The following is a 44,847-nucleotide window of genomic DNA, read 5'->3' on the forward strand; positions in this document are numbered from 1 at the left end:
AGATTTAAAATTATGTAACTTTGCAGCCGAAAAGGCTTCCCTGCTGGGGGCATGCCCCCAGCAGGGAGTGGGAATGAAAGTTAAGAACAAGCCTTGACACAGTTTAATTTACACCCCCTTCGCGTTTTCGATTAGATGTGAGAAACCTATATAAATTCTCTTACGGGTCACTATTCGCACAGTTCTAATTCTTTACACAGTTATCACAACTCGCATAGCTCACACTCGTCTCACTATTCATGTCGTTACTAAGAATAGTGATTCGCAAGATTATTGCGAGTTGTAAAATAATTAGGGAGGGGCGTGTTAGAATGCGCTCCTCCCTTAATATTTTATCTACTCAAGCCTTTCCTCTTCATTGGCTTCACCATCTTCGTTGCCTGTCGCAAACATCGTCTTATCCATTCTATCTTATCTTCATCCTTCTCATGTCCCCAATCCTTAGTATCGCCACTACCACTTAGGCTTTCAGCAAAGTTTGTTGATTCGTTGATATAGCTGATATACAAAAAGTACATTGCACAATGGATGATTTTATTCCCATAATTAATAAAGCTCATGGTAAAGCTATCGTCAAAGAGACGGCTGTTATTCCCAACATATTTACCATAACCAGTTATTATTTAGTATGACGTATTCTCTGTGCCTTTTTCTCATCCTTTCTCATCAGATAAGGTGATGGAGGAAGTTCTGGAAGCACATCATTGATGGCATCAATCTGACCCACCACCTTCAGCAAGAGGAGAAAAGTGGAAAGCGAAAGATTGCCCGCTGTACCATTCTCAAACTTGTGGATGGTGGTCAAGCCAAGCCCAGTAAGCTCGGCAACCTCCTTCTGGGTGAGAGCCGCTTACAAATGACGCAGATTCGCCCATCCCTTTATCTCGCACATAAATGTTTTTTCTTCAAAAAAGTCTCAAAGTATCATTATTTGCAAATATATCACTGATACATAATGAATTACAAAATGATACTTCCAAATATATTTACAAAGAAGTATCATAGAAGTATCATGAATTCAATAGAAGTATCATTAAATTACCATGATGCATCATAAAAAAACACGAAATTATAGTCAACTAAATATAGAAAAACTACAATTTGCTTGCTCAAAATAGTGCCCAAAAATTACCCCATGAAATGGGCATTCAATGCCCGCAGTACGGGCAATGAGTACCCAACACTTGGTCTATCGATGCCCGTCACTTGATCCCTTAGTGACCGTGTGACGGGCACTAAGAGACCAGCCAATGTGCTTATTTTCCTAACTACAGTTATCTGTTTTCCATCTTATTCCTGGTTAATATTGGCATACTTTATAAACTAGAAAGGTAGACACACTATCAGTTTTATAAAACGGAAATAGTAGACACTATCAATTCTATAAAACTGAAATACTAGACATTTCTTAGTTTCTGTGCCTGTATTTCTAGACATAAATCCTCAAAAAAGTCTTTTTTGCAAGCAACTTACCTGAATTTTATGATACTTCTATTGAATTTATGATACTTCCATGATACTTTTTGTAAAATAAACAGAAAAGTCTCATTTTTATAATTCTCTATATATCAATCATATACATCGGTTTTTACCACAATTAATGAGACTTTGAGACTTTTTTCGAGAAAAAACTTTTATGTGCACGAAAGAAAAGGAAAGAAGAAAGCAGTAATTATAAAAGAAAAAAGCAGCAATGGCTACTACTCCATTGCTGCTTTTTTTATATTTTACTGAACAATCTTGAAGCGGATACGCAAAGAATGAGCTTGCTCATCCCAATTGGTACCCAACAGTACAAACTTGCCAATCTGGGCTGTAGAACGGACATGCTTGCCGATACATGGACAAACATCATAATCACCGATACGAACCAGACGCAAGGTCTCGCTCGCATCATCCGGCAGACGGTCTAACTTGACATTAGCCGGAATGTGGTCACGATCCACAAACTCGTAAGTAACAGGCATATCAAGCTCTATCAGACGATTCATTTCCGTCTCAATCTCCTTCTCCTCCTGGCGGGTAGGCTTATGATCGACTACAAAGGTCATCTTACTCTTCTTTCGCTCAATATGAGCATTCTTGCTGCGATCGCAGCCAAACATGCGAACCATCAGCTGGTTGAGCAAATGCTCTGCCGTATGAGCAGGAGGGAACTCCTCCTTATGATGCTCATTCAATATGATATCACTTTCCTCCATCTTGACACTGAATTTATAGATTCTTACTCCGTTAGCATCCATTGATATCGGGAACACGCCATCCTTCTTCAACTCAACCTTCTTCTTGCCACCCGAGAACAGTTCTGTTACAAGCACCTCCTCTTCAGCAATATGGAAGAAATCGAAAGCATGACCAGGGATGCAAACCTGCAACTGGCGCGCCTCCTGAGCAAAATTGAGCACTATCAGCATGACTTCATCATCCTTCTTGCGAAGGAAGGCGAAATTGGTACGGGGATCGAAATTCTCAGAACCCGGATTCACATACATCAAATCGAAGGTCTCACCCTCGCGGATGGCTTTCTCTTCATTGGCGAAGCGAAGAAGCTGACGATAAGTGGCTGCCAGATACTTCTGCTCCTGACTCAATGCCGAGTCAGATGAATCCTGATAGGCATGTGTCAGAGTTTCAGGACTCCAATAGTCGAATATCGTGGTACGGCCATCCGTGCCGCTGAATCCTTCCTTATCCATTCCCTTTTCGCCGAATTCCTGACCGCTGTAAAGCATGAAAGGATTCTTCTGGAAGAAGAGACTCATGGCTGCAGCAGGAATCGCCTTCATGGCTGAGCCACAGAAGAAATCGCTGGCGATGCGCTGCTCATCATGATTCTCAAGGAAATAGAGCATGTGATCGCGGATATCATCCACTACCTGCCACTCGTGAGTGATACTGGCTGCCGGACGCTCACCACGAACCACGCCACGCAGGCAATCATACATTCCTACTTTGTCATAAAGATAATCGAAACCAGCCTTTACAAAGTTGCGGTACTGGTTAGGATCGTAAACCTCACCGATAACGACGATATGAGGATACTTCGCCTTCAATATTCCTGTAGCGTATGACCAGAAGGCCGTTGGCACCATTTCTGCCATATCACAGCGGAAGCCATCTACACCCTTGCTTGCCCAGAAGAGGAGGATATCTGTCATCTTACCCCATGTGTTTGGCACTGGTTCATAATGATAGCTTCTGCCTCCTGCATCACAGTAATCTACACCGTAATTGAGTTTCACGGTCTCATACCAGTCGTTACAGCCAGGATGGTTATCAAACCGGTCGTTTCCTGTAGCTCTGGCTGGGCTCTCGGTATAAGGTTCATAAATCTTGGCATCTTTCGCAGAAAAAGCCTTGAACTCTGGTTTGGAACGACGGATTTCATTCAAATCCAAATCGCCCCATGCATAATAGAAATTATTCCTAGTAGAGAAGTGCATGTTCGGATCATCATCTTCTCCCAAATCCCGTACACCTGTTGGTTTGCAAATGGAATGATACTCTCGGGCTACATGGTTCGGAACGAAATCCATGATTACTTTCATACCTGCCTTGTGAGTACGCTCTATCAGCTGCTCCCACTCTTTCATTCTCATACTGACATTCACAGCCAAGTCTGGATCGATATCATAGTAGTCGGTAATAGCATATGGCGAACCTGCTTTTCCCTTCACTACCTCTGCATGCTGAGTAGGAATTCCATAAGAAGAGTAGTTTGTCTGAGTGGCATGACGAATCACACCCGTATACCAAATATGTGTAAATCCCATATCGTGGATGCTAGCCAAAACTTCATCAGAGAAATTATTCAGCTTTCCGCAACCATTTTCTTCGATGGTACCATTTTCCTTACAGGTTGTATTCTGATTTCCGAAGAGTCGTGGGAGAACCTGGTATATAATAACTTTTTCCTTCATTTAGCGGCTTTACTAAAAAAAATGAAACGTTTTACCTTTCCAACAACGCCTTTGCTGAAAAGATAAAACGTTGAATAGTGTTATTGTTGATTAAGCAATACCATGGGCGGCAACATTCTTGTCGATGCGGCCAATCATGCCCTGCAATGCCTTGCCAGGACCACACTCTGTAAAGTCATCAGCACCATCAGCAATCATAGCCTGTACAGATGAAGTCCAACGTACAGAGCTTGTAAGCTGTGCGATGAGGTTCTGCTGAATCTCAGCTGGATCAGTATGAGGCTTACCGTCTACATTCTGGTAAACCGGGCACTTAGGAGCAGAGAATGTAGTCTTCTCGATGGCAGCCTGAAGTTCATCCTTAGCTGGCTGCATCAATGGAGAGTGGAAAGCACCACCAACCTTCAAAGGCAATGCACGCTTAGCACCGGCAGCCTTCAGCTTCTCGCAAGCAGCATTGATAGCATCTACGTTACCAGAGATAACGAGCTGACCAGGGCAGTTGTAGTTAGCAGCAACTACCACGTTACCTTCTGTACTTACCTCAGCGCAGACTTCCTCAATCTTCTCATCTGGCAAACCGATGATGGCAGCCATGGTACCAGGGTTAGCCTCGCAAGCCTTCTGCATAGCATTGGCACGGGCAGCAACAAGTTTCAAACCATCCTCGAAAGCCATAGCACCGGCAGCAACCAATGCAGAGAACTCACCGAGAGAGTGACCAGCAACCATAGCTGGCTTGAACTCCTCACCCAGGCAAAGAGCAGAGATAACAGAATGGAGGAATACAGCAGGCTGGGTAACCTTAGTTTCCTTCAACTGATCGTCGGTTCCGGCGAACATGATATCAGTAATCTTGAAGCCGAGAATCTCGTCGGCCTTATCAAAAAGTTCTTTTGCCAATGCGTTGTTATCGTAGAGATCCTTACCCATACCTACGAACTGAGAACCCTGTCCAGGGAAAACAAATGCTTTCATTTTATCCTTATATTTTTTAGTTTATAATAAATATTCCTGCAATATACATGAATTCTTTGAATCCGACTGCAAAGGTACAATAAAATTCTGAGAATCAGCAGAGAATATTAAAAAATAAAGTTATATATTCTAAATTACTACAAGAATGGTAAAAACTTTCCATTCTGAATGCGGAACAGGCATAAAAAAATCCCTAATGCCTTTCGGCAAAAGGGATCTTTATATTAATTTGCTTTACAGTGCGAAAAATATCGTACTTCATACAAATTGATTGAGCTAGGATTATTCAGCTGCTGGAGCCTCTTCCTCAGCTGCAGCCTCAGCAGGTGCCTCAACTGGAGCCTCCTCAGCAGCAGGAGCTGCAACAGGAGCGTTCTCAGCAACAACGTTAACTGGAACCTTAACCTCAACCTCCTTGTGGTAGTGTACAGTAGCCTCGTACTCACCAACCTTCTTAGCATCCTTCATAGTGATGATCTTGCGATCAACCTCGATGCCCTTCTTAGCGAGTTCCTCAGCAACAGTTGCAGCGTTAACTGAGCCATAGAGCTGACCAGTAGCGCTCACCTTAGCAGCAATAGTAAGAACAATGCCCTCGAGAGCCTCGCCCTTCTTAACAGCCTCAGCCTTGATAGCCTCAAGCTTGTGAGCCTGCTGCTTCAAATCCTCAGCCAACTGCTTCTTAGCAGATGGAGATGCGATAACAGCCTTACCTGTAGGGATAAGGAAGTTACGACCATAACCACTCTTTACATTTACGATATCGTTCTTATATCCAAGACCGATAATATCTTGCTTCAAAATAATTTCCATTCTTCTTTATCCTCCTTAAATTACTTCATCAAATCGGTTACGTAAGGAAGCAAAGCGATCTGGCGAGCACGCTTTACAGCCTGTGCTACACGGCGCTGATACTTCAAAGATGTACCTGTGATACGACGTGGAAGGATTTTACCCTGCTCGTTCAAGAACTTCTTCAAGAACTCTGGATCCTTGTAGTCGATGTACTTAATACCGCTCTTCTTGAAACGGCAATACTTCTTCTTCTTTGTGTCGATAGAAGGAGCAGTCAAATAACGGATTTCTGATTTCTGATCTGCCATGATTAAGCCTCCTCTTTTTTACCAAGCTTTGCACGACGCTTCTCTGCGTAAGCGGCAGCATACTTGTCAAGTTTAACAGTCATGTAACGAATTACTTTCTCGTCGCGGCGATAAGCTGTTTCGAGCTTAGCGATAACAGTTGGCTCAGCCTTGAACTCAACCAAGCTGTAGAAGCCTGATGTCTTCTTCTCGATGTTGTAAGCCAACTTCTTCAAACCCCAAGCCTCTTTGTTCAGAATCTCAGCACCATTATCGGTGAGTACCTTCTCGAACTTAGCGACCGTTTCCTTCATCTGTTCATCAGACAAAACGGGAGTCAAAATGAAAACGGTTTCGTATTGATTCATACTACTTTAAATGATTAAATATTAATATAAAAATTCTCATGCAAACCGGAAAATGTGTGCGGAAACACAGCCTTTTCACGAATTGCGGTGCAAAATTACGACTTTTTCTTGAATTAACCAAATATTTTTCGTACTTTTGCACAAAATAATTGTTAATAGTATAAAAACAACCTCTAAATTGTAAAGAATATGGCAAAAATGAACAAGAAACTGATTACTCTGCTCCATACCCTACCATCTATGGGCATGGCTTTCATCGTTTTAGGCGTCCTGCTGATGGTTGCCAGTTTTGCGTTTTCTATCAAGGGAAACAGCGCACTCTTCGCAGGTCTCTTTTTCATCCTGGCAGGAATAGCAGGATTTGTATATTCATTAAAAAAAGGATAAGCCGGTCACCGACTTATCCTTTTTATATCTTTGAGAATCTTTTCCCAATTACAGAATCATTTAATCTTCGTTAGGAACTATCAGTTTGTATCCCTTACCATGGATATTGATGATTTCAATCTGAGGATCGTCCTTCAAATGCTTACGGAGTTTGGTGATATAAACATCCATTGAGCGTGCATTGAAGTAATTGTCATCAATCCAGATGGTCTTCAGAGCAAAATCGCGCTGCAGAATCTCATTAGAGTGAGCACAGAGCAAAGCAAGAAGTTCATTCTCCTTGGTGGTAAGCTTGGTCTGCTTTTCACCAATGGTAAGAAGCTGCTTCTGTGTATCGAAGGTAAAGTCACCAATGTGATACATGGTAGACTCCTTGCTCTTCTTGCCACGTACGCGGCGGAGAATAGCCTCTACACGGAATACCAATTCTTCCATAGAGAATGGTTTGGTGATATAATCATCTGCACCAATCTTGAAACCTTCAAGGATATCTTCCTTCAATGTCTTGGCAGTAAGGAAGATGATTGGGAGGTCGGCATTGGTCTGACGAATTTCCTGTGCCAGGGTAAAGCCGTCCTTCTTTGGCATCATCACGTCGAGTACTGCAATATCAAACTTATTCTTATTGAATTCCTTATAACCTACCTCGCCATCAGGGCACAGAACTGTAGTAAATCCCTTTGCCTGCAAATATTCGCGAAGCAACATACCTAAATTTTCATCGTCCTCGCAAAGCAAGATTTTAATTTTCTCTTCCATATCTTTATTCTTTAAAATTATTAATATTCTTTTAATTCTTTATTCTGTTTCTTCAAGTCTTAACTGTGAATCACCGGCAACTTGATGGTAAAGGTTGTGCCCTTTCCCAATTCGCTGTCTACCTTGATTTCACCATCATGAAGATCTACTATCTTCTTGACATAAGCCAATCCCAGTCCGAATCCCTTCACATCGTGGACATTGCCCGTATGTACGCGGTAGAACTTGTCGAAAATCTTCTTCAGATTCTCCTTCTTCATACCCAGACCGGTATCCGTGATTGAGAGATACAGATGCTCTTCATCATTCCAGGTCTTCATCGTAATGTTAAGCGGCTCGTCCGGCTTGCGGTATTTCACAGCATTGTCCATCAGATTGAAGATGACATTCTGGAAATGTACCTCATCAACATAGAGTCCCGAATCGATAGCCTCAATATCGGTATAGACCTTTCCGCCAGTATGCTCAACGCGGAGCGAGAAGGAATTGGCAATATTCTCAACCATCTCGTTCAGATCGAGTTCTTTCTTCTTGAACACCGCCTTCTTGCGGTCGAACATACTCATCTGCAATACCTTTTCTACCAGGAAACGAAGACGCTTCGATTCATCGTTGATCACGTTACCCAGATGTTTCTGCATCTGTTCGCTCTTTGCCACCGAGGTATCATTGAGCATCTGCGCTGCCAGACTGATACTGGCTATCGGCGTCTTCAGTTCGTGGGTCATATTATTGATGAAGTCGTTCTTTATCTCTGTATATCTCTTTTGTCTGAAGATGACCACAATGGTAAAGATGAAGGTAATCAGCAGTACCAGCGTGAAGATGACACTAGGAATCATGAAGCGCACACTGGAGAAGATATAGCTGTTCATATCCGGGAAATGCACCCTTACTACGCCCATCTTCGACTGTGGGTCGTTGCGGAAGAGCACCTGTGAGTAGCTGTATTCCTCACCCTCGTCCGTATAGTCAGGACAGCGGTAAACCTCTCGTCCATCCTGAGTAGTCACGGTGAAATGATAAGGTATGTTGATACCATTATTCATCATCTCAGCCTTGAGGTCCTGATCGAGCTGTTTGAAGTTGATTCTCTCCTTCAGCGGCTTGTCTGATGCCGAATAAAGGATAGAATATACCACCTCATCCAGCAACGCTTTCTGATAGACATAGCGGTTCTTCACGATTTCCTGAAGCGACTTCTGTGTTTCTGTCAGCGAATTCTTATCGCTACGCAGTATCATCGCCTTCGGCATATTGCCAGGATGTGTGGCATTTGTCTTCAGCTCGAAAGTTGAATAAACTGCCGTTCCCTTGTTCTTATCTTTATTGGCCTTACGTTCTGTCTCGTTGACATTCTTTTCGAGATAGCGCAGAGTTTCATTAAGCTCCAAATTTCTTGAAGCTTGATACAGGGCTCTGTTGACCGACTCGTCAAACTGTTCCTTCTTCATGTTTACCATCTCCTGGATGTAACTGAGCTGCAAGTACAGCAGCGCAAGGAACGAAAAGCCCATGATAATGGCTATGGTCCAAATCGTTTTCTTCTTCATGGGGGCAAAGATAAGAAATTTCTTAATCAGTTAACTTAAAATCGTTAATTAATTATTTACTCTTTCTAGTTTTTAACATTTTTCCGTATTTTTAGTTTCGTATATAAAACTAAATTTTCATTTTTCATAAAAAAAGAGAGGAAGTATACATATCACATGCACACTTCCCCATATTGGTCATATCAACATAAAATTTTAATTTATATAAGAGAGATTTTTCTCTAACCTAACAATTGCTATTCAGCATCCTTCTCCAATTCAGCCTCATGATCCGCAATCAGCTTACTCTGAATGTCGGAAGGAACCAACTCGTAGCTGGCAAACTTGGTAGTGAATGAAGCACGTCCACCTGTCAATGAACTCAGAGAGATAGAATAGCTGGCAAGTTCCTTCAGAGGAATCTTGGCACTCAGCTTCTGATAACCAGCCTCGCTGTCCATACCCATAATGAGAGCACGGCGTCCCTGGAGATCACTCATCACATCACCCATGAAATCAGCAGGCACATAAACCTCAAGATCATAGATAGGCTCCAGAATCTTCGGGCCAGCCTGTTTGAAGGCATCGCTGAACGCATGGCGGGCAGCAAGCATGAACGAAAGTTCATTACTATCTACTGGGTGCATCTTACCATCATAAACGATGACACGTACATCACGTGCATAACTGCCCGTCAACGGACCATGTTCCATACAGTCCATAACACCCTTCAGAATAGCTGGCATGAAACGGGCATCAATGGCACCACCAACCACAGAGTTGAGGAATACCAGTTTACCACCCCATGGCAAGCTAACCTCTTCACGGCTCTTGATATTCATCTTGAACTCCTGACCGTTGAAGGTAAATGACGTAGGATCAGGCATACCTTCTGCGTATGGTTCAACTATGAGATGCACCTCACCAAACTGACCGGATCCACCACTCTGTTTTTTATGACGGTAGTCGGCACGAGCCTTCTTGGTAATAGTCTCACGATATGGAATACGTGGCTCTTCGAAAGTCACATTGAGTTTCTCGTTGTTTTCCAGACGCCACTTCAGTGTGCGGAGATGGAACTCACCCTGACCTCTTACGATTACCTGACGCAATTCCTTGCTCTGGTCAACAATCCAAGTAGGGTCTTCCTGGCGCATCTTCAGGAGTGCAGCCATCAGTTTCTCTGTATCCTGAACATTGGCAGCCTTGATAGCACGTGAATACTTAGGGTTAGGATATTTAATGAAGTCGAAACGCCACTCAGCCCCCTTACCATTAAGGGTATTGCCGGTCTTCACATCCTTCATCTTCACGGTACAGCCGATATCACCGGCATTCAACTGCTCTACAGGCACACGGTTGGCACCCGCACAGGCATAAATCTGTCCGATACGCTCCTTGGAGCCACGATCTGCATTAGTCAGGTCGTCACCATTCTTGATAGAGCCGCTCATCACCTTGAAGTAGCTAACCTCACCGATATGAGGTTCCATACCAGTCTTGAAGAAGTAAACACTCTCAGGACCATTGCTGTCTGGCGTAATTTCCTCACCACGTGTATTATGCAGTTTCGGCATCTCGCTTACGAAAGGAACCACATTGCCCAGGAACTCCATCAGGCGGTGAACGCCCATCGACTTACCTGCACAAACGCAGAACACAGGGAAGATGCTACGGGTAACCAATCCCTTGCGGATGCCCTCGCGAAGTTCATCTTCTGTCAGACTCTCGCTCTCGAAGAACTTCTCCATCAGTCCCTCATCGTTCTCGGCTGCAGCCTCAACAAGAGCCGTATGAAGTTCCATGGCTTTCTCCATTTCCTCTTCTGGAATATCTTCTATAATAGGAGCACCGCCCTCAGGCTTCCAGGAATATTTTTTCATCAATAAGACGTCAATGAGAGCATTGAAGCCTGAACCGGTCTCGATAGGATATTGTATCTGCACACACTTAGAACCGTAAATGTCCTTCATGGTGGCTATGATATTATCAAAGTCGCACTTGTCTGAGTCGAGCTGGTTTACCAGGAAGATGACAGGTTTACCCAACTTCTCTGTATAACGGAAGTTATTCTGTGTACCTACTTCTGGACCATACTGACCATTAATAAGGATAACTGCCTGATCGGTAACATTGAGTGAAGTAATGGCGCCTCCCACGAAATCATCGCTACCTGGGCAATCTATAATGTTAAGCTTCTTGTTGTTCCACTCTACATGAAAAACTGTAGGGAACACAGAGTAGCCGTATTCCAACTCAACTGGGAAGTAGTCGCTCACCGTATTTTTCGCTTCTACAGAGCCTTTACGCTTGATAACGCCTGCTTCAAATAACATACTCTCGGCAAGTGTAGTCTTGCCGCTACCCGCACTGCCCAACAGCGCAATGTTTTTAATCTCATTTGTCTGATAAACTCTCATGACGCTTATAGATTTTTAAGGGTTATACTTAAATTTGCTAGTTGCAATCCACAGTCAAACCACCGGTTTTTCTGTTTCATGCTACTAAAGTACAAAAAAAATCGCACTTTGCCAAAAGTTTTGGGCAAAAAACTTCTGTTTTTTAAAATATATTAGTACTTTTGCACTTTGTTTAGACATGTTTTTGTCTTTACACCTTATTATATATAGAAAAAGAAGTTCAGAAATATGGCAGGACTATACATACATATCCCCTTTTGTGAAAGCCGGTGCATCTACTGCGGTTTTTACAGTACCACCTCCCTCAAGTTAAGGGATGATTACACTGATGCTCTCTGCCGGGAGATGCAGATGCGCCCGGCAAAAGCCGCTCTCGGAAGCAATGAAACTATCGAAACCATCTATCTGGGCGGTGGAACCCCGAGTCAGCTCAACGGCTCCCAACTCAACCAGATTTTCTCTGCTATCAGAAAAAACTATACGCTGGCAGAGAATATGGAGATCACGATGGAATGCAATCCAGACGATGTAACCGGCGATTTCTGTGAAACGCTGAAGAAACTCCCCATCAACCGCATCAGCATGGGGGCACAGACCTTCTGTAACGAGCGTTTACGCTTTCTGCATCGCCGTCATAATGCCGGAGAGGTAGAAGAAGCCGTCACCCGACTCCGTAACATCGGCATCCGCAATATCAGTATCGACCTGATGTTCGGATTCCCCGAAGAATCTCTTTCCCAATGGATGAGCGATATCAGGCACGCCATACAGCTGGATGTGGAACACATATCTGCCTACAGTCTGATGTACGAAGAGGGAACTCCCCTCTACCATATGCTGAAACAGGGAAAGATTAGCGAAATTGATGAAGAAACCAGTCGCAAGATGTATGAAACCCTGATAGACCAGCTTACTGGAGCAGGCTACGAACATTATGAAATCAGCAATTTTGCCCGTCCGGGGTTCCGTTCACGTCACAACAGCAGTTACTGGCACGAGGTACCATATATCGGAATAGGAGCAGCAGCCCACTCCTACAACAGGAAGCAGCGCAGCTGGAATATCGAAAATATCCAGACTTATATTCGAAGCATCGGCGATGGCATTCTGCCTTCTGAGAGTGAACAGCTAGATATTTCCACCCGACACAATGATCTGATAACAACCGCCTTGCGAACAAGCGACGGAATAAACCTCATGAAAATGGAGCAGGAATTCGGAAAAGAACTGGCAGACAGACTGCTCCAGGAAGCCCAGTCGCATATCAGCCGGGGGCTGATGAAAATAAAGAACGGCAGACTCTCCCTCACTCGGGAAGGTCTTTACATATCGGATGATGTGATGAGTGATTTCATGATTATATAATGGTTTCAATAAACAAAAAAGCCTTGGACTCTAATTCCAAGGCTCTAATTTCTTTAAACCATTTTTCTTGTATACTTCATAATAAAAAGCTTTAATGCTCTTGACCACTTGTATGGTAGATTTCTTTTTCTGCAACATAGGCTTAACCAGCTGCATCACAGCAAAACAAACTACCACAATAAGCAATACTACTGCCCAAGAGAGAATCTCACTCTGAATATTCAAAATTGGTTGGAGGCCAATGCCCAAAGCCACAGGCAGGATAAAACAGACCCAATCTATCGGGCTGTCAAGCTTGGTTGATTCGATATATTCATCGCGTAGTGCTTTTGGAGCATTCAAGATTAATCTTTTCTGGTGCTTATTCCAGTAATCTTCAAATTCTTTTTCCATGCAATCCATTTACTGTTTTGTCTTAAAACTAGACGGTTAAAACTTCAATACTTATACTTTTCTTTATACTTTTCGGCTACAAAGATAAGAATAATTATTCATTTCTCCAAGATTTACTACATACTACGTTGAATATTTAACGTATATTAATTCTAATGGTCAAAACAAAAACTTCACTGCATCACTTGACAATAGCCTGCTTGTACATAGACAGGAAAAGGCAACACCCTACGACGGGCATTGCCTTTCTTGTATAATAACAAAGAGGAATTTTATCTCTCATTAAGTGGCTTATACTCCAGTTCGCCAAGAATATTCTTATATGCAGGACGGATAATACGACGGCCTTCGAAATTGAGTTCTTCAATACGATGGGCTGTCCAACCCACGATACGTGCCATGGCGAAAATAGGTGTATAGATTTCCTGTGGCAAACCAATCATTTCATAGATAAAGCCACTGTAGAAATCAAGATTTGCACACGCTGGCTTGCTGCCTCCACGGTGTTCCTGCAGACATTTGATACCTTCCTGCTCTATCAACTTCAGGAAATTATACTCGTCTTCTCTACCCTTTTCCTTGGCAAGTTCACCTGCTAGGCGCTTCAGTTCAACGGCACGTGGGTCACTCAAAGTATAGACCGCATGACCGATACCATAAATGAGACCAGTCTTGTCATAAGCCTCCTTGTTGAGCATTCGCTTAAGGTAAGTATCAAGTTCAGTTACATTACCCCAATCCTTGATAGCTTCTTTCAAGTGGTGGAACATATTGATAACCTTGATATTGGCACCACCATGCAAAGGACCCTTTAAACTACCGATACCAGCAGCAATAGAACTGTAAGTATCTGTACGGGTAGAAGATGTTACACGTACTGTAAAGGTTGAGTTGTTACCACCACCATGTTCTGCCTGGATAATCAGGAGAAGGTCGAGCATACGGGCATCCAGTTCGGAATAGTTTTCATGCTTCATCATATAAAGAAAGTTCTCTGCAATAGAGAGATTCTCACGAGGATGACGAATATGTAGACTTCTACCCTGAACAGAGTGACGGTAGATATTGTATGCATAAGCAATGATGGTCGGGAACTTGGCAATCAACTCAATGCTCTGGCGCATCAGATTGTCACGGCTGATGTCATCCGGATTCGGATCGAAGGTGTACATTTCGAGCACACAACGGGCCAGGATGTTCATGATGTTGCTGCCTTCCAGCTCGATGATATGGGTAATCGTACGATGATCAAGCGGCATATTATCGTTCAGGAGTTCTCTGAAAGCATCCAATTCCTCCTTATCAGGCAACTGGCCCGAAAGCAGCAGGAAGGCTACTTCCTCGAATCCGAAACGCTTCTCCTTCAAGAGAGGAGTTACCAGGTCATCAAGTTCATAACCACGATAATAAAGTTTACCCTCTGTAGGGGTCAACTTACCTTCTGCATCGCGCTCATAACCCACTACATTACCGATATTGGTCAGTCCGACCAACACACCAGAGCCATCCTCATTACGAAGTCCACGCTTCACATTGAACTTCTTGAATGCATCCTTATCAATCTTGCATGAGTTTTTTACCTCATCGCTTAATTTATATATTAAATATTCTTTATTCATAACTGTTACTTTTTTAGCTGTATGGCTACAACTATTATTTCTTTGCTGCAAAGTTCAATGCAGAACCAGCCTTAAACCATGCAATCTGTGTATCATTATAAGTATGCTCAACCTCGAAACTATCCTCAGAACCATCCTTGTGCTTCAGGGTGACGGTGAGTTTAGAACCTGGAGCAAACTCCTTCAAACCTGTCAAAGAGATGCGGTCGTCCTCCTGCACCTTATTATAATCATCCTTGTTGCAGAATGTGAGGGCAAGCATACCCTGCTTCTTCAGGTTGGTTTCGTGGATGCGGGCGAAACTCTTGGCGAGAATCACCTTCACGTTGAGAAAACGAGGCTCCATAGCTGCATGCTCACGGGAAGAACCTTCACCATAGTTATCCTCTGCCACCACGATGCTGCTGATGCCTTTTGCCTTGTAAGCCTTGGCAGCGGTAGAAACCTCGACATAAGCACCATCCAACTGGTTCTTCACCTTATTGCTCTCACCGTTAAAGGCATTAACGGCACCCATTAAAAGGTTGTCGGAGATGTTCTGCAAATGTCCACGGAACTTCAGCCAAGGACCCGCCATAGAGATGTGGTCGGTGGTACATTTGCCCTCGGTTTTGATAAGAAGCGGCATATCTGTCAGGTCTTTTCCATCCCATGGAGCAAACGGAGCAAGTTTCTGGAGTCGGTTGCTGTCAGGCGCAATAACTACCTCTACATTGGCATTTTCTTCGCTTGGAGCAATGAATCCCTTATCCTCTACGGCAAACCCCTTAGGTGGGAAGGTGAAACCTGTAGGCGCATCGAGCATCACGCTGTTGCCCTCCTTATCCAACAAGGTATCGGTAGCCGGATTGAAGTCGAGACGGCCCGCAATGGTGAGAGCCACGGTGAGCTCAGGACTGCCGATGAAGGCAAACGTATTAGGGTTACCATCAGCACGGCGGCGGAAGTTTCGGTTGAAAGAAGTGACGATGGCATTCTTGCGCGTATTATCGTCGGTATGACGCTTCCACTGTCCGATGCAAGGACCGCAGGCATTGGTCATGATGAGGGCTCCAATCTTCTTGAAATCATCAAGGATGCCATCACGCTCGGCTGTATAGCGAATCTGCTCTGAACCCGGGTTGATGATAAGCTGTCCCTTAACCTCAATACCTTTCTCATAAGCCTGACGGGCAATGCTGGCAGCACGGGCCAAGTCTTGATAAGAAGAGTTGGTACAGCTACCTACCAATCCTACTTCTACTACCATCGGATAATCGTTGGCAGGACCTTTTGCCTTCATGTGAGAGATTGGTGTGGCTGCATCTGGAGTGAACGGACCGTTAAGATGAGGTTCAACCTTAGAAAGGTCGATTTCAACAATCTGGTCGTAGAAAGCAGACGGATCTGCCAACACCTCATCATCAGCACGGAGTTCGGCTGCATTCATCTGTGCGAGAGATGCAATTTCTTCACGGCCTGTCTTGCGGAGATACTCGCTGGCATTCTGGTCGAATGGGAAGATAGAGCATGTGGCACCCAATTCGGCTCCCATGTTACAGATGGTAGCCTTGCCGGTGGTAGAGATGCTGTCCAATCCCTCGCCGAAGTATTCGAGGATGGCGTTGGTTCCGCCCTTTACGGTAAGGATGCCGAGGATTTCGAGAATCACATCCTTAGGAGTGGCCCAGCCAGAGAGTTTACCTGTGAGATGCACACCAATGAGACGTGGCATCTTGAGTTCCCAAGGCTGACCGGTCAACACATCTACGGCATCAGCACCACCTACACCTACTGCCACCATGCCGAGACCGCCGGCATTAGGAGTATGAGAATCGGTACCCACCATCATACCTCCAGGGAATGCATAGTTTTCGAGCACTACCTGATGGATGATTCCGGCACCAGGTCCCCAGAATCCGATATGATATTTCTGAGAAACAGATTTCAGAAAGTCATATACCTCTTTATTAGTCTTACATGCCTCAGGAAGGTCTTGCGTAGCGCCCACATCGGCACGAATCAAGTGATCACAATGTACGGAAGCAGGTACGGCCACCTTGTCCTTACCCGCATTCATGAACTGCAAGAGTGCCATTTGCGCAGTCGCATCCTGCATCGCCACGCGATTAGGACGGAAGTCAACATATTCTATACCTCTTTTATATGGTCGCAACTGTGTAGGGTCGAAAAGATGCGCAAAGAGCACCTTCTCGGCATAAGTAAGAGGTCGTTTCACCGTAGCCTTAGCCTGGGCTACACTTTCCGAATACGAAGCGTAAAAGCTTCTCAGCATTTCAATGTCCAATATCATCTTGTTCACAATTTTAATTAATTATACACTCTTTCGAGCAATTCTGTTTGCAAAAATACAACTTTTTCTACAAATAGTAGCATGTTTTATCGAAAATTTATCATTTTGATATGATTTTTCTGTTTTTTGATAATTTTGTTGCATATTTATACGTTAATCACTCTCTTTCTCCGGAAAAGCAGGATTATGATATGAAAAGACAAGAATGGCTACGGAAAGGCAGGAAAACAGAGAAAAAAGAAAGGAAAGTGAAGAAAAGAGAAGTAAAAATGAAAGAAAAAGCAAAAATTTTTGGTGCTCTCCGCAATATTTATTATTTTTGCAGATGTTATGAGAATAGACATTATTACAGTATTACCAGAGATGCTGGAGGGATTCTTCAATGAGTCCATTCTGGCACGTGCGCAGAAGAAGGGTCTAGCGGAGATTCATCTGCACAACCTGCGTGACTACACATTAGATAAATGGAAGCGTGTGGACGACTATCCATACGGCGGAAGTGCCGGCATGGTGATGCAATGTGAACCAATAGACCGCTGCATTGCTGCACTGAAGGCAGAGCGCGAGTATGATGACGTGATTTATGTTTCGCCAGATGGTGAAACTTTCAACCAGAAGATAGCCAACGAAATGTCGATGCAGGGTAACCTCATCATCCTCTGCGGTCACTACAAGGGTATTGACCAGCGTGTGCGCGACCATCTCATTACCCGAGAAATCAGTGTAGGTGATTATGTGCTGACGGGTGGCGAACTTGCTGCAGCCATCATCTCAGATGCCGTCATCCGACTGGTTCCGGGTGTTATCAGCGACGAACAGAGTGCACTTTCCGACTGTTTCCAGGACGACATTCTTGCCGCCCCTATCTACACCCGTCCTGCCGACTACAAGGGATGGAAGGTTCCGGAGATTCTGCTCAGTGGCAACGAAGCCAAGATTCGCCAGTGGGAATTCGACCAGGCCATGGAAAGAACCAAGCGCCTGCGCCCTGACCTGCTTGAGGAATAAACAACAATTAACATAAAGTTCTTAGGCGCAGCGAAAAAGACCAGACTGTACCATAAGAAAATAACTAATAAATGGTCTATCAGTTAGAATTATGGAACAAAACAATTTAGAACAACAAGTTTCTACACCTATGCCACCTAAACCAGACAACAATATGGTTTTGGCAATTGCTTGCACCGTATGCTGCTGCTTACCATTAGGTATAGTTGGTATCATTAAGGCTAGTAAAGTTAATGGTCTTTACCTAACAAAGCAATACGAAGCCGCTGCTCTGATGGCACAAGATGCCAAGAAATGGAGTATTATCGGCATTGTTGTTGGTCTCGTTATCCAAGTGATTTATGTCATCTTTTATGGTGCAGCAATAGCATCTCAATTGTAAATTGAAATACATCAATAAATACACTCTATTAATAATCGTTATCATTGGTCTGCCTTTGCTATACAAATACAACCCTTCAGAGTATTGGTTTTGGCCAAAGTGCCCTATCAAGATTTTAACAGGATTAAATTGTCCCGCTTGTGGCATACAAAGGTTTATTCATGCTGCACTGCAAGGACATTTAGCTAAAGCATACCAATATAACTATTATTTACTATATGCATTACCATATTTTATATTAGTAGTGATATCATATTATTTGCCTGACTGCAAAACAAAGACAAAGATGAAAAATATATTTGAGAGCAACATAGCTATAGGAATATATGTAACAACATTTTTCATTTGGTTTATAGTCAGAAACATATTAAACATATAAAACTTAATGTATGGAACAACAACAAGTAGAACAACTTATTGCGATATATGGAAACAAGTTGCCTATTGATTCCACCTTTACTGTAAGGGAAAAATTACGGTCTATGGATTACAATACAGCTAGTATTATTTTAGCACAAGCCAAAGACCCAACGATTTCAATCATATTGTCAATCATAGTTGGATCATGGGGAATCGACAGAATTTACATTGGTGATGTGGGATTAGGTATCATCAAATTGCTAACATGTGGAGGTTGTGGCATTTGGTGGCTCATTGATCTATTTCTAATCATGGATGCCACCAAACGAAAGAATCTGCTGCAAATAACAGAAATTTACGGGGCACCAGCATAAATTGAAATATAGCTTGCTCGTTGTCTGGAATTCCAGAGAAAGAGCAAGCTATATTCATTTTTATTATTATAGTTCATTTTACAGGTATTTTTTGCAGAAAGCTTCACCCAGCAAGAACCCCTCTTCATAGAGCCGCTCCAACTTGGCGGTATCTTTCTCTATGCGTCCCACCTCCATCGGACGTATCGGTCGAATGCAGGTAATCTTACCCGCAGCTTCCAAGTCATCGACCAGCTGAATCTGCTCATTGTAAGCCTTATGGCGACGGCTCAACGCCACTCGCAGACGCGGATAGTTCTTATATAAATAAGGTAGCTTTCTATCCTTACCCGTATCTCGCCACCCCTTGTTACGTGTCAGGATAACCACATTATGCTCAAAACCCCTATCAAAGGCACGCTGCACAGGAATGCTATCGGCTATACCACCATCCAGCATCGGGATGCCATCAACATTCACTATCTTGCTCACATAAGGCAGGCTGCTTGAAGCACGCACGATGTCGATGGCACGCTGGCGGTCGTGGTTCTCCGAAAGATACATAGGCAATCCCGTCAGACAATTGGTGGTAACCATCTCGAACCCATCGGCATATTTAAAATAGGTGTCGAAATCATAAGGAAGCAACTGATTCGGAAACTTATCATATAGCAACTCACGATCGAAAATGCATCCCTGGGTTACAAGGTGTCGGATACCTATATACTGATAACGCGCCAAATAATCGATGTTTGAAATTCGGGCACGGCGAGGCTGACGGCTCACATACGACATGCCATTGCAGGCTCCAGCCGATACCGCCACCGTATAAGGAAAGTACACATCATACTTCATGAAGGCATCCAGTACCCCACTGGTGAAGACCCCTCGCATGCCTCCTCCCTCAAGAACCAAACCTGTTGTTTTCAAATTCAATTTCATAACACACTCTCTGCTTTTAAAATTCTGAAAATAATTATATTTTGCTCGCAGCATAGACAATTTTCTTACATTTTGTCTAGCAAAAAGCCGTTTTTATATTAATTATTTATAAATTTACGCGTTTTATTCAATTTTGCTTGCAAAGATACGTATTTTTTGGGAAATAATTGCTAACTTTGCAAGCAAAATAATGTAAAATACTAAAAATATGTTCAGCAAAGAGACTTACATCAGCCGCAGACAGGAGCTGAAGAAGCTTGTGAAAAGCGGCGTAATTATACTTTTCGGAAACAACAATTCACCATGTAATTTCCCTAATAACGGATATTACCCTTTCCGTCAGGACTCGACATTCCTCTATTATTTCGGATTGCAGCGCGACGGTCTGGTAGGTGTGATAGATATAGACAACGATATTGAAACCCTGATTGGCGACGACATCGACCTCGTAGACATCGTATGGTACGGAAGCGTTGACAGTGTTCATGATCTTGCAGCACAGGTAGGCGTTCACAACTCAGCACCTATGAAAACGCTCAAGACTATCTGCAACGACGCCATGTCGAAGAAGCGCAAGATTCATTTCCTGCCACCTTACCGCTACGACATCAAACTGCAGATATTCGACCTTCTGGGTATCCATCCTAACCAGCAGAAAGAAGAGGCCAGCATGGACCTCATCAAGGCTGTTGTGAAGATGCGTTCAACTAAGACCCAGGAAGAAATCGAGGAATTAGAGCGTGCTGCTGTCATCGGATACAAGATGCATACCACAGCGATGAAGCTCGTACGTCCGGGTGTGACAGAAAAATATGTTGCAGGTCAGGTAAGTGGCATTGCCCACTCTTACGGAGCCATGGTCAGTTTCCCAACTATCTTCAGTCAGCACGGAGAAATTCAGCATGGTTATCCATCTATGAATGTACTGGAAGAAGGCAGACTGGCACTCTGTGATGCAGGTGCAGAAACTATGAACAACTACTGTTCAGACAACACCCGCACCATGCCGGTGAGCGGAAAGTTCAGCCAGCGCCAGTTGGAAATCTACTCTATTGTAGAAGAATGCCACGACCATGCACTGGATGTAGCCAAGCCAGGCGTAAAATGGGCAGACGTACACTTCTCTGTTTGCCGCCTGCTCTTCGACCGCATGAAGGAACTCGGACTTGCAAAGGGTGATACAGAAGAGGCTGTAAAGGCTGGAGCACACGCCATGTTCCTGCCTCATGGTTTGGGCCACATGATGGGAATGGATGTTCACGACATGGAGAACCTCGACCAGATTAACGTTGGTTTCGACGAAGAGGTACGCCCTAATCTGGAGCAATTCGGTACCAACTGCCTGCGTATGGGTCGCCGTCTGCAGGAAGGTTTCGTGGTAACCGACGAGCCGGGAGTTTACTTCATCCCTGCCCTCATCGAGGGCTGGAAGACATCCGGTCACTGTGCAGAATTCCTCAACTTCGACAAGATTGAGACCTATAAAGATTTCGGTGGTATCCGAATTGAGGACGATGTACTCATCACCAAAGATGGTTGCAGATTCCTGGGCAAAGACCGCATACCTTATCATCCAAAAGATGTTGAGGAGTTCATGGCAGCCAACAAGGAATAAAATTCCTGAAAGAGAAATCATTTCAGAAAAAGGAATCAGAGAGAAGATATAACAAGAACATTAATATAAAGAGAAAAGAATTCATGAAGAAAACTATGATTGTTGCAGCCTTGATGGCTTTGGTAGCCACAGGAGCAAATGCGAAGAAAGCTGCAGACTCTGCAGAAGTAGCAAAGAACAAACCTGTATTTACTGTAGTAAAGCAGAATCCTATCACTAGCATCAAGGACCAGAACCGCAGTGGTACGTGCTGGGCTTACTCTACCCTCAGCTACTTCGAGAGCGAAATCTTGAAGAAGACAGGCAAGACCTACGACCTCAGCGAAATGTTCGTAGCCAACAAGACTTATATGGACCGCGCCACAGTGGCAGTAAGAATGCACGGCGACGTGAGCTTCTCTGAGGGTGGTAGCGCCTACGATGTACTCTATGCTTTGCAGCACTATGGTATTGTACCTGAGTCTGCCATGCCTGCACCAGGTTCATTGACAGGTGACTCTTTGGCTAACTTCGGTGAGTTCTTCAATGTAATGACTCCATACGTAGAGGCAGTAGCAAAGAGCACAGCTAAGAAGCTTTCTCCAGCCTGGAAGAGCGGTCTTCAGGGCATTATCGACTCTTACATCGGTAAGGCTCCTGAGAAGTTTACATACGAGGGCAAGCAGTATACTCCACAGAGCTTCTGCCAGAGCCTCGGTTTGAATCTTGATGATTATGTAACCATTACCAGCTACACCCACCACCCAATGTGGAGCAAGTTTGCTGTTGAGGTACAGGATAACTGGCGCTGGCCTTTGAGTTACAACGTTCCTATGGAAGACATCTGCAAGATCATCGACAACGCTGTAAACAACGGTTACACAGTAGCTTGGGGCGGTGACGTAACAGAAGATGGTTTCACTCGCAAGGGTCTCGGTATCGCTTACGACGTAAAGAAGGTTCGCTCTATGGCCGGTACAGATGCTGACCATTGGTTCAAGCTCTCTAAGGACGAGAAGAAGGAGAAGTTTGATTCTCTCGGCGTAAATGCTCCTGAGATTGTTCCTACACAGGCTATGCGTCAGGAAGCATTCGACAATTGGGAGACAACTGATGACCACGGTATGCACATCTACGGTATCGCTAAGGATCAGAACGGCAAGGAGTACTACATGGTTAAGAACTCTTGGGGCGAGTATGGTGACTACAAGGGAACCTGGTACATGACCAAGGCTTTCGTAGCTTACAAGACTATGGACTTCATGGTTAACAAGAACGCCCTTCCTAAGGACATCCGCAAGAAGCTCGGAATCTAGGAGAGTTTTAATAGTTAAAAGTTTATAGTCTATAGGTTTTCTATGGACATTCTCCTAAACAAAAATATTCAAGGGGCAGCAAACCGATGAGTTTGCTGCCTTTTTTGTTGCCAAGAAAATCTCTTATTCACTTATTTTGGGTTGCCAACAAGTCTTATTTTTACTTATTTCTAGGTAATTTAATAAAATTCCTCCCTAAACATTTCCTTTTGTCATTTTATTTTCGTAACTTTGGGGGCAGAAATAAAAAATAATTAAAATGCATTTTAAATGGAATTACGAATCACCAACACCTGAACAGCAAAAAGCAGCTGAAGAATTAGGCGCCAAGCTAAATATGAGCCCAGTTCTTGCCCATTTGCTCATCAAGCGCGAGATTACGACAGAGTCTGCAGCCAAACGGTTCTTCCGTCCACAACTCTCAGATCTCATCAATCCATTCCTGATGAAAGACATGGATATTGCCGTAGACCGCCTGAACGATGCTATGGGTAGAAAGGAACGTATCCTTGTTTACGGAGACTATGACGTAGACGGATGCACCGCCGTTGCCCTGGTGTACAAATTCTTGCAGCAATTCTATTCAAACATCGACTACTACATTCCCGACCGCTACGACGAAGGTTACGGAGTGAGTAAGAAAGGAATAGATTTTGCCCATCAGACTGGTGTAAAACTTATTATTATTCTAGACTGCGGAATCAAGGCTATTCAGGAGATAGAATATGCCAAGAGTCTGGGAATAGACTTCATCATCTGCGACCATCACGTTCCTGACGATGTGATGCCACCTGCTGTGGCCATACTCAATCCGAAGCGTCCTGACGATCCATTCCCATTCAAGCATCTCTGCGGATGCGGTGTAGGATTCAAGTTTATGCAGGCTTTTGCCAAGAACAACAACATTCCGTTCTCCAGGCTCATTCCTCTGCTCGACTTCTGCGCCGTGAGTATTGCTGCCGACATTGTGCCGGTGGTAGATGAGAACAGAATACTCGCCTTCCATGGTCTTAAGTTGCTGAATACCAACCCAAGTATCGGTCTGAAATCCATCATCGACATCTGCGGACTGAACGGACGCGAGCTCTCTATGAGCGATATTGTGTTCAAGATTGGTCCCCGCATCAATGCTTCAGGCAGAATGGAGAACGGCAAGCTGAGCGTAGATCTGCTGGTAGAAAGAGACTATTCCTCAGCCCTGCGCATGGCCAGACATATCAATGAGTACAATGAGCAGCGCAAAGATATAGACAAGCAGATGACTGAAGAAGCCAACGGCATCGTATCGCGTCTGGAAAGCATGAAACACAACTCCAGCATCGTACTCTATGATGAAGGTTGGAAAAAGGGAGTCATTGGCATTGTTGCTTCCCGACTCACCGAAATCTACTTCCGCCCTACCATTGTTCTGACCCGGGATGGTGATATGGCTACAGGTTCAGCACGTAGCGTAACGGGATTTGACATCTACTCAGCTATCAAGAGTTGCCGCGACCTCCTGCTCAATTTCGGTGGTCATACCTATGCTGCCGGACTTACCTTGAAGTGGGATAAGGTTAGAGAGTTCAGAGACAGGTTCCAGCATTATGTAGAAGAGCATATTTCGCCTCAACAGACAGAACCGATGCTCAACATAGATGCTGAAATTGACTTTAAAGACATTACCAAGCATCTGCAGGCCGACTTGAAGCGCTTCTCTCCTTTCGGTCCATGTAACCAGAAACCTATTTTCTGCACCAACCGGGTATATGATTATGGTACCAGCAAGGTGGTGGGCAGAGAACAGGAACACATCAAGTTGGAACTGGTAGACTCAAAATCGAGCACGGTCTTAAACGGCATCGCTTTCGGTCAGAGTGCAGCTGCCCGCTACATCAAGAGTAAGCGAAGTTTCGACATAGCCTTTACCATAGAAGAGAATATTTTTAAGAAAAACCAAGTTCAACTTCAGATAGAAGACATCCGTCCAAACGAAGGATGAGGTACTTAGCCCTATGCATGGATTAGGCACTGATTACTCGGATTACACGGATTTGTAGAGCAAATCCGTCAGGACGCAAAAGCATCGAAATCTGCAAGGGCAAAAGTTTCAAAAAATGGCAGATAAATATCAAGAAATACTACGTACATATTGGGGGTATCCTGACTTTCGCGGCATACAACGAGACATCATCGAGAGTATAGCCCGAGGTGAGGATACCCTCGGTCTTATGCCTACAGGTGGCGGTAAATCCATCACCTTCCAGGTTCCAGCCCTTGCCCAAAAGGGCGTCTGCATTGTGGTAACTCCACTCATTGCGCTGATGAAGGATCAGGTTCAGCATCTCAAGGCCCGCAACATCCTGGCTGAAGCCATCTACACAGGATTGTCGCGCCAAGAGATTCTCCGAATATTGGAAAATTGTATTTTCGGTGAAATCAAGTTTCTGTATGTTTCACCAGAACGTCTTTCTTCAGAATTGTTCCAAACTAAACTGCGCCACATTCCGGTGAGTTTCATCACGGTAGATGAAGCTCACTGCATCAGCCAGTGGGGTTACGATTTCCGCCCGTCTTATCTCGAAATTGCAAAAATAAGAGATATGAAGCCCGGTGTACCAGTCCTTGCTCTTACAGCTACGGCCACTCCCGATGTAGTAGAAGATATCCAGAACCAACTTCACTTCAAGAAGCAAAACGTATTTAAAATGAGTTTTGCCCGCAAGAATCTTGCCTATGTGGTGCGCACCACCAACGACAAGTTGACCGAAATGGTTCATATCCTGCAGTGTACCCAAGGCTCGGCAATCATTTATGCGAGAAGCCGAAAACGAACCAAGGAGATGGCAGAACTTCTGAACAAACAAGGTATTTCTGCTACATTTTACCATGCCGGACTGGATTCCGACGTGAAGGATATCCGACAGAAAAACTGGCAAAATGACGAGATAAGGGTAATGGTAGCAACCAATGCTTTCGGCATGGGAATAGACAAGTCAGATGTGAGAATGGTAATTCATATAGATTGTCCAGACTCACTGGAAGCCTATTTTCAAGAGGCGGGTAGAGGCGGAAGAGACGGCGAAAAGGCTTATGCTGTGCTGCTCTACAACCAGAGTGATGAAAACAAACTCATGAAACGCATAGACGAAACCTTCCCAGACAAAGAATTCATCAAAGACGTATACGAGCATCTTGCTTACTTTTTCCAGGTGGCAGTTGGAAGCGGAATGGGACAGACTTTCATGTTCGAGATAGAGAAGTTCTGCTTCACCTACAAGTACTTCCCTACTCGCGTAGACTCGGCTCTGCGCATTCTGGAGCGCTCAGGCTATATCCACTACGAGGACAATCCTGACGGAAAAGCAAGAATCAGATTTAACATCAGCCGAAATGATCTCTATCTGCTAGAGAATGTTTCGGAGAAGGAAGAGTCTGTTATTACGGGGCTTCTGCGTAATTACGGCGGTCTGTTTACCGACTATGTTTACATTGATGAGTCGCTGATAGAGCGTGTAAGCGAACTAAACCGTCAGCAGGTATACATGATTCTGAAAAATCTGAGTGCCCGCCACATCATCGACTTCATTCCCCGCCGCAAGACACCTTATATCAGCTACACGCGTCCTAGGGAAGATGGTTTCAGAGTTATCATCCCTGAGGAGGTATGGGAAGTACGCAAGAAACAGTTTACTGCCCACATCAAGAGTATCATCAATTATGCCAAGAACGACACCATCTGCCGTTCGCGCCAGCTTCTGAGTTATTTTGGCGAAAAAACGAAAATGAAGGACGATTGCGGGATATGTGATGTCTGCATAGACCACAAAATACCCCAGAAGCAAACTATTATATCAGAAATTCTAGACTTGCTGAAAGACGGAAAGCCACATGACATTACAGAACTAAACCAACTGAAATATGATTCAGAAGATATGGCTGCAGTTCTTGAAGAAATGGTTGCAGAGAATATGTTTTATGTCGAGGGAGACAAAATCGTTCATGACCCATAAATGAAATAGCAGAAAGGTGTATCATAAGTTATACTTTATGAGCCCGCTCCCATATGAAATCACTAAAGCCCCTTATAAACAGAAAAAAGGGAACGACACCTCTCGGGCCATTCCCTTTTCAACATTATGTACGAGAAAAAAATTAGTTATTCTCAGGGCGAAGTTTACGAACTGTAACACCAGCCTGCCACATTTCCTTGTTGCGCATAGCCTCGAGTTCAGCGTTCAACTTCTCGCGGTAATCAGCCTGAGAGTTCTTGTCGATAGAAATCTGAGCCTCGTTACCAGTCTTTACAGAGTAGTACAACCACTCCATTACAGGCTTGATAGCCTCACGGAAACGAGGAGCCCAGTCAAGAGCACCACGCTGAGCTGTTGTTGAACAGTTAGCATACATCCAATCCATACCCTTAGCACCGAAGAGAGGGCCAAGGCTCTGTGTGAGCTCCTCAACAGTCTCGTTGAAAGCCTCAGATGGTGAGTGACCATTCTCGCGGAGCACGTCATACTGTGCCTCCAACAATCCCTCAATTGCACCCATCAATGAGCCACGCTCACCTGTGAGGTCAGAAGTAGCCTCACGCTGGAATGTTGTCTTGAACAAATAACCGGCACCGATACCGATACCGAAGGCAATAGTCTTCTCCTCTGCCTTGCCAGATGCATCCTGGTATACAGCGTAAGAGCAGTTCAAACCACGACCCTCGCAGAACATAGTGCGGAGAGAAGTACCAGAACCCTTAGGAGCAACCATGATTACATCAATATCCTTTGGTGGAACAACGCCTGTGCGGTCGCTCCAGTTGATAGCGAAACCATGTGAATAATACAAAGTCTTACCTGCTGTGAGGTGTGGCTTAATCTTTGGCCAGCATGCAATCTGACCGGCATCAGAAAGCAACATACAGATGATAGTACCTTTTTCAGCAGCTTCCTCGATAGAGAACAGAGTCTTACCAGGAACCCAACCATCCTTCAGACACTTCTCGTAGGTCTTACCCTGACGCTGTCCGACGATGACGTTGAAACCATTATCGCGAAGGTTACAAGCCTGACCAGGACCCTGGATACCATAACCGATAACTGCGATAGTTTCGTTCTTCAATACTTCACGTGCTTTCTCCAATGAAAATTCATGACTGGTGACAACAGTTTCCATTACGCCACCGAAATTCATTTCTGCCATAATTTTTATTTTTTTTGTGCGGCTTGCCGTTTGTGGAGCCGCGGGTTATACTTGTCCATACGGATGCGAGCTGTATTCTTATCCAAAGAGAGCCTGTTTGATCCGTCCACCCCCTATCCAAGAAGGCGGCTCTGGGTTTATTCTTATTTTCTGAGTGCAAAGGTAAGCAAATAAAATGAAACCACCAAATTTTTCTTTCAATTTTTAATAAATTTAGCCTTACTTCTTACAACTTCCACCTCATTTACGTCATTTTTGCCGGTTTTTGTTATCTTTATGCAGTATTCTTGCATTTTTTCTGCCTCACTTGTTTCTTCCAAATAGAAATGAAGTTGGTCTCCCTGGTGACTTTCTGCTACATAAGCTATCTCAAATCTTTGCAAAAAGTGATTTTTGTAATAATCCAGATCAAAGAGGTCGAGGATATGTTCGATGTATTTCACCGAGTTGATGTGCCCGTTAACATCTACATCATGATAATAGGTGTCAATGGTTCTCACCAGCTTGGCATCCTTGCCCATTTTCACTCTCGAACTTGCCTGGATAGGACAAGGTTTTTCCGAATCAATATATTCTTTGATGAGTCCGTCGTGAATTTCAAAAATATCAACAGGCTGTCGGGTCTCCGTATCAATCATTGCCCACACGCTCTTGCCGTAACCGTAAACCTTGGCTTCTTCTGATGATGATGTCTTGCCGCAGATTTTGAAATCTCGGGATGTGAAATATTTCATGGCACTCTCGCACCAGGTTTCTACCACAAAGCGGTCGTAAGACTTCGGCATCTCTGTCATCTCAATGGCCAGTCGGCTGAGAACCCATGTCTTGTGTCGGGGCATGAGGTAGTTCATACCGAACCCGCGGTCGTTGCTGTGAAAATCGGCAGCATTGAGCAGATGATTTCCGAGATGCCCCATAAAGAGGTGGCTGCTGAAATCGCAGTGGAAAGGCTCAGATAGGAATTCGTAACGCCCTACCTTATCTAATATTTTCTGTTCCATAATATCTGTCTCGTCCTTTTATCTTGTTGTTTGTCTTGTTGTTTTAAACCGAAAAAGCCCCCTGCTCCACTAGTTTGAAGCCAGGGGAACAAAGGGCATCAAAATATGAAAGAAATCTAATCTTCTGAATTCTGCTTGAGATAATCAGAGATGGGTTCGTCAAAACTTCTCGTAACAGCGATTCTGCCGCTTCGGGTATACTGAAGGAGGCAGTTGTAGCTGTTGAGCTGCTGGAAGAGATCGGCGATGTCTTCGGTAAGTCCTGCCAGGAGCACGGTGCTGTAAGTAGGATTCACCTCCATCATGCGGGCATCATGCTTGCGGATGGTGCGCGAAACCTCTGGATTTTCGAGCAATACCGGAGTGGAAATCTTGAAGAGAGCCACTTCATGGATGAAGATCTGGTCGTCAGAGTAGTAATCGCTCTTCACCACGTCAATCTTCTTCTCTATTGCCTTGTTGATTTTCTCAATCTGCTCTTCATCACTCCAAACCGTGATGGTATACTTGTGTATATTCTTGATACTGCTGGCCGAAACATTCAAGCTCTCGATATTTACCTGTCTGCGAGTAAACACGGCAGTAATCTGATTCAGGATACCGGCAATGTTTTCTGAGTAAACAAGCAATGTATATAATTTCTTTTCGTTGTTATTCTCCATTTTTCCAAATTTTAAAATAATCGGTTACTTTTCGGAGTTTTTCCTTTTCGGAGGATGCTCCCTCATGAAGGAATTTACACCTTATTATATATAGCCGAAAGCTTTTAATAATTCAACTCGAGTTGCATCTCATCTACACTCTTGCCCGGCAGCGTCATCGGAACGATGTCTTCATTCTCCTTGATGGCGCACTCCAACAGGTAAGGACCCTTGGTGCTGATCATCTTCTCCACCTTAGCCTGAAGGTCCTTGCGGTCTATTACCACATCGTATGGTATGCCGTAGGCCTTGGCAATCTCTGCATAATGAGGATTCATCATGTGGGTGAAGGAGTGACGGCCGCCGAACATCAGGTCTTGCCACTGGCGAACGTTGCCCAGATAGTTGTTGTTCAGCAGAATCATCTTTACCGGTGCCTGCTGCTCCATGATGGTGCCTAGTTCCTGGATGTTCATCTGGAAACCGCCGTCGCCGAAGAAACAGCAGATGGTGCGGTCGGGAGCTCCGAAGGTGGCACCGATGGCTGCTGGAAGGCCGAAGCCCATGGTTCCGAAGCCACCACTGGTTACGATGCTCAGCTTCTTGGTAAACTTGAAGTAGCGGCTACTGATCATCTGGTTCTGACCTACGTCGTTTACGAGAACAGCCTCATTATGAGTAGCTTCCGTTACCACGTTGGTCACCTCGCCCATGAGCAGCGGTCCCTCTGTAGGGTGGATATCCTTCTCTATTACCTTTTCCTGTTCCTGCTGGCGGTATTCCTCGAAGGAATCTCTCCACTCGCGGTGAACATTCTTGTTCAGCAGACGGGTAATGGCTGGCAGACTCTGCTTGCAGTCGCCCACAACAGCCACATCGGTCTTGATAACCTTATCAATCTCAGCCTTGTCAATGTCCAGGTGGATAATCTTTGCCTGAGGAGCATACTTAGAAGGCACGCCTGTGATACGGTCGCTGAAACGCATACCGATGGCGATGAGCACATCACACTCCTGGGTCTTCATGTTGGTAGCATAAGAACCGTGCATGCCGAGCATACCCATGTTGAGCGGGTGGTTGCTAGGCAGGGCAGAAAGGCCGAGCAGGGTTCTGCCGGCAGGGATATCTGCCTTCTCGAGGAATTCGATGAGTTCATTATGTGCACCGCCAAGCTCTACTCCATGACCCACGAGGGCGAATGGTTTCTTGGCATTGTTGATGAGTTCGGCAGCTTCAGCCACCGCCTTTTCATCTATCGTAGGATAAGGGTTGTAAGATGTAACCTTCTCACATTTCACTGGTTCCCACTCGCATGTAGCCACCTGCGCATTCTTTGTAAAGTCGAGCACCACAGGTCCCGGGCGTCCGCTGCGGGCGATGTAGAAAGCACGGCTCACAGCCCATGCCACATCCTCGGCACGGCGTATCTGGTAAGACCACTTGGAGATTGGCTGGGTAACACCCACGAGGTCTACCTCCTGGAAAGCATCGGTACCCAGGGCACCTACGCCTACCTGTCCGGCGATGACTACGATTGGTGTAGAATCCATCATGGCATCAGCGATGCCGGTCAATGTATTAGTAGCTCCAGGACCACTAGTGACAAGAGCGACGCCCACTTCGCCGCTGACTCGGGCATAACCCTGTGCAGCGTGAGCAGCAGCCTGCTCGTGACGTACCAATATGTGGTCAAACATCTTCTTTTCACCTCTCGTGTAACCGTACAGTGCATCAAACACTGGCATGATGCTGCCGCCCGGATATCCGAAGATAGTTTTAACATCCTCGTTTTTCAGGGAGCGCATCAGTGCTTCGGCTCCTGTTATTACTTCTTTTGCCATTTATATGTTATTATTCTGAATAATTCAAAAACTTTTCTTTTCTCAAAGACTCTAAAAACTGTCTTTTCAAAGACTCTCGAAGACTAGTCGATGATTCTCACACCGCCCTTATCTGCCGAACTTACGCTCTGGGCATAAGCGCGCAGTGCCTTGCTAACCACGCGGTTGCGCTTCAGCGGCTGCTGTGGACGTGCTGCGAGTTCCTCGTCAGAGAGCTTCACATTGATGGAGCGGCTAGGGATATCAATGACGATGATATCGCCATCCTTAATCTTGCCGATGTTACCACCTGCTGCAGCCTCAGGGCTGATGTGACCGATGCTCAAGCCTGATGTACCGCCTGAGAAGCGGCCGTCGGTGATGAGGGCACATTCCTTGCCCAGGTGACGGCTCTTGATGTAAGAGGTTGGGTAGAGCATCTCCTGCATGCCAGGGCCACCCTTCGGACCCTCGTGGGTGATGACTACGCAGTCGCCTGAGTTAACCTTTCCGCCGAGGATGCCTTCGCATGCATCTTCCTGAGAATCAAAGCATACGGCTGGACCCTCAAAATGCCAGAGCACTGGGTCTACGCCGGCTGTCTTTACTACGCAACCGTTCTGGGCGATGTTGCCGAAGAGCACTGCCAGTCCGCCATCCTTGGTGTAGGCATGCTCGAGGTCGCGGATACAACCCTCGGCGCGGTCGGTGTCGAGACTCTCCCACTGAGCATCCTGACTACCCATCTGGGTAGAGAACTTTCTGCCCGGTGCTGAATGGTAGATTCTGTCAGCCTCGGCATCAATCTCTGTGCCGGTAATGTCGTATTTCTTCATCTGCTCATCGAGTGTTTTGCCGTCAACACGCTTTACGGCGCCGTTGATCAGACCGCCCTTGTTCAGCTCGTTCAGGATACCGAGGATACCACCTGCACGGTTGCACTCCTGTACACTGTATTTCTGGGTGTTAGGGCTCAACTTGCAGAGGCAAGGCACCTTGCGGCTCAACTGGTCGATGTCTTCCATCTTGAAGTCTGCGCCAGCTTCCTGAGCTACTGCCAGCAAGTGGAGCACGGTGTTGGTGCTTCCGCCCATGGCGATGTCCAGGGTCATGGCGTTGAGGAATGCGTCGCGGGTAGCTATATTGCGTGGCAATACGCTCTCGTCGCCGTCCTCATAATATGCATAAGCGTTCTTAACTATCTGGCGTGCAGCATCTTTGAAGAGCTGGATGCGGTTCTTGTGGGTAGCAAGAATGGTTCCGTTGCCTGGCAAACTCAGACCGATGGCCTCGGTGAGTGAGTTCATTGAGTTGGCGGTAAACATACCTGAGCAGCTACCGCAACCTGGGCAGGCGCACTGCTCAATCTGCGTCATCTCCTCGTCAGAAACGCTTGTATCAGCACCCTTAATCATAGCTGTAATCAAGTCGGCGTTCTCACCCTTCCAGCGTCCGGCTTCCATAGGTCCACCTGAGCAGAACACGGTAGGAATGTTCAGTCGCATAGATGCCATGAGCATACCTGGGGTTACCTTGTCGCAGTTTGAGATGCAGATCATGGCGTCGGCCTTGTGAGCATTGACCATGTATTCTACAGAGTCGGCAATGATGTCACGGCTTGGGAGGGAATAGAGCATTCCGTCGTGTCCCATTGCGATACCGTCGTCAACGGCGATGGTATTGAATTCGGCTGCGTAGCACCCCATAGCTTCGATTTCCTTCTTGACGATCTGACCGATTTCATGAAGATGGGTATGACCTGGCACAAACTGAGTAAAGCTGTTCACGATAGCAATGATTGGTTTACCAAACTGCTCGTGTTTCATACCTGCAGCTACCCAGAGTGCTCGGGCACCTGCCATTCTTCTGCCTTCAGTGCAGACGCTACTTCTTAATGGATGTTTCATATCTTTTTTTCTTTTATTTCCTTGCTTAAAAGGGCTCTTTCGAGCCCATTTGTTATAATTTGCCTGCAAAGATACAGAGAATTTATGTAATAGCCAACTAATTTCGTATAAAATTTCAGAAAACTTCGTTTTTTTGTTAGAAAAACAAATAAAATGCTTACAATTTATCACGATAGATACTCATTTCTGCTGATTTTGTGCAAAAAAACAAGAAAGAGCTTATTAACCACACTGAACTCTTATCTTATTAAGATTACCTGACGAAAAAGTATAAAGCGAGGCGGCCAGACATGTAAGAAAGATAAGAAGAAAAAAAATCCTCCTAAACCGAAGTTTAGGAGGACCTGGTCACAAGACCAAATATCTGAAACTACTTATTTCTTTATTCAGCTGCATTGTTATCATTGAATGTAGCAACACGGTTGAACTCAACCTGCTTGAAGAGCTTGTCAGTAGCACCCATACCCTTAGCCTGAAGACGATTTGCGCTAATCTTGTAAGTCTTAACGAGAATGTTCTTTACAGCATTGGCACGAGCCTCAGAAAGTTTCTGGTTAAGTTCCTTAGAACCCTCTGGAGATGCATAACCCTTAATTTCAACCTTAGCATTTGGATGATTCTTCATATACTGAGCAATCATCTCGATGTTTGGCATCTGGCTACGCTCTACTTTTGACTTACCTACAGTAAACAATACTGTTGGCTGCAAATTGGTAGCAGTAGCTGGCTTTACATACTTAGGAGCCTTCTGGCACTCATTGAGCGCATTCTGGAGATCCTTGATCTGCTTGTCCTTAGCTGCGAGTTCAGAATCCTTGCTATTCAAGTCGTTGCGGAGGTTGTTGATCTGACCATTCAAACCATCAATCTCGTTCTGGTCGCGTGGAGTTACGATAGTGAAGTTGTGAGAGTTGTTAGAACCCTTGAACTTGTAGTTAACACCCACCTTAACCTGGAAAGCAGACTTGTTAACATCAAACTGGCAACCATTGCAAGCACTCTTGTTGTCGTGAAGGAACCAATTCATAGATGGCTCTACATATACCTGCCAAGCCTTGTTTGCGCCAAGGTTGAATGCGAAGTCAACACCTGCGTTAGCTGTGAGGGCATTGAGGTTGCCATTATGAAGGTTGAAAGAGTGGTAACCACCGATGCCTGCCAATGGGATGATTTCGAATTTACGTGGCTCACCCTTGTAACCCAAGAAGAGGTTTGTTGCATTGATAGTACCGATGAACTTACCGCTTGCACCACGAACCAAAGTCTTATGTGTAAAAGGCAGGTTGCGGTTACGAGCATAGAGGTCAGCCTCTACAGCAGCACCCCAAACTGGAGTAAACCACTTTCCGAGACGTACACCTACTGAAGGATTTACGTTCTTGAACCATGCATTGTGAGTAGTCTTTGTAGCAGCTCCAACGTTTACACCAAGATACCAATTGTCAAAGAACTTGCTCTCCTGTGTAGTCTGAGCAGATGCAGATACTGCCATTACGGCAGCAGCAAACATTAATACTAACTTTTTCATTTTCTCTCTAAAATTTGATTTTATATAAATTACTTAAAACTTCATTTTCAGGGTGCAAAATAATAAAAAAAATTATTAACTACCAAATTTTTGGCCATATTTTATGCTGTAAAACATAAAAAATGGAGAAAAAGAACATTTTAATATCCTATTTCTCCATTCTATTTTACTCAAAATGAATAATCTGAGCCATTATTGGTTCTATCCGTTTCTATCAGAAAACATCTTCTGAAGAAAGCTAAAGTTCGAAAACCTGAGCGCTTCTGCCTGCGATGGTTACCTGCTTGTTGCCCAAGCCAGAAACCGAGAGTTTCAGCGTGCGAGGCAAGGCATTCACCACTTTAAGCCAGGTTTTGCCCGATTTAGAATCCTTCACCACACTGGTGCCCACATATTTCTTCAGCGCATCCGGCAGACTGAGCACGGATGAGATGTAGAGGTCACCGGCATGCTGACCGAACATCTTCTGAATCTTGTAGCTCTCGCTCACGCGTACATTATTATTATCAAAGTAAATCATGTCCGGCTGCCAGTTGCTGTATCCGTCCTTACACAAGAGAGGAGCATAGGATGTCATTTCTACCACATCGCCGTTGCGCTCCACATTGCAGAGGTGGATGCCCTCAGCCAGCGCATTGTCTACCGCATTGGTACCGCGAGATGCATATTCGCCCAGATAAACCTTAGGAGCCTTGCGGTCGTAATGGTCGTAATAATCCTGATGGTTCAGGAACCAGCCCGGCTGCTCATAATAATGCTCGTCTACGGCATCAATCCAGCGCTTGTTTTCGCGGGCAATCTTCCAACCCTCAATATAATCGGAAGACGGGAAGTGGAACGGACCTACGGTACCCACCACCTCTATCTGAGGATACTTCTGCTTCACTGCCTTGCAGATCATCAGGTAGCGCTGCTCGAAATCGGTAGAGATGAGGTCTTCGTTGCCGATGCCTATCATCTTGAGGTTGAACGGAGCCGGATGACCCGCATCGGCTCTCATCTTAGCCCACTTAGAGGTGGCAGGATCGCCATTCGCCCATTCTACCAGGTCTAGCACGTCCTGAATATACTGCGGCATCTCGCTCATCGGGATTCCGCCCTGCTGACCAGCCACTCCGCGCTCATCTGCCACAGAGTTCTGACAAGGAACACCTGCCGCCAATACAGGCAGCGGCTCGGCTCCCATATCCTCGCACCACTGGAAATACTCATAGAAACCCAGCTGGCGGGTCTGATGGTATCCCCAGATGTTATAGGCTGGCTTGCGATCTTTCTGCGGCCCCACACTCTCCTTCCAGTGGTAAATGTTCTTGAGCCCCTGACCGTGGAGCATGCAGCCGCCCGGGAAGCGCACGAAGCGAGGCTTCAGGTCGGCAATGGCCTCGGCAAGGTCTTTACGCAGTCCATGACCCTTGTAAGTATCTTGTGGTTTGAGACTTACCAAATCTACCGCCACTTTCTGCTCGCCCTTAGGCAAAATGGCAAACCGGATGTTCTTGCCCAGTTTGCCCTCCTTGGTGGTGGCTTCGCTGGCGAGTTCGCCCTCATATTTATCGGTCACGATGAGCTGCGCCTTATATTCCTTCCAGTCTGCGCCCTGCACCTTGATCTTGGTCTGGCATACAGGCAATCCCTCCTGGTTTACGAGCGCCAGGGTGAGGTCTTTCTTCTTGGCATCGATGCAGCGGGCATGCAGGCTCACCTCGTAGATGGCTGGCTGATGCTTGCCCTCCTTGCCCTCAACGGCAGCTCCGCGACGGATGGCGATGCCGTCCCAACCTATATTATAAATAGGTGTAGCGCCCAGAACGGCATAATGGGCATTGTTCTGGCTCACCCCGTTTTCGGTGGCGATGCCCTCTTTCTCTACCCCCACCCATGCCGTGGTGGCATTCCACTGGTGGCGGTGGTCTTCCTTGTTATACTCAAAGTCGCCGTTCTGCAACATTTCTGCAGAGAGTCCTCCGTCGGCAGCGCGGCTGATGTCTTCGAAGAAGATACCCATCAGCTTATTGGAGATGCGGTGGGATTTCTGCGGATTGATACTGAGGTTGGCAGGGATTTCCGAATCTTCCGGCAGGTCGATGTGGTTTACCTTGGCATAAGCTGCGAGGTCGGCATCGGTCTTCGGCATCGGCTGGGCGTTGAGTTTTGCCTCTTCAGAGAGGGCGTGGAACCAGGAACGGATGTAGTTGAGATGCACTGCCGGCACCTCGAAATCGCAGCCATGGAAGAGTTTTCCGCCAATGGTTGCGGTGTCGCGCTGCCAGAGTATCTCGTCGGCAGAAGCTTCCAGCGTATCTTCCTTGAAGGTACGGAAATCGTTGCTTGCCTGTACGTATCGCTTGCCCTTGGATGTCTTGAGATAGATGTCGAAGTTGCCGTCATCCATCTGATAGGCAGCCACATCCTTCACGCCTTTTTCGCGGATGATGGGATAATCCTGCGGGCGCCAGGTGATGAGGTCTTCTGAATAGGCTACGGCAAACTGCGGTGCATGCTGGTTCACGCTCCAGAGTGCGCGCCATGTGCCGTCGTTGGCTTTTACCACGAAGGGGTTATACATCTTCTTTTCAGCTCCCCACGGACCGTAGTCGCTGGCGCAGAGCTGTCCTACATCCACCCAACGCTCATCGTCGGTGAAATAAGCCAGATGCAACCCCTGGTTGGGTGCTGGCGAATAGATGAATATCTGACAGATGGAGTCCTTGCCCTGTATGGTGTATGCAGGGGCATCCTTGTCTACTTGCTTCTGCATCTGCTGTCTGCTGACAGCCTGACTGGCACTGGCAGCTGCCACGAGCAGCGCCGACGTAAATACGTACTTTAGTTTTACCATGTTTCTATATTTTTAGATTAATATTATTTGTGTCTGTTTTACACTCTTTCTCTCGGCTTGATAAAAAGGCAGAGTGCATCCCTGCACCCTGCCCCACAAATTAGAGAGTTATAAAAAATCAAGTATGCAGTGACTTAAGCACTGCTTCTTTCTGAAATAATTATCTTCTTTCTAGCTGTAATATTCCTTCTTGCCGGCAGCCAGCGTATTCTTCATCAGCGAACAGATGGTCATCGGACCAACGCCTCCCGGAACAGGAGTGATGAAGGAACACTTCTCTGCCACCTCGTCGAATTTCACATCACCGTTTAGGCGAAAACCGCTCTTCTTCGTAGCATCAGGCACGCGGGTGGTACCCACATCAATGACTACGGCTCCCGGCTTCACCATATCGGCTGTCACGAAATCAGGACGGCCTATGGCTGCGATGATGATATCTGCCTCCTGACACTCCTTCTTCAAATCCTTGGAATGGGAGTGGCATACGGTGACAGTGGCATCGCCATACTGCTTCTGCATCATCAGCTGAGCCATCGGCTTGCCTACGATGTTACTTCGGCCCAGAATGACGCATTTCTTGCCACTGGTCTCAATATTGTAATGCTGCAGCAGGGTGAGGATACCGAGCGGAGTGGCAGAGATGAAACAAGGCATGCCGAGCGCCATTCTGCCCACGTTTACCGGGTGGAATCCGTCTACATCCTTGCGGTAATCTATTGCCATGGTCACCTTCTGCTCATCGATGTGCTTAGGCAGAGGAAGCTGAACGATGAATCCGTCAACATCATCATCCCGGTTCAGCTTGTCTACACACTGCAGGAGCTCTTCTTCGGTAACATCCTCCTCATAACGGATGAGGGTCGACTTGAATCCACACTTCTCGCAGGCCAGCACCTTGTTCTTCACATAGGTTTCACTGCCTCCGTCGTGCCCTACGAGCACGGCTGCCAGGTGTGGCTGCTTGCCACCGGCGGCTACAATCTGTGCCACTTCCCGGGCTATCTGTTCCTTGATGGCGGCTGCCGTCGCCTTTCCGTCTATAAGCTGCATTTTTCTTTAGTTTAACGTTTATACTTTTCTTACATTCCCGGCATCTTAGGCATGCCTGGCATACCCTTCATGCGGCTCATCATCTGCGCCATCTTGTTGCCGGTCATCATCTGCATCATCTTGCGGGTCTGGTCAAACTGCTTGATGAGTTTGTTCACCTCCTGGATGTTGGTGCCCGAACCCTTGGCGATGCGCTGGCGGCGTGATGTATTGAGGATGGCTGGGTTGGTGCGCTCCTTAGGAGTCATACTCTGGATGATGGCCTCTACGCCCTTGAATGCATCCTCTGGGATGTCTACGTCGCGGATAGCCTTGCCCACGCCCGGAATCATCGCTGCCAGATCCTTGATGTTACCCATCTTCTTGATCTGCTGAATTTGGTTGTAGAAATCGTTGAAGTCGAACTGGTTCTTTCTGATTTTCTTCTCCAGTTTCTTAGCCTCTTCCAGGTCGAACTGCTCCTGTGCGCGCTCTACGAGAGATACCACGTCACCCATGCCGAGGATTCGGTCTGCCATACGGGCTGGGTGGAACACGTCAATGGCCTCCATCTTCTCGCCGGTACCGATAAACTTGATTGGCTTGGTTACCACGGTACGGATACTGAGGGCTGCACCACCGCGGGTATCACCGTCGAGCTTGGTGAGAACAACGCCGTTGAAGTCGAGGCGGTCGTTGAATTCCTTGGCTGTGTTTACGGCATCCTGACCGGTCATGGAGTCAACCACGAAGAGGGTTTCGTCTGGACGGAGATGATTCTTGAGATTGCTGATCTCGTTCATCATCTGCTCATCAATGGCGAGACGTCCGGCTGTATCGACGATTACCACATCGTTGCCGTTAGTCTTAGCCTGCTGGATGGCATGGTCGGCGATACTGAGCACATCCTTGTTCTCAGGCTCGCTGTATACCGGAACACCCACCTGCTCACCCACTACATGGAGCTGCTGGATAGCTGCCGGACGGTAAACGTCGCAGGCCACGAGCAATGGCTTCTTGCCTTTCTTGGTCTTGAGCATGTTGGCAAGCTTGCCACTGAAGGTAGTCTTACCCGAACCCTGCAGACCGCTCATGAGGATGACGGCCGGATGACTTTCGAGCTTCAATGGGGCTTCTTCGCCGCCCATGAGTTCTTCCAGTTCATCGTGCACCAACTTGATCATCAACTGTCCCGGCTTTACTGCAGTAAGTACATTCATGCCGAGTGCTTTCTCCTTCACCTTGTTGGTGAATTCCTTAGCCACTTTATAGTTTACGTCGGCGTCGAGGAGTGCACGGCGCACATCCTTCATGGTTTCCGCCACGTTGATTTCTGTAATTTTTCCCTCGCCCTTCAAGATTTTGAACGAGCGTTCCAGTCTATCACTTAAATTTTCAAACATTTTTCTTTCTTTATATTTTTGGCTACAAAGATACGACTTTTTTTCGAGAAAGCCAACTTGTTTATGCTTTTTTTTATCCCGTCGGCTAAAATAGCTGTCGCTCTGCCTTTCCCGAGTTCATTTCTTCAGTTTTCTCTTGTGCTTATTTTTCAAGATTCTCCTTCTTTTTCGATTTTGATTCAGCATCAGAAGTTGCTTTTTTCTCTTCTGTAGCCATTTCAGAAGGAGGATCTTTCTTAAAAGCCGAGACATCATACGGATTAGTCAATTCATACTTTTTCCCCGTTGCTTTTTCATAAGCAGCTACCACAGGATCCTTATGTTCCATTTTTTCAAATACCTTTTTAGCCTGTTGCAGATGCTTCTTATCACGTTTTCCCTGTTTATCCATCCATCCGAAAGCATCAAAACCAATGCCAGCAGATGAAGTTGGCAAAGAGTTTATCTTCTCCTGAATATCCTCTTCCATGTTTTTGATGCCTTCCTGATTCTTGCCCCAAACTGTCACTTCGCCTAATTGTTTGGCATCCGGCAAGAGAAACAGAGTATCCGGCAGTTCCTTGTACCGGACAGTTGCCTTCATAAAACCAGGTTTCGATACGGTTGCTGAATCAAACTGATAGCGCATCGTCCAATAGCCCCGATAATCTGTTCTTGCCCAATGATTGTTATTGGTATGAATAAGTGCTTCACGAATAGGCACATGATTTTCTGCCGATGCGATGACACAGGTTTTCTGCGCATAGGCTACCTGCCCTAACATGGCAAGCAATACTGTTAAAATCAATATGATACGCTTCATGCTTTTTCTCTGATTTATATCTTTTCTTTGTACCAGACAAATTACTTCTTCTTATTAATATGAATCTGATACAAAAGTAATGATTAAATCTGATACTTCATTAAATTCCCCAAGAAGTTTAAGTTCATTTAAAGAGTAATGTAAAAAAATTAAGCGTCTATAACAGTTGGTCTATTTATATAGTATCATTCAAAGGTATATAGTATCATTCAAAGGAAAGATATGGTGTTTTCAACACTAAGAAATATTTTTATAAGTAAAAGCATATAGCCTTTAGAGTTCTTGCATATAGTCTTTTTAGTCAAAACACATAGTTTCCCAAGTCGAAAGTACATATAAAAAGTGTTTGAGAGAAGAATGAGGAAAGTTTACTGGTTATCAGTTACTTTCCTCATTTTGGTTAAAAGTGGCGAGGACAGACGAAGACGGGAATACGACAAGATGAGACAGAGGAACGTTACCTATCCGTAACCTATACCCCAAATGGTGAATGTTGAGGTTCGGAAGAATGAGGAAGGTTACGAATTGAATTTGAATACTCTGATTTATAGTGAGTTACTGATGAGCAACGTAAGGTTTTTGGTTACGAACCAAATTTGCCGTGTTCTGCTGTGAAATGCGTAGCAAGAAAAGACTCTTCATGTATTAATTTTGAACGCAAAAAAGAATGACGTTATGAAGAGTACATTTTCAATTATCTTCTACCTCAAAAGACAGGTAGTAAAGAAAGATGGTACTGTTCCAGTTATGGGACGTATCACAGTGGACGGAACACAGGCGCAGTTCAGTTGCAAGACAACTGCCAATCCAGATTTGTGGGACACCAAGGGCGGACGCATGATAGGTAAGAGTATGCAGGCTTTGGAGGTGAACCGCAAATTGGACAAGATGCGTGTGAGTATCAGCAAGCATTATCAGGAGATTATGGACAGGGACAACTTCGTCACTGCCGACAAGGTGAAGAACGCCTTTCTTGGCTTGGAGTATCGTTGCCATACACTGATGAAAGTCTATTCTCAAAGCCGTGATGAAATGGAAAAGCAATATAAAGCTGGCATGAAGGCTTTGAGTACATACACGAAGTATAGAATCGGGTGTGCCTATGTGGGCGAGTTCTTGCATACGCATTACCATGTGAAGGATATTGCTCTGAAAGAGTTATCGCTGCCTTTTATCACGGACTACGAGACTTTTCTCAGAACCGACAAGCACTTGAAAATAAACTCTACGATGGTGTTTGTCCGCAATCTCCGTGCAATGGTATTCCGTGCCATAGATAATGAATGGCTCGTAAAAGACCCATTCAGACGATATGAGTACAAGGAAGAAGAGACCACAAGAGAGTTTCTGAGCAAAGAAGAGATTCACCTGTTGATGGAAACACCTATCACAAGAAAGAAGATGAGTATGGTGCGTGACTTGTTCCTGTTCTGTTGTTTTACAGGTCTCGCTTTCATTGATCTGTACAACTTGAAGGAAGAGAACATCAAGGAATTTTTCGATGAAGGTGAATGGATTGTTATCCATCGACAGAAGACAGGAACGGAAGCCAACATCAAGTTGCTTGACTATCCCAAGCAGATTATGGAAAAATACCGTGGATTGTGTGAAGACGGCAGGGTGTTTCCAGTACCCAACTACCAAAGTTGTATGGATTCGCTCAAAAGACTGGGAAAGAAATGTGGTATCACCAAGCCGCTGTCCTGGCATCTTTCAAGTCACAGTAAATTCTTTTATTTATTGAATATCAGCGAGTTGAGTATTTTAAAGAATGTGACTGCTAACGATTTAGAAACGAGCTATATTCTTTTTCTTTCACAACTTTGCAATATACAAAGAACGCTTTGATTTCGAGTGCAAAGTTAAATCTAATTTCTGAAAAACAACATTTTATGCTGTGATTTTACAAAATATTAAGATTAGTCTTTGCAAAGGTAAAAGAGTAGTTACCAACAGTAATTTTCATGTAACGTCATTTTAAGAGTATGGCAAAAAGAACATATTCATAAACGCATATATGTATCTTGCCATATTGGGAAATCAATTGCTTAGTTCCATTTTTGCAGATTATATTTCGATTTTGTCTAAATTACGACGGAATACAGCAGATATTCAAGGGATTTGGATGAATTATCAAAATAAAACGTTATTTTTGTAGTATAAAAACGATAAAAATATGAAGTTAAGCACTATGAGAGAAATAAATCCCAAAGAAACCACCCGTGCATATGCATTTGAGCTTTGGATGAAAGCCCCGATGCCAATGGTTACGTTTTTCAAGATTTTGGATGTCAGTCGTCTTGTTAAAATCAGCAAAAAGTCAGGTATGAAATTCAATATGCTGATGTGCTGGTGCATCGGCAAAGCGGCAAGCAGTATCAAGGAATTTTATATGCTGCCTGTCGGAGACAAATTGATGCAATATGATGCTATTGCGGTTAATACCATTGTTATGAACAAGGACAATGAGGTCAGTTCATGTGATGTGCCGTTTTCTGATGATTTGCAGCTATTCAATGAAGATTATCTGAAATTGACTATGGAAGTAGCCCGAAGCTGTGAGAACCACGATTTGACAGAAAGCATGGTAATAGGGACTTCCGCACTGGCCCAATATGAAATTGACGGTGCGGTAGGTATGTACAGCGGTATCTTCAACAATCCGTTTATGATATGGGGCAAGTACCATAAAGGTTTCTTCAGAACGACACTAACGGTTTCATTCCAATTCCACCACACTCAAATGGACGGGGCACATGCTGCAAAGTTCCTGGATCGCCTGCAGCAGGAAATCAATAAATTACTTGTGTAGCGATGACAAATCTAACTCGCTCTAAATTGGACTTTGATTGAAAATCAAGAAGTTGGGCGTTTGCCTATATTATATAGGTAACAATATGGAAACGAGCGGACTTCTGCTCGTTTCTGTATTTTGCAATATGCAAAGAACGCCTTAATTCGGGGACAAAGATACGATATTTTTCTAAATCTCGCATAGCTTACAAGGAGAAAAACTTGGAAATTAGAACTTTTTACGTTAAAATCCATATTTGACAAGCAGATTTTGAAGAAAATATTTGGAGTTTCCAATAAAAAAGAGTATTGTTTGCAGCAACAAATCCCACCACGCCTCTCAACGATGCGTACCACGGTGGGACTTCGCTTTTTATAAAGGGTATATGAATTACGACAAACAACCGATAAACGTAGATGAACAGGTTGCCTTGCTCCAGAACAGAAGGCTGGTGATAGAAGAGAGAGCCTGCGTAATAGGCAAACTGGAGAACGAATGCGTAAAGGCATTCCTCGACCACGAGGAAGAGATTCTTGCCGGCACCTTCGAGGGAGCCCTCATCGACCACATCTCGGAGCACGAGCGCAATGCCTACATCACCTGCACCCAGGTTTCGAGAAAGAAGATTTAGGCCAGCAAGCCCGTTCTCGACATCGAGCTTTCGGGTTACAAGATCATGGCTACGCTGATGGAGGTATTCATCGATGCCGCCGTCAACCCGTCCCGTTTCTACTCCAAGCAGCTTCTGCGCCGGGTAAGCAGCCAGTACGATATCGAGAACGAAAGTCTGGAAGAGCGAATCATGGCAGTATTGGATTACATCAGCGGCATGAC

The 44,847-nt window shown here is 45.2% G+C and carries 36 protein-coding genes and 2 pseudogenes; 14 read left to right on the forward strand and 24 right to left on the reverse strand.

The window, feature by feature from the left end; all coding sequences use genetic code 11:
* Positions 1–332: 332 nt before the first annotated feature.
* The 7 genes and pseudogenes from NNC77_RS12225 to rpsF form a co-directional block, all read right to left on the reverse strand.
* The gene (locus tag NNC77_RS12225; RefSeq protein WP_147347065.1) at positions 333–518 is read right to left on the reverse strand and encodes a hypothetical protein; all 186 of its coding nucleotides are present in this window, start codon (positions 516–518) and stop codon (positions 333–335) included.
* 101 nt (positions 519–619) lie between these two features.
* A pseudogene (locus NNC77_RS12230) lies at positions 620–844 on the reverse strand (helix-turn-helix domain-containing protein); the annotation flags it as partial.
* 883 nt (positions 845–1,727) lie between these two features.
* Positions 1,728–3,920: an alpha-amylase family glycosyl hydrolase gene (locus NNC77_RS12235; protein ID WP_254971230.1), complete on the reverse strand. Its 2,193-nt coding sequence runs from the start codon at positions 3,918–3,920 to the stop codon at positions 1,728–1,730.
* Positions 3,921–4,010: 90 nt separating this feature from the next.
* Entirely contained in the window at positions 4,011–4,898 is an 888-nt protein-coding gene (gene fabD / locus NNC77_RS12240; RefSeq protein WP_254971232.1) for an ACP S-malonyltransferase, read from the reverse strand.
* Between the two features lie 282 nt (positions 4,899–5,180).
* Positions 5,181–5,711, reverse strand: coding sequence for a 50S ribosomal protein L9 (gene rplI, locus NNC77_RS12245; protein WP_006847400.1), 531 nt, complete (start codon positions 5,709–5,711; stop codon positions 5,181–5,183).
* A gap of 20 nt (positions 5,712–5,731) precedes the next feature.
* Positions 5,732–6,001 carry a 30S ribosomal protein S18 gene (gene rpsR / locus NNC77_RS12250; protein ID WP_006847399.1) on the reverse strand — a complete coding sequence of 90 codons (270 nt, stop codon included), beginning with the start codon at positions 5,999–6,001 and terminating at the stop codon, positions 5,732–5,734.
* Between the two features lie 2 nt (positions 6,002–6,003).
* Entirely contained in the window at positions 6,004–6,348 is a 345-nt protein-coding gene (gene rpsF, locus NNC77_RS12255; protein ID WP_006847398.1) for a 30S ribosomal protein S6, read from the reverse strand.
* A gap of 189 nt (positions 6,349–6,537) precedes the next feature.
* Here rpsF and NNC77_RS12260 point away from each other — a divergent pair, with 189 nt between their 5' ends.
* The gene (locus tag NNC77_RS12260) at positions 6,538–6,735 is read left to right on the forward strand and encodes a hypothetical protein (protein ID WP_117587116.1); all 198 of its coding nucleotides are present in this window, start codon (positions 6,538–6,540) and stop codon (positions 6,733–6,735) included.
* Between the two features lie 60 nt (positions 6,736–6,795).
* Here the strand turns inward: NNC77_RS12260 and rprY are convergent, their stop codons facing one another.
* The 3 genes from rprY to NNC77_RS12275 form a co-directional block, all read right to left on the reverse strand.
* Positions 6,796–7,494, reverse strand: coding sequence for a response regulator transcription factor RprY (gene rprY / locus NNC77_RS12265; RefSeq protein ID WP_006847396.1), 699 nt, complete (start codon positions 7,492–7,494; stop codon positions 6,796–6,798).
* A gap of 59 nt (positions 7,495–7,553) precedes the next feature.
* Positions 7,554–9,047: a sensor histidine kinase gene (locus NNC77_RS12270; protein WP_006847395.1), complete on the reverse strand. Its 1,494-nt coding sequence runs from the start codon at positions 9,045–9,047 to the stop codon at positions 7,554–7,556.
* Positions 9,048–9,283: 236 nt separating this feature from the next.
* Complete coding sequence (locus NNC77_RS12275; RefSeq protein ID WP_006847394.1) at positions 9,284–11,446, reverse strand: elongation factor G; 2,163 nt, start codon at positions 11,444–11,446, stop codon at positions 9,284–9,286.
* A gap of 228 nt (positions 11,447–11,674) precedes the next feature.
* Between NNC77_RS12275 and hemW the strand changes: the two genes are divergently transcribed.
* On the forward strand, positions 11,675–12,811 hold the full coding sequence (gene hemW / locus NNC77_RS12280) for a radical SAM family heme chaperone HemW (RefSeq protein ID WP_254971235.1): 1,137 nt from the start codon (positions 11,675–11,677) through the stop codon (positions 12,809–12,811).
* A 30-nt stretch (positions 12,812–12,841) separates the two neighbouring features.
* Here hemW and NNC77_RS12285 read toward each other — a convergent pair whose 3' ends face one another.
* From NNC77_RS12285 to NNC77_RS12295, 3 genes are all read right to left on the reverse strand, one after another.
* Complete coding sequence (locus tag NNC77_RS12285; protein WP_254971238.1) at positions 12,842–13,204, reverse strand: hypothetical protein; 363 nt, start codon at positions 13,202–13,204, stop codon at positions 12,842–12,844.
* Positions 13,205–13,476: 272 nt separating this feature from the next.
* Positions 13,477–14,823 carry a citrate/2-methylcitrate synthase gene (locus NNC77_RS12290; protein WP_117727882.1) on the reverse strand — a complete coding sequence of 449 codons (1,347 nt, stop codon included), beginning with the start codon at positions 14,821–14,823 and terminating at the stop codon, positions 13,477–13,479.
* A gap of 34 nt (positions 14,824–14,857) precedes the next feature.
* Entirely contained in the window at positions 14,858–17,116 is a 2,259-nt protein-coding gene (locus tag NNC77_RS12295) for an aconitate hydratase (protein WP_254971255.1), read from the reverse strand.
* 191 nt (positions 17,117–17,307) lie between these two features.
* On the opposite strand from NNC77_RS12295, the gene NNC77_RS12300 reads away from it, so the two are divergent.
* The 5 genes from NNC77_RS12300 to NNC77_RS12320 all read left to right on the forward strand — a co-directional run bounded on the left by NNC77_RS12300 (position 17,308) and on the right by NNC77_RS12320 (position 19,240).
* On the forward strand, positions 17,308–17,502 hold the full coding sequence (locus NNC77_RS12300) for a hypothetical protein (RefSeq protein WP_254971239.1): 195 nt from the start codon (positions 17,308–17,310) through the stop codon (positions 17,500–17,502).
* A complete protein-coding gene (gene trmD, locus NNC77_RS12305) occupies positions 17,447–18,124 on the forward strand; it encodes a tRNA (guanosine(37)-N1)-methyltransferase TrmD (RefSeq protein WP_254971240.1) in 678 nt (225 codons plus the stop codon). Before NNC77_RS12300 ends, trmD begins: the two co-directional genes overlap by 56 nt.
* A 91-nt stretch (positions 18,125–18,215) precedes the next feature.
* Positions 18,216–18,506, forward strand: coding sequence for a CD225/dispanin family protein (locus NNC77_RS12310; RefSeq protein ID WP_254971242.1), 291 nt, complete (start codon positions 18,216–18,218; stop codon positions 18,504–18,506).
* A gap of 55 nt (positions 18,507–18,561) precedes the next feature.
* The gene (locus NNC77_RS12315; protein ID WP_254971256.1) at positions 18,562–18,885 is read left to right on the forward strand and encodes a DUF2752 domain-containing protein; all 324 of its coding nucleotides are present in this window, start codon (positions 18,562–18,564) and stop codon (positions 18,883–18,885) included.
* Between the two features lie 10 nt (positions 18,886–18,895).
* Entirely contained in the window at positions 18,896–19,240 is a 345-nt protein-coding gene (locus tag NNC77_RS12320) for a TM2 domain-containing protein (protein ID WP_254971243.1), read from the forward strand.
* 78 nt (positions 19,241–19,318) lie between these two features.
* On the opposite strand, the gene NNC77_RS12325 is transcribed toward NNC77_RS12320, so the two are convergent.
* On the reverse strand, positions 19,319–20,161 hold the full coding sequence (locus tag NNC77_RS12325) for a patatin-like phospholipase family protein (protein ID WP_254971244.1): 843 nt from the start codon (positions 20,159–20,161) through the stop codon (positions 19,319–19,321).
* A 208-nt stretch (positions 20,162–20,369) separates the two neighbouring features.
* On the opposite strand from NNC77_RS12325, the gene NNC77_RS12330 reads away from it, so the two are divergent.
* The 4 genes from NNC77_RS12330 (at position 20,370) to NNC77_RS12345 (ending at position 27,063) form a co-directional block, all read left to right on the forward strand.
* Entirely contained in the window at positions 20,370–21,776 is a 1,407-nt protein-coding gene (locus NNC77_RS12330; RefSeq protein ID WP_254971245.1) for an aminopeptidase P family protein, read from the forward strand.
* A gap of 83 nt (positions 21,777–21,859) precedes the next feature.
* A complete protein-coding gene (locus NNC77_RS12335) occupies positions 21,860–23,071 on the forward strand; it encodes an aminopeptidase C (protein WP_022121917.1) in 1,212 nt (403 codons plus the stop codon).
* 259 nt (positions 23,072–23,330) lie between these two features.
* Entirely contained in the window at positions 23,331–25,052 is a 1,722-nt protein-coding gene (recJ, locus tag NNC77_RS12340) for a single-stranded-DNA-specific exonuclease RecJ (protein WP_006847382.1), read from the forward strand.
* Positions 25,053–25,167: 115 nt separating this feature from the next.
* The gene (locus NNC77_RS12345) at positions 25,168–27,063 is read left to right on the forward strand and encodes a RecQ family ATP-dependent DNA helicase (protein WP_254971246.1); all 1,896 of its coding nucleotides are present in this window, start codon (positions 25,168–25,170) and stop codon (positions 27,061–27,063) included.
* A 142-nt stretch (positions 27,064–27,205) separates the two neighbouring features.
* On the opposite strand, the gene ilvC is transcribed toward NNC77_RS12345, so the two are convergent.
* From ilvC to NNC77_RS12395, 10 genes are all read right to left on the reverse strand, one after another.
* Entirely contained in the window at positions 27,206–28,249 is a 1,044-nt protein-coding gene (ilvC, locus tag NNC77_RS12350; RefSeq protein WP_089543564.1) for a ketol-acid reductoisomerase, read from the reverse strand.
* A 197-nt stretch (positions 28,250–28,446) separates the two neighbouring features.
* Positions 28,447–29,250, reverse strand: coding sequence for an acyl-[acyl-carrier-protein] thioesterase (locus NNC77_RS12355; RefSeq protein WP_153073194.1), 804 nt, complete (start codon positions 29,248–29,250; stop codon positions 28,447–28,449).
* A gap of 116 nt (positions 29,251–29,366) precedes the next feature.
* Positions 29,367–29,912, reverse strand: a complete 546-nt coding sequence (gene ilvN / locus NNC77_RS12360; RefSeq protein ID WP_117692246.1) for an acetolactate synthase small subunit — start codon at positions 29,910–29,912, stop codon at positions 29,367–29,369.
* A gap of 104 nt (positions 29,913–30,016) precedes the next feature.
* Positions 30,017–31,732 (reverse strand): biosynthetic-type acetolactate synthase large subunit, encoded by a 1,716-nt coding sequence (ilvB, locus tag NNC77_RS12365; RefSeq protein ID WP_118152122.1) that lies wholly within the window; start codon positions 31,730–31,732, stop codon positions 30,017–30,019.
* An 83-nt stretch (positions 31,733–31,815) separates the two neighbouring features.
* The gene (gene ilvD / locus NNC77_RS12370) at positions 31,816–33,618 is read right to left on the reverse strand and encodes a dihydroxy-acid dehydratase (protein ID WP_040552905.1); all 1,803 of its coding nucleotides are present in this window, start codon (positions 33,616–33,618) and stop codon (positions 31,816–31,818) included.
* Between the two features lie 382 nt (positions 33,619–34,000).
* Positions 34,001–35,146: an OmpA family protein gene (locus tag NNC77_RS12375; RefSeq protein ID WP_117728068.1), complete on the reverse strand. Its 1,146-nt coding sequence runs from the start codon at positions 35,144–35,146 to the stop codon at positions 34,001–34,003.
* A gap of 238 nt (positions 35,147–35,384) precedes the next feature.
* Positions 35,385–37,985, reverse strand: coding sequence for an alpha-L-arabinofuranosidase C-terminal domain-containing protein (locus NNC77_RS12380; RefSeq protein WP_254971247.1), 2,601 nt, complete (start codon positions 37,983–37,985; stop codon positions 35,385–35,387).
* Between the two features lie 171 nt (positions 37,986–38,156).
* Entirely contained in the window at positions 38,157–39,035 is an 879-nt protein-coding gene (folD, locus tag NNC77_RS12385) for a bifunctional methylenetetrahydrofolate dehydrogenase/methenyltetrahydrofolate cyclohydrolase FolD (protein ID WP_233399899.1), read from the reverse strand.
* 29 nt (positions 39,036–39,064) lie between these two features.
* Positions 39,065–40,417: a signal recognition particle protein gene (gene ffh, locus NNC77_RS12390; RefSeq protein ID WP_254971250.1), complete on the reverse strand. Its 1,353-nt coding sequence runs from the start codon at positions 40,415–40,417 to the stop codon at positions 39,065–39,067.
* Positions 40,418–40,559: 142 nt separating this feature from the next.
* Positions 40,560–41,219, reverse strand: a complete 660-nt coding sequence (locus tag NNC77_RS12395; protein ID WP_254971253.1) for a hypothetical protein — start codon at positions 41,217–41,219, stop codon at positions 40,560–40,562.
* A gap of 675 nt (positions 41,220–41,894) precedes the next feature.
* On the opposite strand from NNC77_RS12395, the gene NNC77_RS12400 reads away from it, so the two are divergent.
* The 3 genes and pseudogenes from NNC77_RS12400 to NNC77_RS12410 all read left to right on the forward strand — a co-directional run.
* Positions 41,895–43,067 (forward strand): site-specific integrase, encoded by a 1,173-nt coding sequence (locus NNC77_RS12400; protein WP_367398738.1) that lies wholly within the window; start codon positions 41,895–41,897, stop codon positions 43,065–43,067.
* Positions 43,068–43,410: 343 nt separating this feature from the next.
* A complete protein-coding gene (locus NNC77_RS12405) occupies positions 43,411–44,031 on the forward strand; it encodes a CatA-like O-acetyltransferase, family 2 (protein WP_117728752.1) in 621 nt (206 codons plus the stop codon).
* A 433-nt stretch (positions 44,032–44,464) separates the two neighbouring features.
* Positions 44,465–44,847 (forward strand): annotated as a pseudogene (locus tag NNC77_RS12410) (dehydrogenase); the annotation flags it as partial.

The sequence above is a fragment of the Segatella copri genome, assembly GCF_024330485.1.
Lineage (GTDB): Bacteria > Bacteroidota > Bacteroidia > Bacteroidales > Bacteroidaceae > Prevotella > Prevotella copri_L.

Excerpts from the sequence above, each read along its gene's own strand:
- NNC77_RS12225 (WP_147347065.1), bottom strand. The coding sequence starts at position 518 with ATGTACTTTTTGTATATCAGCTATATCAACGAATCAACAAACTTTGCT.
- NNC77_RS12235 (WP_254971230.1), bottom strand. The coding sequence starts at position 3,920 with ATGAAGGAAAAAGTTATTATATACCAGGTTCTCCCACGACTCTTCGGA.
- fabD (WP_254971232.1), bottom strand. The coding sequence starts at position 4,898 with ATGAAAGCATTTGTTTTCCCTGGACAGGGTTCTCAGTTCGTAGGTATG.
- rplI (WP_006847400.1), bottom strand. The coding sequence starts at position 5,711 with ATGGAAATTATTTTGAAGCAAGATATTATCGGTCTTGGATATAAGAAC.
- rpsR (WP_006847399.1), bottom strand. The coding sequence starts at position 6,001 with ATGGCAGATCAGAAATCAGAAATCCGTTATTTGACTGCTCCTTCTATC.
- rpsF (WP_006847398.1), bottom strand. The coding sequence starts at position 6,348 with ATGAATCAATACGAAACCGTTTTCATTTTGACTCCCGTTTTGTCTGAT.
- NNC77_RS12260 (WP_117587116.1), top strand. The coding sequence starts at position 6,538 with ATGGCAAAAATGAACAAGAAACTGATTACTCTGCTCCATACCCTACCA.
- rprY (WP_006847396.1), bottom strand. The coding sequence starts at position 7,494 with ATGGAAGAGAAAATTAAAATCTTGCTTTGCGAGGACGATGAAAATTTA.
- NNC77_RS12270 (WP_006847395.1), bottom strand. The coding sequence starts at position 9,047 with ATGAAGAAGAAAACGATTTGGACCATAGCCATTATCATGGGCTTTTCG.
- NNC77_RS12275 (WP_006847394.1), bottom strand. The coding sequence starts at position 11,446 with ATGAGAGTTTATCAGACAAATGAGATTAAAAACATTGCGCTGTTGGGC.
- hemW (WP_254971235.1), top strand. The coding sequence starts at position 11,675 with ATGGCAGGACTATACATACATATCCCCTTTTGTGAAAGCCGGTGCATC.
- NNC77_RS12285 (WP_254971238.1), bottom strand. The coding sequence starts at position 13,204 with ATGGAAAAAGAATTTGAAGATTACTGGAATAAGCACCAGAAAAGATTA.
- NNC77_RS12290 (WP_117727882.1), bottom strand. The coding sequence starts at position 14,823 with ATGAATAAAGAATATTTAATATATAAATTAAGCGATGAGGTAAAAAAC.
- NNC77_RS12295 (WP_254971255.1), bottom strand. The coding sequence starts at position 17,116 with ATGATATTGGACATTGAAATGCTGAGAAGCTTTTACGCTTCGTATTCG.
- NNC77_RS12300 (WP_254971239.1), top strand. The coding sequence starts at position 17,308 with ATGAAAAGACAAGAATGGCTACGGAAAGGCAGGAAAACAGAGAAAAAA.
- trmD (WP_254971240.1), top strand. The coding sequence starts at position 17,447 with ATGAGAATAGACATTATTACAGTATTACCAGAGATGCTGGAGGGATTC.
- NNC77_RS12310 (WP_254971242.1), top strand. The coding sequence starts at position 18,216 with ATGGAACAAAACAATTTAGAACAACAAGTTTCTACACCTATGCCACCT.
- NNC77_RS12320 (WP_254971243.1), top strand. The coding sequence starts at position 18,896 with ATGGAACAACAACAAGTAGAACAACTTATTGCGATATATGGAAACAAG.
- NNC77_RS12325 (WP_254971244.1), bottom strand. The coding sequence starts at position 20,161 with ATGAAATTGAATTTGAAAACAACAGGTTTGGTTCTTGAGGGAGGAGGC.
- NNC77_RS12330 (WP_254971245.1), top strand. The coding sequence starts at position 20,370 with ATGTTCAGCAAAGAGACTTACATCAGCCGCAGACAGGAGCTGAAGAAG.
- NNC77_RS12335 (WP_022121917.1), top strand. The coding sequence starts at position 21,860 with ATGAAGAAAACTATGATTGTTGCAGCCTTGATGGCTTTGGTAGCCACA.
- recJ (WP_006847382.1), top strand. The coding sequence starts at position 23,331 with ATGCATTTTAAATGGAATTACGAATCACCAACACCTGAACAGCAAAAA.
- NNC77_RS12345 (WP_254971246.1), top strand. The coding sequence starts at position 25,168 with ATGGCAGATAAATATCAAGAAATACTACGTACATATTGGGGGTATCCT.
- ilvC (WP_089543564.1), bottom strand. The coding sequence starts at position 28,249 with ATGGCAGAAATGAATTTCGGTGGCGTAATGGAAACTGTTGTCACCAGT.
- NNC77_RS12355 (WP_153073194.1), bottom strand. The coding sequence starts at position 29,250 with ATGGAACAGAAAATATTAGATAAGGTAGGGCGTTACGAATTCCTATCT.
- ilvN (WP_117692246.1), bottom strand. The coding sequence starts at position 29,912 with ATGGAGAATAACAACGAAAAGAAATTATATACATTGCTTGTTTACTCA.
- ilvB (WP_118152122.1), bottom strand. The coding sequence starts at position 31,732 with ATGGCAAAAGAAGTAATAACAGGAGCCGAAGCACTGATGCGCTCCCTG.
- ilvD (WP_040552905.1), bottom strand. The coding sequence starts at position 33,618 with ATGAAACATCCATTAAGAAGTAGCGTCTGCACTGAAGGCAGAAGAATG.
- NNC77_RS12375 (WP_117728068.1), bottom strand. The coding sequence starts at position 35,146 with ATGAAAAAGTTAGTATTAATGTTTGCTGCTGCCGTAATGGCAGTATCT.
- NNC77_RS12380 (WP_254971247.1), bottom strand. The coding sequence starts at position 37,985 with ATGGTAAAACTAAAGTACGTATTTACGTCGGCGCTGCTCGTGGCAGCT.
- folD (WP_233399899.1), bottom strand. The coding sequence starts at position 39,035 with ATGCAGCTTATAGACGGAAAGGCGACGGCAGCCGCCATCAAGGAACAG.
- ffh (WP_254971250.1), bottom strand. The coding sequence starts at position 40,417 with ATGTTTGAAAATTTAAGTGATAGACTGGAACGCTCGTTCAAAATCTTG.
- NNC77_RS12395 (WP_254971253.1), bottom strand. The coding sequence starts at position 41,219 with ATGAAGCGTATCATATTGATTTTAACAGTATTGCTTGCCATGTTAGGG.
- NNC77_RS12400 (WP_367398738.1), top strand. The coding sequence starts at position 41,895 with ATGAAGAGTACATTTTCAATTATCTTCTACCTCAAAAGACAGGTAGTA.
- NNC77_RS12405 (WP_117728752.1), top strand. The coding sequence starts at position 43,411 with ATGAGAGAAATAAATCCCAAAGAAACCACCCGTGCATATGCATTTGAG.